This is a genomic window from Streptomyces sp. NPDC040545 (assembly GCF_055595065.1).
In genome coordinates this window covers 111004-166305 of sequence record NZ_JBVIWA010000008.1, presented here as the reverse complement: position 1 = coordinate 166305, position 55302 = coordinate 111004, and the positions used below count along the sequence as shown (strand labels likewise).

Here is a 55302-nt window from a genome sequence, read left to right as displayed (position 1 = left end):
GCCTCACCGGTCTCGAAGAAGTCGAGGAACCCGGTGGCCGACATGACGAACCGGACTTCCTCGCTCACCCCGTAGAGGGTGACGGCGACGCCGGCGTGCTGCGCCTCGCGGTAGACCACGAGCAGGGTGCGCAGGCCCGCGCTGGAGACGTAGGAGACCGCCGTGAGGTCGATCTTCAGCGGCTTGCCCTCGCGGACCAGCGGCAGCAGTGCCTGGAGCAGCGAGCCGGATGTCTCGCTGTTGATCTCGCCGGTGGCGACGAGCACGGTGCCCGTCTTGTTCCGGCGTTCCTTGACGTTGAGAGTCATTGCATTCCCCTCTGGTTGGGGCGCCCCCCGTTGAGCGCTACTTCTTGGCCACTGGACGCAGCCGGACCTTGACCTTCACGCGGCTCTGTACGTCGGGCAGCCGCACGGTGAGGGCATCGGCGTCGAAGTCGGTGTACGGCTTCTCGTCGATCTCCACGGACGCGATCCGCACCGAACCGGCGGGAAGCAGGTCGGGCGAGACGCGCAGGACGCGGTCGGGCAGGTTCGTCGGGTCGGGCTGGAAGTGGAAGTCCATCTCCCGGCCGTTGATGAGCAGGTTGTTGTAGACGGCGGAGAGGTAGCAGAGCTCCGCCGAGTGGTACATGGACATCGAGTGACTGCCCTTGAGCCGCTCGGTGCCGAGCAGGTACGGCGTACCGCTGGCGAGCACGTTGAAGTAGACGGCTCCCTCGTCGTGGTCGAGGAAGAAGGTGTTGTAGAAGGCCTGGGCCTGGCGGGCCTCGCGCAGGTTCGCGTCGCCGCCGACCGTGCCGTTCAGGATGAGGTAGGCGAGGATCGCCTGCTCCTGCTGCCACCAGGCCTTGCGGTCGTGCCAGGCGAACCGGTACGCCTCCTGGTCGCCGTCCTTGATCCGCTCGACGACGTCGTACCAGCCGCCGCGCTGCACGTCGCTGCCGACCGCCGGCATGATCTCGCCGATCTTCTTGGCGAGCTGCTCGTACTCCGGCTTGGCCTTCAGCGAGTTCATCCGCATCAGGTTCCAGGCGATCTTCAGGTTGTGTCCGACCACCGCGCGGTTCTGCTGCCAGCTGTGCGCGGTGTCGTGCGACCAGTCGCGGAAGAAGCGCTCCTGGACGAAGGGGCTGTTCTTGTAGTCCGGGAACTTGTCCGCGATGGTGTCGAAGGTGTACTCGAGGAAGTCGGCGTACTTCTGGTCGCCGGTCGCCAGGTACAGGTTGATCAGGTAGGCGGGCGCGTGGTCGCCGACCGAGTTCCAGTTCTTGCGCTCGGCGTTCTCACCGAGGGACTCGTGGTCGGCGCTGAAGAGGATCGGGTCGATGTGCGAGTAGTAGCCGCCCTGCTCCGGGTCGAAGAAGAACTTGTCGAACAGCCTGATGGTGGCATCCGCGTCGTTCTTGATCCGGATGTCACCGGTGACCCGGTACGTCTGGATGGGGCCGGCCAGCGCGTAGATCTGCTCGTACATCGGGATCGCGTCGTAGTCGTCGGAGAACTCCGAGGTGAAGAGCTTGCGCTCGCTGTCCCCGTCGACGCTGATGCCGTGGTACCAGAAGACCACGTCCTCCTCGCTGTCCACGACCCGCATGTGCTTGCGCAGGTACTCGGTGCCGCGCTCGGCGACCTCCAGGTACTCGTCCTTGCCGGTCAGCAGGTAGGCCGAGGCCATGCCGTAGACCAGGCGGGAGATCGTGTCGGTCTCCTGGACGTGGCTGGCGGTCTTGTCACCGCCGAGCCGGATCTCGGTGCGGTAATCGGTGAAGTCCACCGGCCCGTCGCCGAACTGCGCCCGCCTGTAGAAGTCGGCCAGGGATTCGATCTGCTTGATCCACCAGCTGGGCTCCTCGAAGCGGTAGTCCTCGGCCCCGCGGCCCAGGAAGACCAGGCGCTTGGCGTCGAAGCGTCCGCCGTGCTCCGGGTAGTGGACTCCGTAGACGAAGAGGAACCGTCCGGGCGAGAGCATCTCGTCTATGTGCCCGGAGGCGTCGATGTAGGGCTCGTCCAGATTGCGGACCAGCTCGGCGCTGGGGTCGCCGGCGAGGGAGACGTCGAACTCGCGCCCGTCGGATGTCTTCAGCTTCAGCAGCCGGGCCCCGGAGTCGAAGCGGGTGACGTATCCCGCGATCGTGTCGGAGAAGGAGAAGGTCACGGCGTCAGCCATGGGTCACGCACCGTCCTTGTCGTGAGAGCCGTCGTCCTCGTATCCCTGGCTGACCTCGACGACGACCCCGTCGGGATCGCGGACCCACACGGTCCGCCAGCCGCAGATGAAGTCGTCGAAGTCCAGTGGTCCCAGGGTCACTTCCGCCGCGTCGCCCAGCTCGGCCAGGAACGCGTCCACGCTGTCGGTCTGGAAGGCCAGGTGGCGCATCCGGCCCGGGGCCTGCGGGCCGTCGTCGTTCGCCGCCCGGGCCGGTGCGGTGTCGCCGGCCGCGAAGAGCTCCAGGTACGCGTCCCCCTTGCGCAGGAACACGATCTGCGACTCGCCGAGGTCGACCACCCGGGCCCGGGTGAAGCCGAAGTACCGGGTGTAGAACTCCTCGGTGGTCTTCTGGTCCGTGCAGTTCAGTCCTACGTGGGACCACCGGAGCCCGGCGGCCATCAGCCGGCTCCCCGGCCCCGGCCGGCCGCGATCAGTTCGATGATCCGGCGGGCGAACAGGTGGTGGTGGGCTCCGGTGCGGCCGGTGACCAGGTCCCCGTCGACCACCACGTCCTCGTCGACGTACTCCCCGCCCATGTTCCGGACGTCACCGATGAGGTTGTTGTGGCAGACCACCTTGCGGCCGCGGATCTTGTCCGGGATCGAGGAGGCCAGCCACATGCCGTGGCAGATGATCCCCTTGAGGACCGTCGGCTCCTCGAAGGCCCGGCGCAGCAGCTCGGTCGCCGGGGCGAGGACGTCCACGTCCTCGGTGTAGCGCAGCCGGTCGGCCACCATGCCGGAGGGCACGATGACCGCCGCGTACCGGCGCAGCTCCGCGTCGCTCAGCCCCTCCAGGGACTGCGTGGCCGTGAAGGGCGCCCGGTACTCGTGCCCGGTGAAGGTGATGGAGTCGTTGCCCCACAGCCGGGTCAGGAAGTCGACCTCGGCGCCCTCCTCGGCGAAGCGGCGCTGGTAGTAGAAGATCTCCGGCTCGTAGTAGTCGCTCTCGACCAGGACCGCGATCCGGGTCCCGGACAGCGCGCCCTCGCGCAGCACCGCGTCAGACACGGGAGGCTCCCTTCAGGAAGTCCGCCGCGCGCTCGGCGATCATCGCGATGGCGGTGTGGCAGTTGCCGGACGGGACCGCGGGCATCACGCTCGCGTCGACCACGCGCAGGTTCCGTACGCCGTGCACCCGCAGCTCGGGGTCGACGACGGAGAGGTCGTCGATGCCCATGCGGCAGGAGCCGGCCTGGTGGTGGTAGCTCTCCGACTTCTGCTTCACGAAGGTCCGCAGGTCGTCGTCGCTCACGTAGCCCGGGCCGGGCTGGAGCTCCTGCTTGTACCAGGGGGAGAAGGCGGAGGTCGCGAAGATCTCCCGGGCGATCTTGACGCCCTGCACCATCCGTTCCAGGTCCCACCGGTCGCCCAGGTAGTTCGGATTGATCAGCGGGTGGGCCAGCGGATCGGCGCTCGCCAGCTTGATCCAGCCGCGCGAGACGGGCCGTACGACACCGGGCAGGATCGACACCGTGTTGGGGTGGTCCTGGCCGACGATCACGTCGAACGGCACGTGGACGAAGGCGATCTGCAGGTCGGGGGCGGGCAGACCGGGCTGCGAGGACAGGAATAGAGCGCTCTCCGACAGGTTCTGCGCCGGCGGCGGGAGCTCCTGGGTGACCTCGGCCATCAGCCCGGTCAGGACGTGGTTGTGGAAGTTCTCGCCGACCCCGGGCAGGGCCGCGGTGACCTCGATGCCGTGCTCGCGCAGCTGCTCGGGGTGGCCGATGCCGGAGAGCAGCAGCAGCTTCGGGGACTCGATCGCCCCGGCCGCCACGATCACCTCGCGGCGGGCCCGTACGGTGTGCATCCCGGGCGCCGCGACGCTGCTGTGGCCGTCCCGGACGGTCCGGCCCGGGACGTCGCTGTCCGAGAGCGTGGCGGGAGCCTTCAGCTGGACGTACTCGACGCCCGTGCAGGTGTCCCCGTCGAACAGGAGCCGGGTGCTCTGCGCATTGGTGCGCAGGGTCAGGTTGGCGCGCCGCAGCGCCGGCTCCAGGTAGGCGGCGAGGACGCCCTGGCGGCGGCCCTCGGCCACGTCGATGTGGTGCCAGCCGGTGCCGAAGAGGCCGCGCCGGGGGCCGTCGGTGTTGAAGTCGTCGATCTCCTGGTGGCCCAGCTCGACGGCGGCGTCGATGAAGGCGCGGGAGACCGGGTTGGGGCCGTGCCGTCCGGCGTTGGTGATCCGCTGCGGGCCGCGGGTGCCCGTGGTGACGGCGGTGGCGTCCTCCTGGCCCTCCAGCAGGGCGAAGTAGGGCAGCACGTCCTCGTGGGACCAGCCGGCGGCGCCCTGGTAGGCCCAGTTGTCGAAGTCCGAGGCGTGGCCCCGGATGTGCATCATGATGTAGAGGTTGCTGCTGCCGCCGGGGGCCTTGCCGCGCGGTTCGTACGTACGGCGGCCGTCGAGTCCGGGCTGCGGGGTGCTGGTGTAGCCCCAGTCCACCGGCCCGCCGAGGAGCTTGTACCAGGAGGACGGGTCGTCCACCTCGGGCGGGATGCGGGAGCCGCCCGCCTCCAGGACCAGGACGGAGACGTCCGGGTCCTCGGAGAGCCGGTCCGCCAGCACGCTGCCGGCGGTGCCGGATCCCACGACGATGTAGTCGTACTCTTCGACGCTCACGGATCCCCCTCAGTCCTGGCTCAGCACCTGGAAGGGAACCGTGTCGTGGTAGTTCGCCATGTAGGCGATCTTTCCGTCCACGATCCGGAAGAAGTTCATGACCTCGGCCTCGATGGCCTCGCCCGAGGCGCTGACCGCGGTCAGGTGCGAGACGGCCGCGGCCTTCTCGCCGTCGACGAGGAAGTGCAGGGGCTCGTTCCGGAAGACCCGGTACATCGTGCCCATGCCCTTCATCATCGAGCGCAGCACGTCCAGGCCCTCGATGTGGCCGGCGAGCTGCTCGTCCATCACCTGGTCGTCGGCGAACAGGTCGCACCAGCGGTCCCAGTCACCGGCGTTGGCGTACTCGTAGTACTTCCGAAGGATTTCGGTGTGGCTCTCGTGTCGGTCCATCGCGCTCAACCCCCTATCGGTCCCTGCGGGTTCCGTCCGGCGCGAACGGCGCCCAGAACTGGCTGAAGGCGGTCGCCGAGTCCCCGAAGAGCCCGTCGCGGCCCTCGACGATCCGGCCGCCGCGCCACCGCATGAAGTGGAAGACCGGGTAGTCCATCCGCTCGTACGGGGACGTGCTCGTCTCGTCCGCGCCGTCCCGCAGGGCCACGTTGCGGCACACGTCGGCGCTGCAGTCCTCGCCGACGAGGACCGCCTGGATGTCCATCCGGAAGGTGCCGCCCGTGAGCTTGTGGGTCTGCCCCATCAGCTCCAGGAAGGCGTCCAGGCTCTCGTACCAGCCGGCCAGCGGGTGGCTGCCCGGGACCAGCCAGCGCAGGTCCTCGGCGTAGTAGTCCAGGATGCGCGCCCGGTCGCCGGAGCCGAGGGCGGCGTAGGCCGCCTCGACCCGCTCGCGTGTCACTTCGGTCATCGTCGCTTCTCCTTCGCCGGCGCTCAGAGCGAGCCGGAACCGGGCATCGGCGCCAGGTCGTTGACGGTGTACTGCTTGATCAGCGGTCCGTCCGGACCGGCCACGACCGTCCAGGTCTGGTCGGCGTCGAAGCCGAGCCACTGGCTGCGGGCGGCCGGCGGGTCCCAGATCTTGGCCTGCCAGTTGACGAGGACCCGGACGACCGCCCGGTCGCCCTCGATGACCGGCTCCACCTTCGTGACGGTGTGCACCTCGTCGAAGAAGCGGTGGGTGACGGCCGCGTACCAGCGGCCGAACCCCTCGTGCCCGAGGAAGGTGTCCTCGGGGACCTTGAACTCCAGGTCCTCGGTGATCAGGGCGAGCACGTCGTCCAGACCCACGTGCTGGTCCAGCGCCACGTACCAGTTCTCGGCGAAACTGCGGATCGCGTCCTCGGTCAGCTGCCGCTCGGCGGGCATGCGGTCTCCTCCTGTCCGTGCTGCGTGAGTGCTCTGGTCAGATCTGGACGTCCACGAGGAACGGTCCGGGGTGGGACAGCATCCGGCCCACGGCGGCGACCGCCTCGTCCGGCTTCTCCACGCGCATCCCGCCGGCGCCGAGCGACCGGGCCAGCCCGGCGAAGTCGATCTCGGGGTGGGAGAGGTCGAAGGAGCCCGGGAAGCCGTGCTCCGGGATGTCCCGCTCCCGCCAGTACTGGGCGATGTTGTCGTCCAGCAGCCGGTACTTGCGGTTGTTGCACACCACGAACTTGGCGTCGATGCCGTGCCGGGCCGCCGTCCACAGCGCCTGGTACGTGTACATGGACCCGCCGTCGCCCGCGAAGCCGACCACCAGCCGCTCCGGCCGGGCCAGTTTGGCCCCGACCGCGCCCGGGAAGCCCACGCCGAGCGAGCCGCCCCGGGTGAGGTGGTAGTCGCCGGGGCGCTCCGCCGGCAGGTACCGGGTGACCAGCGGCGAGGTGGTCAGTGCCTCGTCGAAGACGATCAGGTCCCCGCCGGTGCGCTCGGCCAGGGTCTTCAGGAAGACGGCCATCGGCGTGCCGTCGTCCGTGGCCGACCGCGCCTCCCGCACCTCGCGGACCCGCTCGCGGGTCCGTACGTCGAGGCGCGCGGCCGCCGCGGCCCGCCGCTGCGGGCCGAGGATCCGCTCCAGTACGCCGGCCAGCGCGCGCAGCGCCTGCTTGGGATCCGCGGCCAGGCCCAGGTCCACCGGGTGGTTCTTGGCGATCTCGTAGGCGTTGAGGTCGATGTGGACGACCTTGGCGCCCGCCCGGAAGGGGCTCTCCAGTTCGGGGAAGACCTCCGGGAAGACGTAGGTGCCGACGATGAGTACCCCGTCGGCGTCCCCGACGAGCTCCTTGCTGTGCGGGCCGAACATGTGCCCGGTCTGGCCCCGCCGCAGCGGGTGCGAGGCCGCGATGTTCACCTCGGACGAGTCGACCTCGTACACGTCGGCGCCCAGCAGCTCGGCGACGGCGACGAGCTCGTTCTGCGCCCCGGAGAGCGCGACCCCGTCCCCGACCAGGACGACCGGCCGCTCGGCGGAGGCGAGCAGCTCGGCCGCCCGCCCCACCGAGGCCGGCGAGGGCGACACGTCGGTGAGCACCTGGGTGGAGGGCAGAACGGGCTCGGAGTTCAGCTCGTCCAGCACGTCCATGGGCAGCGCCACGAACACGGGCCCGCGGGGCGGGGTGAGCGCGATCTTCACGGCCCGCCGGATGGTGCGCAGGACCGAGTGCCGGTCGGTGACCCGGGTCGCGTACTTGGTCACCGGCTTGGCCATGGCCACCAGGTCGGAGGCCATCTGCGCGTCCATGGCGTCGTAGCGCACCCCTGCGTCGCCGGCGACCACGACGAGCGGGGTGTGGCCGCGCAGCGACTGGTAGAGCATGCCGATGCCGTTGCCCAGGCCGACGCCGGAGTGCAGCTGGAGCAGGGCCGCGCCGCCGGTCGCCCGGGCGTACCCGTCGGCGATGCCGGCGGCCACGGTCTCCTGGAGGGCGAGGATGTAGTGGAAGTCCTCCGCGGCGTCCACCGCGTCGAGGAATCCCTGTTCCACCGTCCCCGGATTTCCGAACATCACATTCAGGCCGTCGGCCTTGAACTGCTCGATCAGCCTTTCCCGTCCGGGAGTGGCTTCCATGACTTCCCCCTCAACTCTCCGATTTCCCTGCGGCCTCCGGGATCACCAGCCGTATCGGGTGAGACCGTCCTCCAGGACTTCCACGATCTTCTGACCCGTGAGATATGAGTCGGGGGTGGAACGTCCGGTGACGAAGGGGAAATCGACGATGACCGACACCGGCTTTCCGAAGTTCCCGTGGTACGCGCCGCGCGGGCCCGTCGCGTCGCGCAGGATGTATTCCAGCGGATACGGCGGCGGTCCCATGTTGAAGTCGGTACCGAGGAATCCGGTGCCGTCCTTGTAGTCGTACTCCTTGCAGTGGCCGGTCACGTGCTTGCCCCAGATGATGCTCCTGCGGTCGCCCCAGTCCCGGGCGAAGGCCAGGCAGGCGACGCCGTAGCACTCGGCGGCGACGACCTTGCCGGCCTTCCGGAAGGCCAGGATCAGGGCGTGCACGCGCTCGTTGTTGGCGAGGTCGACGATCGGGCCGCTGCCGCCGACGATGAGGATCGCGTCGTATCCGGCGATGTCGGCGTCGAGTTTGTCGAGATCGCGGTGGTACTGCTCCAGCTTGGGCAGATAGCCCTCGTCGCTCGTGTACGGACGCTCGGGGACCCACGCCTCGATGTCGAGCGGCGAGTCCAGCCGGCTCGACTGCTCGAACTCCCGCCCCAGCCGGGCGTTCTCCTCGGTAGTCACCGAGCGTCCCAGCGGGGGATCGATGTAGTTCGCGTCGAGGCTCGGCGGAAGAGCGTGTGCACGCTTTCCGGTCGGCGTGGCGAATATGACCTCGTAGCCCCGCTCGTCGAACTTCGATACGGGGCCTATCAGTTCCTCGGCCCAGTAACCGTGTTCGGAGACAATGACCAGAATCTTTCTGCTCACGTATTCCTCCAGGCGCCGCCTGTTGTCGTTGGCGTCCCCCACACTGGCCGCGCCCAGGGGCTTCGTCAAAGCGCTGGTATGCGACTTCGTGAGGTAGCGGGCCAGGTCGCGGCGGCACCTCAGGAAGTCGTCCGCAGACGTCATGAAGTAGCTTCAGGACTACCTGACTTCGGCCGAATCGATGAACCATTCCCGTGGCTCCGCCCTATCGTCTGGACGCGCCGTGAATCACGGGCGTACGAGCCGATTCGATGAACGGGCGACAGCGCGGGCGACAGCACGGGCAAGAGCACGAGGAGAGGGACGGGGACGATGACGATGGACCTGTTGTGCACACACATCGATCAGATACGTCCGGTGAAACCCACGGCCGTGGGCTGCGAGGAGTGCCTCATCGCCGGCGACACCTGGGTGCACCTGCGGATGTGCCTCAGCTGCGGGCACGTCGGATGCTGCGACTCGTCGAGGAACCGTCACGCCACCCGGCACTACCGGACCACCGAGCACCCCATCGCGGCCTCCCACGAGCCCGGCGAGGACTGGGCCTGGTGCTACGCCGACCAGCTGATGCTGGACCCGGCATGAGCGCGGCCCAGGAGAGTTCCGCCGCCACCACCTCGGCCGCCACGGCCGCCGAACGCGCCGAGCACAAGAAGCCGGTCATCCTCGCCGTGGACGACGACCCGCAGGTGCTGCGCGCCGTCCGCCGCGACCTGCGCAGCGCCTACGGTGACCGCTACCGGGTGCTCGGCGCCTCCTCGGCGGCCGACGCCCTGAAGATCCTGGACTCCCTCGACGAACGCGGCCACGACCCGGCGCTGTTCCTCGTGGACCAGCGCATGCCGGACGTGACCGGCGTCGAGTTCCTGCTGGAGGCGGTCAGCCGCTTCCCGGACGCCCGCCGCGTCCTGCTGACGGCCTACGCGGAGACCGACGCCGCGATCACCGCCATCAACCGGGTCCGGCTGGACTACTACCTGCTCAAGCCCTGGGACCCACCGCACGAGCGGCTCTTCCCGGTCCTGGACGACCTGCTGTCGGACTGGCTGGCCACCTACCGGCCGGCGTACGACGGGATCATCGTCGCCGGTCACCTCGTCTCCCCCGGCACCCACGCCGTACGGGACTTCTTCACCCGCAACGGCCAGCCGTTCCGCTTCCTCAACGTCGAGCGGGACCCCGAGGCGCTGACCCTGATCGCCGCCCAGCCCGACGGGGCGCTCCCCCTCGTCCGCTTCCCCGACGGGTCGGTCCTCTCGGCCCCGACCGACACCCAGCTCGCCCAGCGTCTGGGCCTGGCCACCACCGCCTCCCGCCCGCACTACGAGTGCGTCATCGTCGGCGCGGGCCCGGCGGGCCTGGCGGCGGGCGTCTACTCGGCCTCGGAGGGCCTGTCCACCCTCATGCTGGACTCCCGGGCCCCGGGCGGCCAGGCGGGCACCTCCAGCCTGATCGAGAACTACCTCGGCTTCCCCTCGGGCCTCTCGGGCGGCGACCTGACCCGCCGGGCCACCATCCAGGCCTCCCGGTTCGGCGCCGAGATCCTGCACCCCGTGGAGGTGGTCTCGCTGACCCGGGACGACCCGGCCAAGATCCTGACCCTGGCGGACGGCACGGAGATCTCCGCCGAGACGGTGCTGCTGGCCACCGGGGTCTCGTACAACCGCCTCGACGCCCCCGGCGCGGACCGCTTCGAGGGAGCCGGCCTCTACTACGGCGCGGCCACCACCGAGAGCTCGGCCTGCATCTCGCAGCACGTGTTCATCGTCGGCGGGGCCAATTCCGCGGGCCAGGCGGCGGTGCACTTCGCCAAGTACGCAGCCCGGGTGACGATCCTGGTCCGCGCGGCCTCCCTGGACGCGAGCATGTCCCGCTACCTGATCGACGAGATCGACCGCACCCCGAACATCGAGGTGAAGGTGCGTACGACGGTGGTCCGCCTCGACGGCGAAGAACACCTCGAACGCCTCACCCTCCACGACGCGGACACGGGCGAGGACACCGAGATCCCGGCTCGCTTCATGTTCACCTTCATCGGCGCCCGCCCGCACACCGACTGGCTCACGGGCGTCGTCGAGCGCGACGAGTACGGCTTCGTCCTCACCGGCTCGGACCTGATCTCGAACGGCGGCGAGCTCCCGGCCGAGTGGAGCCTGGAGCGCGCCCCGTACCCCCTGGAGACGAGCGTCCCCGGGGTCTTCGCGGCGGGCGACGTCCGCGCCCACTCGGTGAAACGGGTCGCCTCGGGGGTCGGCGAGGGCGCGATGGCCGTCTCGCTGATCCACCGCTATCGCTCGATGGGCTGAGAGCGAACGCCGAGAGCCTTGCGATCAAGGTCACAACGGATGCAACGTTGATTACATGATTACAGCCGAACAGAGCGAACAGCTCCGCGCGTGGTTCGCCGAGCGCCTGCCGGTCGACGTCTACGAGTCCCTGGACTCGGTCATCCTCGACCGCGAGGAGATCACGGTCGTCGGCGTCATACCGGCGACCGAATCGGTCAAGGAGTTCCGCGAACGCACCCGCGAACAGCGCATCGAAGTGGCCCGCGAGGCCGAAGAGCTCTACCGCCGGAAGGTGGCCTGGGGCGTGCGGGTGGGTGAGGAGACGACCCTGTTCACCCACCTCGCCGTCCCGGTGATGACCCGCCTGCGCCAGTCCGAACGCCAGGTCCTCGACACCCTGGTCGCCGGCGGCGTGGCCCGCAGCCGGGCCGACGCCCTCGCCTGGTGCGTCCGGCTCGTCGGCCGCAACACGGACGAGTGGCTGACCGAGCTGCGCGACTCCCTGGACAAGGTCCAGCGGGTCCGCGCCCAGGGCCCCGACGTCTCAGAACCCACCGACTCCATGAAGTCCGAGTCCGAATGACGAATCCGCCCCACGGCGGCGCGTGATCGCGTAAGGCTGGCGACGACCTACACCCAGGGAGAGGCACGCACCCATGACCACCACCGTCGAATACATCCGCTACCGGATCGCATTGGACGACCAGTCGGCCTTCGAGGACGCGTACGCCCGGGCCGCCGAGTCCCTGGCGGCCTCGCCCGAGTGCATCGACTACGAGCTGGCCCGCTGCGACGAGGAGAAGGAGCGCTACATCCTCCGGATCCGCTGGACCTCGATCGAGGACCACCTGGGCGGGTTCCGCAAGGGCGAGCACTTCCCGGCCTTCTTCAACGCGATCCGTCCGTACGTGACGGCCATCGAGGAGATGCAGCACTACCTCGTGACGGGCGTCGTCGGCACGGGAAAGGCCGCCGGACAGCGATGAGCACCACACCCACCATCTACGAGTGGATGGGCGGAGCGGAGGCGATGAACCGCCTCACGGACGCCTTCTACACCCACGCCCTGCAGGACGAGATCCTGGCCCCGGTCTTCGCCGGCATGGACTCGGAACACCCGCAGCACGTCGCGGTCTGGCTGTCGGAGGTCTTCGGCGGCCCCGCGGACTACACCGCCCACCACGGCGGCCACCAGCACATGGCCACCAAGCACCTGGGCCGGGCGATCACCGAGCAGCAGCGCCGCCGCTGGGTGGACCTGCTGATGGACACGGCCGACGAGGTCGGCCTCCCGACGGACCCGGAGTTCCGGGGGGTGTTCGCCTACTACATCGAGTGGGGCACCCGCATGGCCCTGATCTACTCGGGCCCCAACCCACCCCCGGTCGACGCGGCCAAGATCCCGGTCTGGTCCTGGGGCCAAACCCCACCCTGGATCCCGAACCCCCCGAAGGACTGAGCCAATGGGGGCAGGCCTCGGGCTTGCCCCCTCAACCAGCTACACCCGGCCCCGCCGGCACCCTTTCAGCCCCGCCGGCACCACCCCAGCCCCGCCGGCGCTTGAGGCGCTCCTTCAGCCCCGCCGGCGCTTGAGGCGCTCCTTCAGCCCCGCCGGCGCTTGAGGCGCTCTTTCAGCCTCGCCGGCGTTTGAGGCGCGGGGTCCGGGGCGGAGCCCCGTCAACCGGCCCGGGCCCCGCCTCGGCTTCGGCTTCGGCTTGGGCCAGCACCACCACCAGCCCCGGCCCACCTCCAGGCTCCGGCTCCGGCTCCCGCCAGAAATCCACGGCCTCCTCCAGCACCTCGACCAGCGTCTCCCACTCGCCCGGCCGGGCATCGGCATACCCACGCCAAGAGGTGACGGCCAACAGCCGCCCCCCGCCGGGAGGCGACGGCAGCCACGACAGGTCCCGCAGCGCGTCGGCCAAGGCGTCCCAGTTCCCGCCGACCCACTCCGGCAGCCGCAAGGCATCCCCGCACCGCCGCATCAGCTCGGCCTTGTCCCGCACCCCGCCCAGGTCCAGGCGTACGGTCGTCCAGCCCGCAGCTTCGGCGGCTTCGAGCGCCGGGGCGAGCGGCTGCGGGTCCAGGCTCATCGGAGAACCGCCTTGAAGGTGTCGTAGTGGTCGTCCGTGTAGAAGAACTCCCCACCCTCACCCGTCACGATCCGCCGGGCTCCGCGATCACGCTCTCCCGGCGTCCGCACGGTGTACTCGTGGTAGTAGCCACGTTTCTGCTGGGGCAGGACCTTCTCGAAGTTCCCGAAGACCGTGCCGTCCTGCCGGTAGGGGTACGGCCCGCCCTTGTCGATCAGCGCGAGCACGTCACGGGCCTGCTGCGGCAGCCCGTCGGCCCGTACGGTGGCCATCCCCTTCGCCCACTCCGGGACGGCGGAGGCACTCGCACTGGCGGCGGCAGGTACGGGTTTCGACCCGCCACAACCCACCGCACCGACCAGCGCGGCACAAAGGAACAAGCCCCCCAGCAAACGCAGCAACGATCGGGGCACGTTCCGAAAGATCATGCACCGATCGTGCCAAATATCCGATTCGCTCGCGAATCGCCCGGTGGCCTCAGAGCGCGGCCATCTTGGTGTAGGGACTCAGGATTCGCTTCTGAACCGAACCGAAGTCGACGAGTACGGCGATCCCCTCCTCGATTCCGACGACACGGCCGAGGCCGTGCTCGTCGTGGGTAACCCGGTCGCCGACGTTGAACTGCCGGATGGGCTGCTCCACGGGGGCCTTGAACGGGCTGGACGGCAAATGGCGGCGAGGTACTGCTGACTTTGTCATTGGAACCAGTATGCGCCCCGCAGGCCGCCGCGCGGTCCGCCGTTCGGATCTCAATTCCAGCACCATCCGCACCGACGGCGGCAGCGGCGGCCGCCACGGCCCGTCATGCCCGGTCAGACCGCATCAGTCGTCCGGGTCGGCCCGGTCCAACGCCGGCCGCAGTCCTGGGGCCGACTCGGTGAGGAGGTAGTCGGCGACCGCCGTGTCGGTGACGAGACTGGTCACCAGCCCCGACCTCAGCACCGCCCCGATCGCGGAGGCCTTGCGCAGCCCGCCCGCGATCGCCACGACCTCGGGAATCCGCCGCAGCCGGTCCGCCTCCACGGTGATGCACCGCTCGCCGAGGTCCCGGCCCACACGACGCCCCTCGGAGTCGAACAGGTGCGCGGACATCTCGGCCGCCACACCCAGCGAGGCGTAGTGCTCCCGCTCCTCGTCGGTCAGCATGTCGTGCACCGTCGAGATGCCCGGCTCCCACGAGCCGATCGACACGGCCGCGACCGTCACCTTGTCGAAGTACTCGAAGGCGCGCGCGATCCCCGTCTGGCTGCGCAGCGCGGCCGCGGTCGCGGGATCGGGCAGCAGCATCGGCGCGTAGATCGGGTGCGCGTCACCGCCCGAGACCTGGGCGGCCCGGCGTACGGCCTCGACCGAACCGCGCTCGGCCGTCCCCGCGTCGTACACGCCGGTCAGCTGCACCACGGTGCACTGGGGCAGCCGGTGCAGGGAGGCGGCCATGTGAATGGTCGACCGCCCCCACGCCAGGCCCAGTACGTCGCCTTCGTTGACGAGCTCGCCCAGCAGATCGGCGGCGACCGCGCCCAGGTTCTCCGGGTCGGGCGCGTCCTCGGTGGCGTCGGCCGGCGACTCCACGACGACGGCGTGCCGGAGCCCGTACCGGGCCCTGAGCGCGTCCGACCGCTCGGCATCGAGCTCGGCCGGTACCCGGATCTCGATCCGTACGAGGTCACGTTCGAGGGCGGTCTCCAGGACCCGGGCCACCTTGAAGCGGCTCACGCCGAACTCCTCGGCGATCTGGATCTTGGACTTGCCCTCGAGGTAGAAGCGGCGCGCCATGGCCGCCGCCTGCACCAGCTCCGCGGGTCCCATCCGCAGGGCTGACCGTCCCGCCGACATTGCAGACACCGCGTTCTCCTCACTGCTGTTCACACTCTCGACTCGCCGTTCATCCTGTCAGATCCGACGGCCGTTGATCAGCCTGGACAGCTCCCGTTCACCGAGCTGTTCATCAACCCTTGGTTCAGTGGTCGCAAGCCCACGGCGCGGCTGCGATCGCCGCACCCGCCTGCTCACGCAGCGTGCGCACGGCGGCGGCGGGATCGACCGCTCCGTAGACCGCGCTGCCCGCCACGAAGACGTCCGCGCCGGCCTCGGCACAGCGTTCGATGGTCGAGGCGGAGACCCCGCCGTCGACCTGGAGCCACAGCTCCAGACCGTGCTTGGCGATCAGCTCCCGGGTACGGCGGATCTTCGGGAGCATGATGTCGAGAAAGGGCTGGCCGCCGAAGCCGGGCTCGACCGTCATGATCAGCAGCATGTCGAGCTCGGGAAGGATGTCCTCGTACTGTTCGATCGGCGTCGCGGGCTTGAGCGCCATCGAGGCGCGCGCCCCCTTGGCCCGGATCTCCCGCGCGAGCCGCACGGGCGCGGCGGCGGCCTCGGCGTGGAAGGTGACCGAGCCCGCGCCGGCCTCCACGTACTGGGGGGCCCAGCGGTCCGGGTTCTCGATCATCAGGTGGAGATCCAGCGGGATGTCGGTGGCCCTGCTCAGGGATTCCACGATCGGCATACCGAGGGTCAGGTTCGGGACGAAGTGGTTGTCCATGACATCGACATGCAGCCAGTCGGCCCCCTCGACGGCCTTCGCCTCCTCGGCGAGTCGGGCGAAGTCGGCGGACAGGATGCTGGGATAAATCTGAGCGGCCATGCCCCAAGCCTGCCATGCCCCCACCGGGTTCCGGCCACGACCCCGCAAGTCGCCCCACGCGGGACTGGACGGCGCCCCCGGCCGCGGTACAGCCGGGACTGGGTGGTGCGTCGGGGGCTCCGGGGGACGGGATCCGGCCGGGCGGAATCAGGGATGTGTATGGGGGTTTCCCGTCAGTCCCATCGTCCCTCCGTGTCGGGCCGGTCCCTCAAGGGCGCTCCTTCGTCGCGTCGCTTCGCGATGGCCTTCGGCCACCCTTGACCGACCGACCCGCCCCGGAGAAACGAAAGACTGCCGGGAAACCCCCAAAGGAATGGGCCGGGCACTCAAGGATCAGGACGGGGCGATCAGTGATGCGCGGGGCGTCCCGGTGAGCACGGCCGAGAGACGGGGCCCATCACAGACCAGGGCCCGTGTCGGTGGAAGCGCGTCCAATCGCTACGCGCCCCTCATCTCTCAGCGTCCGACGACCGCCCCTGGCTGGACATAGGCCGCCCACGACCCTGGTCCCACGCTCGATATGCGACCGACGACCGCCTGTGGCCGGCCGTAGGCCGCCTCGGACCGCTACGGGCTTCTCCATGACCGCGACGGGCGCCCGTCACTCGCTGATGAGAGCCGCCGGGAGGGGCGGAAGGCTGAAAGCTCGGCTATCCCGTCGTGGAGCCGGGTCAGCGCAAGCATCACTCCACAGGCTCGCGTCCAAACAGGGGCAATCGGGGCAATCTGTCGACCTCTTGGGCCGCCCACCAGCGCTGACCCGCATCCACGACGAAATAGCCGCAGTCCCATGCCTTTCCGCCCCGGTCAGCCGTCGGACGCCTTCCGCGAGAAGCGCCCAAGGGTCGAGGGCGGCCGATGGCCGACCGCCGGACGCATGTCGAGCGCCGCACCGATCCCTTGGGCGGCTTATGAACAGCCATAGACGGTCGCCGGACGCCGTGGGTGGGAAACAGCTGAGGTCGTGGGCGGCCTATGTCCAGCCCAGGACGGTGTGGAGACGCCGAGAGACGAGGAGCGCGTAGCGATTGGACGCGCTTCCACCGACACGGCAGGTGGCTGTCATGGGCCCCGCCTCTCGGTCGTGCCGGCCGAGATCTCCCCGCGCATCTCTGGCCGCCCCGTCCCTGAAAGTGTCGGCCGGCCCGTTCCTTTGGGGGCTTCCCGGCAGTCTTTCGTTTCTCCGGGGCGGGTCGGTCGGTCAAGGGTGGAGCGCAGCGACATCGCGAAGCGACGCGACGTAGGAGCGCCCTTGAGGGACCGGCCCGACACGGAGGGACGATGGGACTGACGGGAAACCCCCATACACATCCCTGATACCGATCGAGAGGCTCCCGACTACCGAAGCCCCCGCCCGCCCCACCCGGTACCCGGTACCCCGCCCGGCTACGCCGTCCGCCTCAGCAGCGCCAGGTACATCGCGTCCGTGCCGTGCAGGTGGGGCCACAGCTGGACGTCCGGGCCGTCGCCCAGGGCCGGGACGCCCGACATGAAGGGGCGTGCGTCGATCAGTTCCGCGGACACCGGGGACTGGCCCGCGCCGCGGCCCTTCAGGACGTCGTCCACGACGACCCGGGTCTCCGCCAGGTGCGGCGAGCACGTCGCGTAGCCGACGATGCCGCCCACCCGCACCGCCGAGAGCGCCTCGCGCAGCAGCCCGCGCTGGAGCGGCGCGAAGCCCTCCAGGTCCTCCGGGCGGCGGCGCCAGCGGGCCTCCGGGCGGCGGCGCAGCGCGCCCAGGCCCGAGCAGGGGACGTCCATCAGGACGCGGTCGAAGGAGCCCGGCAGCCAGGCCGGGCGGGTGCCGTCGGCCGCGATGACCTGGTACGGGCCGGGGTTGCCCGCGAGCGAGCGCTCCACGAGCCGGGCCCGGTGCGGCTGCTTCTCGGAGGCCAGCAGGAACGCCCCGCGCTGCGCCGCGAGCGCCGCGAGCAGCGCCGCCTTGCCGCCCGGGCCCGCACAGCCGTCGAGCCACCGCTCGTCGCGGCCCTCGACCGGTGCGGCCGCGAGGGCCATGGCCACCAGCTGGCTGCCCTCGTCCTGCACGCCGGCGCGGCCGTCGCGGACCGCCTCCAGCGCGCCCGGTTCGCCGCCCTCGGCCATCCGGACGGCGTACGGCGACCAGCGGCCCGGGAGTGCCGAGTCCTCGCCGACGGCCTCCAGCAGTTCCTCCGGCGTGGACCGGCCCGGGCGGGCCACCAGGGTCACCTCGGGCCGTTCGTTGTCGGCCTCCAGCAGGTCCTCGATGCCCGCGCGCCCGCCGCCCAGCGAGTCCCACAGGGCGCTGACGACCCACCTGGGGTGCGAGTGGTACACGGCGAGGTGTTCCTCGGCGTCGTCCTCGTAGGGCGGGGCGACGCGCTCCAGCCAGCCGTCCAGGTCGTGCGCGGCGATCTTCCGCAGGACGGCGTTCACGAACTTTGCGCGTCCGTCCCCAAGCACCACCCGGGCCAGTTCCACGCTCGCCGAGACCGCCGCGTGCGTGGGGATGCGGGTGCCGAGCAGCTGGTGGGCGCCGAGCGAGAGCACGTCCAGCACCGGCGGGTCGACCTCGCGCAGCGGGCGGTCGATGCACGCCTTGATGACGGCGTCGTAGGTGCCCTGGCGGCGGAGTGTCCCGTAGACCAGCTCGGTGGCCAGTGCCGCGTCGCGCGCCTGGAAGGACTCGTCCTGGCGGGCCTTCTTGAGCAGCGGCGGCAGCACGAGGTTGGCGTAGGCGTCGCGCTCGTCCACCGCCCGGAGCACCTCGAAGGCCAGCATCCGGACGGGGTCCTTCTGGGGCCGGCGGTAGGGCTTGGCCTGCTTGCCGCCCGCGCCTGCGGGGGCAGGCTTGCGTCGGGGCTGACGGGGCTGTTCGCTCACGTGAAAGGTGCTCCGGGGTTACGAGTGCTACGAGTGCTACAGGTGGTACGAGTGGTGCCGGTCCAGCCGGTCCAGCCGGTCCGGCCCGTGGTGCGCGTACCGCGCGTCATCCGTGGGGACGTCCGCGCTCGGGCGCCGTCCCCACCGATCAGCCTACGTCGGCTCCGCCGAGCCGCTCGCCGGGAGCGATCCGCACCCCGCGCGCCCAGTCGGCGGCCCGCATCGGCTTCTTGCCCTGCGGCTGCACCCACAGCAGCTCCACGGCGTGCGAGCCGGTGCCGGCGTACACGTTGTTCTTGGCGGGGGCCAGCTCGCCCGGTTCCAGGTCCGTGCGGTCGGGCACCAGGCCCAGCGAGATCAGCTTGAGGCGTTCGCCTCGGAAGACGGTCCACGCGCCCGGGGCGGGCGTGCAGCCGCGCACCACGCGGTCGGCGCGCATCGCGGGAGCGGTCCAGTCGATCCGGGCGTCCTCCACGGTGATCTTGGGCGCGTGGGAGATCCCGTCGTGGGGCTGTTCGACGGCGCGCAGGGTGCCGTCCTCGATGCCGTCCATGGTGGCGGCGAGCAGTCCCGACCCGGCGAAGGCGAGCCGGGTGAGCAGGTCGCCGCTGGTGTCGGTGGGCCGGATCTCCTCGGTGAGGATGCCGTAGACCGGGCCGGTGTCCAGGCCTTCCTCGATGCGGAAGGTGGAGGCGCCGGTGACCTGGTCCCCCGCGATGATCGACTGCTGGACGGGCGCGGCTCCGCGCCATGCGGGCAGCAGCGAGAAGTGCAGGTTGACCCAGCCGTGCCGGGGGATGTCGAGGGCGCTCTTGGGGATCAGTGCGCCGTAGGCGACGACCGGGCAGCAGTCCGGGTCGATCTCGCGCAGCCGGGCCTGGAAGTCGGGGTCGCGGGGGCGGACGGGCTTGAGCACCTCGATGCCCGCTTCCTCGGCGCGTTCGGCGACCGGGCTGGCGACGAGGCGGCGGCCGCGGCCGGCCGGTGCGTCGGGCCGGGTGATGACGGCGGCGACCTCGTGCCGCCCGGAGGCGATCAGGGCGTCCAGGGCGGGTACGGCGACCTCGGGGGTGCCTGCGAAGACGAGCTTCACTGGGGGACTACCTCGCTATCTCGGCTGTCAGCAGCGCACCAGTCTATGGGGCGCGGGTCGGGCCGCCCACCTGTGGTGTTGAGGGGGCGTACGCACATGCGCGCGCCCTTCGCATATGCCGACACGCCCCCACAGCGTGACCTGGGCGACGGGTGGCGCGTTGTCAAGAGAGATTGACCGAAACGGGCCGCGCGTGAACGGTGTCTGCGGCCCGATCCGCCCTTCAGCACCGGTTCGAGAGGCTTCTTCATGGCCGACCACGCCACCCACGACGCTCAAGCCCGGGCCAGCCTGCACCTCCTGGTACGGGACATCGAGCGGGTTCGCCGGCAGGTGGATGCCCTGCGTACGCTCACCGCCCAGCTCGGCAACGTGTACCGCCCGCGCCGATCGGGTCCCTCCACCGGCTTCGTCGTCTACGGCCGGGCGCCCGCGCCGACCGTCCGCCTCGCGCAGGAGCTGCGGGACAGCGTCGAGACGCTGGTCACCGCGGCGGTGGACTTCGACCGCTCGCTCGGTTTCTCGTGGGACGCGGTCGGTTCGGCGCTCGGTGTCACCAAGCAGGCCGTGCACCGCCGCTACGGGGCCCGGCGGGCGCAGTCCGCCGAGTCCGCGGAGCCGCCGGCCGAGGGGACGACCACCCGGACCCTGGGGCCGCTGCCGACCGTCCCGGCGGCCCGCTCGATGCCGCCGCAGCCTGTGCGCGAGGAGGCCCAGGCGGCCGCCGCCGGGGGTGTTCCCGGGCGGGGGCTGACGGAGGCGCCCCGCTCCCCCGCCTTCCCCGGTCCGCGTAACGGCTGAGGGCTGTCCTGCCGCCGGGACGCCGACACCCGACGGCCGGCCGTACCGGCTCGCCGCACCTGAGTCCGCCCCCGGTGGGACGACCGTACGGGTCGCCCCACCGGGGGTTTCGGCGTTCGGCGACGGCCTCGTACGTACCGGGTCGGCGCGGCCGCGTCAGCCGATGTCGGGCGGGTCGATCCGGACCCGGACGGCGTCCGCCGCCGGTACCCCCTTGGCCAGCCGGGCCGCCTGCGCCGATTTCAGGGCGGCCGCCAGGGCGGCTCCGCTGCCCGGCGGGACCCGGACCAGTGCCCGCTCCCCCGGGGACGGCTCGCCGCGCCGCCCGGGGAGCGGCACCGGCCCCAGGATCTCCGCGTCGGGCGGCAGCCCGGCTCCGGCCAGGAAGGCCTCCACGGCCTCGCCCCGGCCGGCCACCGCCGCCATCCGGGAGACCGGGGGGAAGCCGAGCTGGGACCGCTCCGCGAGCTCCCGTACGGCATGGCCGACCGGGTCCCACCGCACCAGCGCCTGGACGGGCCGCAGCGTCGGCTCGGCGACCACCACGACCTGGCCGTCGCCCCGGACCAGGGAGGCGGCCGCGATCCACCGCCGCAGCGCGTCCTCGCCGGCCCGCAGGTCGGGCCGGGTCAGCATGGCCCAGCCGTCGAGCAGCAGCGCGGCCGCGTATCCGGCGCCCGCCGCCACCGGTTCGGCGCCCGGGGTGCACACCACCAGCGCGGGCCGGTCCGGCACCTCGTCGAGGACGTGGTCACGTCCGGAGGTCCGTACGGGCACGGCCGGGAAGGCGCGTCCCAGTTCTTCCGCGGTGCGCCGCGCGCCGACCACCTGGGCCCGCAGCCGGAAGGATCCGCATTCCTCGCAGTGCCAGGACGGCTCGCCCCGCCCGCACCACCCGCACCTCAGGTCCCGCTCGTCGGGGGCCTCCAGCGGTCCCGCGCAGACCGTGCAACGGGCGGGGGTGCGGCACCGCTCGCACGCCAGCCGGGGCACGTAGCCCCGCCGCGGTACCTGCACGAGTACGGGCCCGGTCTTCAGCCCTTCCCGTACGGTCTCCCAGGCCAGGCTGGGCAGGCGCGCGGCCCGGGCGGCCTCGTCGCGGGCGAGCAGCTCGTCCCCGACGGTCCGGATCCGGGGCGCGCAGGCCCGTACGGTCTCGCGGTCGGCGATCAGGGGCCTGGCCCAGCCGGACTCGACCAGCTGGGCGGCCTCCACCGTGCAGCTCGTACTGCCCGCGAGGAAGGCGCAGCCGTCGCCCACGGCGCGCAGTTCCAGTACCTCCCGGACGTGCGGGAAGGGGGCGTTGTCGTCGCTGTGGCTGGAGTCGCCGTCGTCCCAGACGGCGACCAGCCCGAGGTCCCGTACAGGTGCGAACATCGCGGCCCGGGTGCCGATGACGGCCCGCACGGAGCCCCGGTGGACCGCCAGCCATTGGCGGTAGCGCTTCTCGGGCCCCGACTCGGCGGTCAGCAGCGCGTGCCGGCCCTCGCCGAGCAGGGCGGTCAGGGCGGCGTCGACACGGGCGACGGTCCGTCCGTCGGGGAGCACGGCGAGGGCCCCGCGCCCGGAGGCGAGGGTGGCGGCCATGGCGCGGGCGAGTTCGTCGGCCCAGCCGGGGCCGGGCAGGGCGGTCCAGACGGCGCGCGGGGCGGCGCCTGTGGCGAGGGCGCGCAGGAAGCCGGGGCCGGCGGTGTATCGCTCCCAGCCGGCGGGCTCGGGGGCGGCGGGTGGCGGCAGGGGTTCCGGTGAGGGCTTGGCCTCGGCCTTGGCGCTCCGCGCGGGCAGGGCGAGCTGGAGCACGTCGGCGAGGCTGCCCGCGTACCGGTCGGCGACGGCCCGGGCGAGGGCGAGCATGCGGGGGCTGAGGACCACCTCGGGCGAGACCACGTGGGCGAGGGCGGCCAGTGCGCCGTCGTAGTCGGACTCGGCGCGGCGCTCGACGATGAAGCCGTCGATGAGGCCGCCGCCCTCGCGGCGGCCGCCGCGCACGTGGTGGGAGCCGGCGCCGAAGCGGACGCGGACGCGGACGCCGGGCTGGGCGGCCTCGGACAGTTCCTCGGGGACGGCGTAGTCCCAGAGCTGGTCGAGGTGGAGCACGCCCTTGTTCACGAGGATCCGGGCGACGGGCAGCTCGGCGGCGAGGGCGGCCCCGCGCCAGGTGCGCGGCTTCGCCTTGGGCGCCTTGGCCTTCGCCTCGGCGACCATGTCCCGGATCAGCGCGAGCTGCTCCGGCGGGCCGCCCGCCTCGGTTTCGCTCTCGCCGTTGTCCCTGCTCACAGCAGCATTCTTACCAAACGCCACCGACAGTGGGCGCCCTCCCGAGATCAGGGCGGGCGGCGGCGGGTGGAACCGTCCTTCAACGCCGGGCGCGCGCCCGGCTCCAGATGAAGCCGTCACCCCGCGCACCGGGAGGGCAGGAGGAGCATAGGCACCTGGCCGACGGCCGATCAACGCAATACGGCCCCGGACCTGTGGGGGGATGCCGTTGGCATCCCTGTGGGGGTCCGGGGCCGTACGTGTCCGCAGTGCGGCGGGGCGTGCTTACAGGCCGGCGGCCGTGCGCAGCGCGTCCACGCGGTCGGTGCGCTCCCAGGTGAAGTCCGGCAGCTCACGGCCGAAGTGGCCGTAGGCGGCGGTCTGGGCGTAGATCGGGCGGAGCAGGTCCAGGTCGCGGATGATCGCGGCCGGGCGCAGGTCGAAGACCTCGCCGATCGCGTCCTCGATCTTCTGGACCTCCACCTTGGCGGTGCCGAAGGTCTCGACGAAGAGACCGACGGGCTCGGCCTTGCCGATGGCGTACGCGACCTGCACCTCGCAGCGCGAGGCGAGACCGGCGGCGACCACGTTCTTGGCGACCCAGCGCATGGCGTAGGCGGCGGAGCGGTCGACCTTCGACGGGTCCTTGCCGGAGAAGGCGCCGCCACCGTGGCGGGCCATGCCGCCGTACGTGTCGATGATGATCTTGCGGCCGGTGAGGCCGGCGTCGCCCATCGGGCCGCCGATCTCGAAGCGGCCGGTCGGGTTCACCAGGAGGCGGTAGCCCTCGGTGTCGAGCTTGATGCCGTCCTCGACGAGCTGGGCCAGGACGTGCTCGACGACGAACTCGCGGATGTCGGGAGCGAGCAGCGAGTCGAGGTCGATGTCCGAGGCGTGCTGCGAGGAGACCACGACGGTGTCCAGGCGCACGGCCTTGTCACCGTCGTACTCGATGGTGACCTGGGTCTTGCCGTCGGGGCGCAGGTACGGGATGGTCCCGTTCTTGCGGACCTCGGAGAGGCGGCGGGACAGCCGGTGCGCGATGTGGATCGGCAGCGGCATGAGCTCGGGGGTCTCGTCGCAGGCGTAGCCGAACATCAGGCCCTGGTCGCCGGCGCCCTGCTTGTCGAGCTCGTCCTCGTCGCCCTCCACGCGCTTCTCGTAGGCGGTGTCGACGCCCTGCGCGATGTCCGGGGACTGGGCGCCGATGGACACCGACACGCCGCAGGAGGCGCCGTCGAAGCCCTTCTTGGAGGAGTCGTAGCCGATCTCGAGGATCTTGTCCCGGACGAGCTGCGCGATCGGCGCGTAGGCCTTCGTCGTCACCTCTCCCGCGATGTGCACGAGACCCGTGGTGATCAAGGTCTCCACGGCGACGCGCGAGGTCGGGTCCTCGGTGAGGAGCGCGTCGAGGATCGTGTCGCTGATCTGGTCAGCGATCTTGTCGGGGTGGCCCTCGGTGACGGACTCCGAGGTGAACAGACGACGGGACACAACGCTCCCTGGGGTTGCAGCGGCTGCTGGCTGATCATTTGGCGGAACCACATCGGGGGCTGCGCCCGATCACGTTCCGGATGCAGTTTATCGGTCGCCACCGTTTCCTGGACCACCGTCTCGCCTTATGGGAGCCGTGTGACCTGCGGCACGGCCATTCTTACGCACGGAAGTGACCTGGAGAAGGGGAAACGGCCCAGGCGCGTCGCGACTAGAGCCGGGCGGCCACCTGGTCCCAAATCACCTCGGCCAGAGCCTCCTTCGGACCATGGGGCACGTGCACCTCAGAGCCATCGGAGGCCAGGATGACCGCTTCATTCTCCTCAGAACCAAAGGTCCGGGCCTCTCCGACCTCGTTCACGACGAGAAGATCACAGCCCTTTCGGGCGAGCTTGGCCCGGCCGTTCGCGAGGACGTCGTCGGTCTCGGCGGCGAATCCGACGACCACCTGACCGGCCCTGGCACGATCGGCCGAGACCTCCGCGAGAACGTCCGGGTTCCGTACGAGCGCCACCGGCGCCGGCTCCTGCCCGTCCTTCTTCTTGATCTTTCCGCTGGCGTATGCGGCGGGCCGGAAGTCGGCCACGGCCGCGGCCATCACCACGGCGTCGGCGTCCGCGGCCGCCTTGAGCACGGCCTCCCGCAGCTGCACGGCCGTCCCCACGCGTACGACGTCCACGCCGGCCGGGTCGGCCAGCGCGGCGTTGGCCGACACCAGGGTGACCCGGGCGCCGCGGGCGACGGCGGTACGGGCGAGGGCGTAGCCCTGCTTGCCGGAGGAGCGGTTGCCGAGGAAGCGGACCGGGTCCAGCGGCTCCCGCGTGCCGCCCGCGCTGATCACCACATGCCGCCCGGTGAGGTCGGGCTCGGCCACCCCGCGGGCCAACACACGTCGGCAGACCTCGTAGATCTCCTCGGGGTCGGGCAGCCGCCCCTTGCCGGTGTCCTTGCCGGTCAGCCGGCCGACGGCGGGCTCGATGACGAGGGCGCCGCGCCGGCGCAGCGTCGCCACGTTCTCCTGGGTGGCGGGGTGCTCCCACATCTCGGTGTGCATGGCCGGGGCGAAGACCACCGGGCAGCGGGCGGTGAGCAGGGTGTTCGTGAGCAGGTCGTCGGCGAGCCCGTGGGCGGCCTTGGCCAGCATGTCGGCCGTGGCGGGGGCGACGACGACGAGGTCGGCGGACTGCCCGATGCGCACGTGCGGCACCTCGTGGACGGATTCCCAGACCTCGGTGGAGGCCGGGTTGCCGGAGAGGGCGGACCAGGTGGCCTCCCCCACGAAGTTCAGGGAGGCCGCCGTGGGCACCACCCGCACGTCGTGGCCGGACTCGGTCAGCCGGCGCAGCAGCTCGCACGCCTTGTAGGCGGCGATCCCGCCGCTGACCCCCAGTACGACCTTCGGCTTGTCCACCACGTACTTCCCTTCGACGGCTGCGACGCGTTCGGCTCTGATCGTCGTCGTACCCACCCATGACACACCACAGGCCCGGCAGATGTTCTGCCGGGCCTGTGATGAAAGGACTTCTGGTGCCTTACTGGGCCGGGGCCTCGATGGCCTCGGAGGTCAGCAGACCCGCGTTGATCTCGCGCAGCGCGATCGAAAGCGGCTTCTCGTGGACGTGGGTGTCCACCAGCGGGCCGACGTACTCGAGCAGGCCCTCACCGAGCTGCGAGTAGTACGCGTTGATCTGACGCGCACGCTTGGCCGCGTAGATCACGAGGCTGTACTTCGAGTCAGTGGCCTCGAGCAGCTCGTCGATCGGCGGGTTGATGATGCCCTCGGGCGCAGTGATGGAAGAGGACACGCTCTACCTTCCGAAGATGGGTGAAAGATTGGGCCGTCCTGGAATCGACCGAATCAAAAACATCGATCAACGATCAGACAACTGCCATCAAGGCTAGCAGCTCACGGGCCACGTCCTCGACGGAGGTGTTGACCAGGGTGGTGTCGAACTCGGATTCGGCAGCGAGTTCGATCTTGGCGGCCGCGAGCCGGCGCTCGATGACCGCCGCCGATTCGGTGCCCCGGCCGGTCAGCCGGCGGACCAGCTCGTCCCAGCTCGGCGGGGCCAGGAAGACCAGCTGGGCGTCGGGCTTGGACTCGCGGACGAGCCGTGCCCCCTGGAGATCGATCTCCAGCAGTACCGGCTCGCCGTTGTCCAGGCGTTCCAGCACCGCGCCGCGGGGGGTGCCGTAGCGGTTGCCCGCGAACTCGGCCCACTCCAGCAGCTCGCCGTTGGCGATCAGCTTGTCGAACTCGTCGTCATTGACGAAGAAGTAGTGGACTCCGTGTCGCTCACCGGGCCGCGGCTTGCGGGTGGTGGCCGACACCGAGAGCCATACCTCGGGGTGAACCTTGCGCATATGCGCGACGACCGTGCTCTTGCCGACCCCTGAAGGGCCGGAGAGCACGGTCAGCCGCGGACGAACCTCTGCTGCCATAGAGCGATTATCCAGGTTCTCAGGACTGCCTGAGAACGCCGGGAGAACTTCAGGCGACGCCTCAGGCGCCGGTGCTGCCGAACTCGCGCTCCAGAGAGGCGATCTGGTTGGAACCGAGACCTCGGACACGCCGGGACTCGGAGATGCCGAGACGCTCCATGATCTGCTTGGCGCGCACCTTGCCCACGCCAGGCAGGGACTCCAGCAGGGCGGAGACCTTCATCTTGCCGATGACGTCGTTCTCCTGGCCCGTCTTGATGACCTCTTGGAGCGAGGCACCGGAGTGCTTGAGTCGATTCTTGACCTCGGCCCGCTCCCGGCGAGCCGCGGCGGCCTTTTCGAGCGCGGCTGCGCGCTGTTCAGGGGTAAGGGGCGGAAGAGCCACGCCTACGTCACCTCGGATGTCGAACTGTCGGATACGGACCGGTGGGCAGCCCGAAGGCACCACACCTGGCGAGCTCCCGAACAGCGATCGAAACGCGTTCGCTGCACGTTCACTCTGGTCGGAGACTAGCGGCCAACAACGCTCCAGTCAGCGAGAACGGACGAAAAGTCCTGGTCAGCCTCCACTGAACCGTACATCACGGACAAAATACCCCGGTTTTGTCCGATGAAGAGCGTTCGAGTTTCGCCAAGAAATGCGGGACGCCCTGCCGCGGAGGTGCGGCAGGGCGTCCCGGGTGACCGATCACGCGGTGACGGCCTCGTGGATCTCGTCGGCGAAGCGCCGCGCCGCGTCGCGCAGGGCGCTCACGTCCGGACCGTGCTTCAGGACCCCCCGAGAGACGTTCGGGACCACGTTGCGCACCGCCTTGCCGAAGACGCCCGGCAGGTCCGCCGCCGTCGCGCCCTGCGCGCCGATGCCGGGGGCCAGCAGCGGCCCGTTGATGTCCAGGTCGAAGGAGGACAGATCGCCCAGCGTGGCACCGACCACCGCGCCGAAGGAGCCCATGGGGGCGGCGTCCGCATTCTCCGCCGCCAGGTGCGCCAGCATCGTCGCGCCGATCGTCCGGCCGTCCTCGCGGACCGCCCGCTGGACCTCGGCGCCCTCCGGGTTCGAGGTCAGCGCCAGGACGAACAGGCCCGCGCCCGACTCCCGGGCCAGGTCGACGGCCGGCTTCAGCGAGCCGTAGCCCAGGTACGGGGAGACCGTCAGCGCGTCCGAGAACAGCGGCGAGGCCGGGTCCAGGAAGGCCGAGGCGTACGCCGCCATGGTCGAGCCGATGTCCCCGCGCTTCGCGTCCATGACGACCAGCGTCCCGGCCGCCCGGGCGTCCGCGACGGCCCGCTCCAGGACGGCCACGCCCTTCGAGCCGAACCGCTCGAAGAAGGCGGCCTGGGGCTTGAAGACCGCCACCGACTCGGCGAGCGCCTCGACGACCGTACGGGAGAACCGCTCCAGGCCCGCGATGTCGTCGTCCAGGCCCCACTGCGCCAGCAGGGCGGCGTGCGGGTCGATGCCGACGCACAGCGGGCCCCGGGAGTCCATCGCCGCGCGCAGGCGGGTGCCGAACGGGGTCACAGTCACTTGGTGGCCTTTCGGGTCTCGGCGCCCACCGCTTCGGCGAGCGTCGCGTACGGGCTGTTGGCCAGGCGCGCGGCGAGGCCCTTGTGGATGGCGCGGGCGTAGAACGGGCCCTCGTAGATGAAGGCGCTGTAGCCCTGGATCAGCGTGGCGCCGGCCAGGATCCGCTGCCAGGCGTCCTCGGCGTTCTCGATGCCGCCGACCCCGACCAGGACCAGGCGGTCCCCCACGCGGGCGTACAGGCGGCGCAGGACCTCCAGCGAGCGCTCCTTGACGGGGGCGCCGGAGAGCCCGCCGGTCTCCTTCACCAGGGACGGGGAGGACTTCAGGCCCAGCCCCTCGCGGGCGATGGTGGTGTTCGTCGCGATGATGCCGTCCAGGCCGAGCTCCAGGGCCAGGTCGGCGACCGCGTCGACGTCCTCGTCCGCGAGGTCGGGGGCGATCTTGACCAGCAGCGGCACCCGGCGGCCGGTCACCGTGCGGTCGGCGGCCTCCCGTACGGCCGTCAGCAGCGGGCGCAGCGACTCGGTGGCCTGGAGGTTGCGCAGGCCCGGGGTGTTCGGCGAGGAGACGTTCACCACGAGGTAGTCGGCGTGCCGGGCGAGGCGCTCGGTGGAGGCGACGTAGTCCCCCACGGCCTCCTCCTCGGGCACGACCTTCGTCTTGCCGATGTTGACGCCGACGACGGTCCGGAAGACCGCCTCACGGGCCGCCAGGCGGGCCGCCACGGCCGCCGAGCCCTCGTTGTTGAAGCCCATGCGGTTGATCAGCGCGCGGTCCGCCACGAGGCGGAAGAGCCGCTTCTTCGGGTTGCCGGGCTGCGGCTCGGCCGTGACCGTGCCGATCTCGATGTGGTCGAAGCCGAGCATCGACATTCCGTCGATGGCGACGGCGTTCTTGTCGAAGCCGGCGGCGAGGCCGAAGGGGCCGTGCATGCGCAGGCCGAGGGCCTCGGTGCGGAGCTCCTCGTAGCGCGGGGCCAGGGCGGCCGCGACGAAGGTGCGCAGCACGGGGGTGCGGGCGGCGAGGCGGATCCAGCGGAAGGCCAGGTAGTGGGCCTGCTCCGGGTCCATCCGCTTGAAGACCAGATTGAAGAATGTTTTGTACATCGTCGGAAAATCCCTCTGCGCTCGTGAAGAGGGGGACACCCGTCGTGAAACCGGTGTCCCCCTCCCCGTGTCCGGGCTGTACGGGCCTGCGTCAGTCGCGGGCTGCGGTCAGGTGCTCCGCGTGCTCCTGGAGGGAGCGGACGCCCACGTCGCCGCGGTTGAGCGCGTCGATGCCCTGGACGGCGGCGGCGAGCGCCTGGACCGTGGTCAGGCAGGGGACGCTGCGGGCCACGGCCGCCGTACGGATCTCGTAGCCGTCGAGGCGGCCGCCGGTGCCGTACGGGGTGTTGACGATCAGGTCGACCTGGCCGTCGTGGATCAGCTGGACGATGGTCTTCTCGCCGTTCGGGCCCTCGCCCTCGCTGAGCTTGCGCACCACGGTGGCGTTGATGCCGTTGCGGCGCAGCACCTCGGCGGTGCCGGAGGTGGCCATCAGCTCGAAGCCGTGGGCGACGAGCTCGCGCGCCGGGAAGATCATCGAGCGCTTGTCGCGGTTGGCCACCGAGATGAAGGCGCGGCCCTTGGTGGGCAGCGGGCCGTAGGCGCCGGCCTGCGACTTGGCGTAGGCGGTGCCGAAGACGGCGTCGATGCCCATGACCTCGCCGGTGGAGCGCATCTCGGGGCCGAGGACGGTGTCCACACCGCGGCCGTGGATGTCGCGGAAGCGCGACCACGGCATGACGGCCTCCTTGACGGAGATCGGCGCGTCGATCGGCAGGGTGCCGCCGTCGCCGGTCTTCGGCAGCAGGCCCTCGGCGCGCAGCTCGGCGATGGTGGTGCCGAGCGAGATGCGGGCGGCGGCCTTCGCGAGCGGGACGGCCGTGGCCTTCGAGGTGAAGGGGACGGTCCGGGAGGCGCGCGGGTTGGCCTCCAGGACGTAGAGGATGTCGCCGGCCATCGCGAACTGGATGTTGATCAGGCCGCGGACGCCGACGCCCTTGGCGATCGCCTCGGTGGAGGCGCGCAGGCGCTTGATGTCGTAGCCGCCGAGGGTGATCGGGGGCAGGGCGCAGGCCGAGTCGCCGGAGTGGATGCCGGCTTCCTCGATGTGCTCCATGACGCCGCCGAGGTAGAGCTCGTGGCCGTCGTAGAGGGCGTCGACGTCGATCTCGATCGCGTCGTCGAGGAAGCGGTCGACCAGCACGGGGCGGGTCGGGGAGATCTCGGTGGACTCGGCGATGTACGACTCGAGGCGGGCCTCGTCGTAGACGATCTCCATGCCGCGGCCGCCGAGCACGTAGGACGGGCGGACCAGGACCGGGTAGCCGATCTCGTCGGCGATCGCCTTCGCACCCGCGAAGGTGGTGGCGGTGCCGTGCTTGGGAGCCGGCAGGCCGGCGTCGGCGAGGACCTGGCCGAAGGCGCCGCGGTCCTCGGCGGCGTGGATGGCCTCCGGGGAGGTGCCGACGACGGGGACGCCGTTGTCCTTGAGGGCCTGGGCGAGGCCGAGGGGGGTCTGGCCGCCGAGCTGGACGACGACACCGGCGATGGGGCCGGCCAGCGACTCGGCGTGGACGATCTCCAGCACGTCCTCGAGCGTCAGCGGCTCGAAGTACAGGCGGTCGGAGGTGTCGTAGTCGGTGGAGACGGTCTCCGGGTTGCAGTTGACCATCACGGTCTCGTAGCCGGCGTCGCTGAGGGCGAAGGAGGCGTGGACGCAGGAGTAGTCGAACTCGATGCCCTGGCCGATGCGGTTCGGGCCGGAGCCCAGGATGATCACCGCGGGCTTGGTGCGGGGCGCGACCTCGGACTCCTCGTCGTACGAGGAGTAGAAGTACGGGGTCTTCGCGGCGAACTCGGCGGCGCAGGTGTCGACCGTCTTGTAGACCGGGCGGACACCGAGGGCGTGGCGGACCTCGCGGACGACGTCCTCGCGCAGGCCGCGGATCTCGGCGATCTGGGCGTCGGAGAAGCCGTGGCGCTTGGCCTCGGCGAGCAGCTCGGGGCCGAGCTTCTCGGCGGCGGTCAGCTCGTCCGCGATCTCCTTGATGAGGAAGAGCTGGTCGACGAACCAGGGGTCGATCTTCGTGAACTCGAAGACCTCTTCCTGGGTGGCGCCGGCGCGGATGGCCTGCATGACGGTGTTGATGCGGCCGTCGGTCGGGCGGACCGCGGTGCGCAGCAGCTCGTCCTTGTCGCCGGTGGGGCCGACGAAGGTGAACTGCGAGCCCTTCTTCTCCAGGGAGCGCAGGGCCTTCTGGAGGGCCTCGGTGAAGTTGCGGCCGATGGCCATGGCCTCGCCGACCGACTTCATGGTGGTGGTGAGGGTGGCGTCGGCCAGCGGGAACTTCTCGAAGGCGAAGCGCGGGGCCTTGACGACGACGTAGTCGAGGGACGGCTCGAAGGAGGCCGGGGTCTTCTCGGTGATGTCGTTGGGGACCTCGTCGAGCGTGTAGCCGATGGCCAGCTTGGCGGCGATCTTGGCGATCGGGAAGCCGGTGGCCTTCGACGCAAGCGCCGAGGAGCGGGAGACGCGCGGGTTCATCTCGATGACGATGACGCGGCCGTCGGCCGGGTCGATCGCGAACTGGATGTTGCAGCCGCCGGTGTCGACGCCGACCTCGCGGATGATCGCGATGCCGATGTCGCGCAGCCGCTGGTACTCGCGGTCGGTCAGGGTCATCGCCGGGGCGACGGTGATGGAGTCGCCGGTGTGGACGCCCATCGGGTCGAAGTTCTCGATGGAGCAGACGACGACCACGTTGTCCTTGGTGTCGCGCATCAGCTCCAGCTCGTACTCCTTCCAGCCGAGGATGGACTCCTCCAGGAGCACCTCGGTGGTCGGGGAGAGCGTGAGGCCCTGGCCGGCGATGCGGCGCAGCTCGTCCTCGTCGTGGGCGAAGCCGGAGCCGGCGCCGCCCATGGTGAAGGAGGGGCGGACGACGACGGGGTAGCCGCCGAGGGTCTCGACGCCCTTGATGACGTCGTCCATCGAGTGGCAGATGACCGAGCGGGCGGACTCGCCGTATCCGATCTTGGCCTTGACGGCCTCGACGACGCCCTTGAAGAGGTCGCGGTCCTCGCCCTTGTTGATGGCCTCCACGTTGGCGCCGATGAGCTCGACGCCGTACTTCTCCAGCACACCCTGCTCGTGCATGGAGATCGCGGTGTTGAGCGCGGTCTGGCCGCCGAGGGTCGGGAGCAGCGCGTCGGGGCGCTCCTTGGCGATGATCTTCTCGACGAACTCGGGGGTGATCGGCTCGACGTACGTGGCGTCGGCGATCTCCGGGTCGGTCATGATCGTCGCGGGGTTGGAGTTCACCAGGATGACCCGCAGGCCCTCGGCCTTGAGGATGCGGCAGGCCTGGGTGCCGGAGTAGTCGAACTCGGCGGCCTGTCCGATGACGATCGGGCCGGAGCCGATGACCAGGACGGACTGGATATCGGTGCGCTTAGGCACGCTCGGCCTCCATCAGGGCGGTTTCCATCAAAGACGTGAAACGGTCGAAGAGGTACGCGGCGTCGTGCGGGCCGGCGGCAGCCTCGGGGTGGTACTGGACGGAGAAGGCCGGCTGGTCGAGCAGCTGGAGGCCTTCCACGACGTTGTCGTTCAGGCAGACGTGGGAGACCTCGGCGCGGCCGTAGGCGGTCTCCGAGACCTTGTCGAGGGGCGCGTCGACGGCGAAGCCGTGGTTGTGCGCGGTGATCTCGACCTTGCCGGTGGTGCGGTCCTGCACCGGCTGGTTGATGCCGCGGTGGCCGTACTTCAGCTTGTAGGTGCCGAAGCCGAGCGCGCGGCCCAGGATCTGGTTGCCGAAGCAGATGCCGAAGAGCGGGGTCTTGCGGGCGAGGACGCCCTGCATGACGGCGACCGCGTGGTCGGCGGTCGCCGGGTCGCCCGGGCCGTTGGAGAAGAACACGCCGTCGGGGTTCACCGCGTAGACGTCCTCGACGGTGGCGGTGGCGGGCAGCACGTGCACCTCGATGCCGCGCTCGGCCATCCGGTGCGGGGTCATGCCCTTGATGCCGAGGTCGACGGCGGCGACGGTGAAGCGCTTCTCGCCGATCGCGGGGACCACGTACGTCTCCTTGGTGGCAACCTCGGCAGAGAGGTTCGCCCCCTTCATCTGCGGCTGCGCCTGGACCTTGGCCAGCAGGGCCTCGTCGCGGATGCCGACCCAGGCCTCGCCCGAGAAGATGCCGACGCGCATGGCGCCGCGCTCGCGCAGGTGGCGGGTCAGGGCGCGGGTGTCGATGCCGGAGATGCCGACGACGCCCTGCTTGACGAGCTCCTCGTCCAGCGAGCGCCGGGAGCGCCAGTTGGAGGGGACGCGGGCGGGGTCGCGTACGACGTAGCCGGCGACCCAGATGCGGGAGGACTCGGGGTCCTCGTCGTTGACGCCGGTGTTGCCCACGTGCGGGGCGGTCATCACGACGACCTGCCGGTGGTACGACGGGTCGGTGAGGGTCTCCTGGTAGCCGGTCATGCCCGTGGAGAACACGGCCTCGCCGAAGGTCTCCCCCACAGCGCCGTAGGCGCGGCCGCGGAAGATCCGACCGTCCTCCAGGACGAGTACGGCGGGAGCTTTGGCTGCTCCCCTGGTGGAGGTCGTCATCGTTCGGCGCCTTCCGTCGTGATGGATGAGTTCATGAGATTGATGGCTTCGACCCAGGCGGCGTGTTCGGCCGCGCGGTCGGAGCGGAATCCGGAGTCGATCAGCTTGTCGCCGTGCGCCCAGGTGACGACGAGGAGACCGCCCTCGGTGAGTACCTTGCCCGCGATTCCCTTGTCGAGGCGGGCGCCGCGCAGCTGCGCGGCCGGTACGAAGAAGTCGCCCGCACCCGGTCGGACCACGTCGAGGCCCGCGTCGGTGAGCGTGAGCTCGACCCGGCTGCGCAGGCCCAGACCGTGGGCGACGATCCGGTCGAGCCACTGCCCGGCGGTGGTGGACCCGTGGTAGCGGCCGGTCAGGGCCAGCCGGTGCTCGGGAAGACCGTCGGGTGCGGCGGGCAGCTCCGGCAGATCGTTCTGCAGAGCGCCGCGCCATTTCCAGCCCTGCCGCATCAGCCAGTAGACGAACGCGACGAAGACGGCCAGGCCGATCACCCACGCCATGCGGGCACCGAAGCTGGTCACCTCCGCCGACTGTCGTTCGGCAGCCTCGGCGGCCAGTTGGATTACTGCAGGTGTCACGCCAGTTTCCCGTCCACGACCGTTGCCCGGCCCCGCAGGAAGGTATGAGTGACGCGCCCCGGCAGCTCACGGCCCTCGTAAGGCGTGTTGCGGCTGCGGGAGGCGAAGTGTGCGGGGTCCACGACACCACGGTACGAGGTATCGACCAAGGTCAGGTTCGCGGGTTCACCTGCCGAGACGGGACGGCCGTGGTTCTCCAGGCTGCCGATGCGCGCCGGAGCGAAGCTCATCCGCTCGGCGACGCCCGCCCAGTCGAGCAGTCCGGTCTCGACCATCGTCTGCTGGACGACGGAGAGCGCGGTCTCCAGACCGACCATGCCCATGGCGGCGGCGGCCCACTCGCAGTCCTTGTCCTCGTGCGGGTGCGGGGCGTGGTCGGTGGCGACGATGTCGATCGTGCCGTCGGCGAGCGCCTCGCGCAGGGCCAGCACGTCGCGCTCGGTGCGCAGCGGCGGGTTGACCTTGTAGACCGCGTTGTACGAGCGCACGAGCTCCTCGGTGAGGAGGAGGTGGTGGGGGGTGACCTCGGCGGTGACGTCGATGCCGCGGGACTTGGCCCAGCGGACGATCTCGACGGATCCGGCGGTGGAAAGGTGGCAGATGTGGACGCGGGAGCCGACGTGCTCGGCGAGCAGGACGTCGCGGGCGATGATCGACTCCTCGGCGACGGCCGGCCAGCCGCCGAGACCGAGTTCCGCGGAGACGATGCCCTCGTTCATCTGGGCGCCCTCGGTGAGGCGGGGCTCCTGGGCGTGCTGGGCGACGACTCCGCCGAAGGCCTTCACGTACTCCAGGGCGCGGCGCATGATCACGGCGTCGTCCACGCACTTGCCGTCGTCGGAGAAGACGGTGACGCGGGCGGCGGACTCGTGCATGGCGCCGAGCTCGGAGAGCTGCTTGCCCTCCAGGCCGACGGTGACGGCGCCGATGGGCTGCACGTCGCAGTAGCCGGACTCCTTGCCCAGGCGCCAGACCTGCTCGACGACGCCGGCCGTGTCGGCGACCGGGAAGGTGTTCGCCATGGCGAACACGGCGGTGTAGCCGCCGGAGGCGGCGGCGCGGGTGCCGGTGAGGACGGTCTCGGAGTCCTCGCGGCCGGGCTCGCGCAGGTGGGTGTGCAGGTCGACGAGGCCGGGGAGGAGGATCTGGCCCTCGGCCTCGATGACGGTCGCGCCCTCGGCGGAGAGGTTCTGGCCGACCTCGGCGATGGTCTCGCCGTCGATCAGGACGTCCTGCGCCTCGCCGCCGAGTACCTTCGCGCCACGGATAAGGATCTTGCTCATGGTTACTTGCTCTCCTCGGTACGGGCGGTGGTGACGGCGGGCTCGGAGCCTCCGAGCAGCAGGTACAGGACGGCCATCCGGGTGGAGACGCCGTTGGCGACCTGCTCGACGGCCGTGCAGCGGTCGGAGTCGGCGACCTGGGCGGTGATCTCCATGCCGCGGTTCATCGGGCCGGGGTGCATCACGATGGCGTGCTCGGGCATCTTCGCCATGCGGTCGCCGTCGAGGCCGTACCGGCGGGAGTACTCGCGCTCGGTCGGGAAGAAGGCGGCGTTCATGCGTTCGCGCTGCACACGCAGCATCATCACCGCATCGGACTTCGGCAGCACCTCGTCGAGGTTGTACGAGACCTCGCAGGGCCAGGTCTCGACGCCGATCGGGACGAGCGTGGGCGGGGCCACCAGGGTGACCTCGGCGCCGAGGGTGTGCAGCAGGTGGACGTTGGAGCGGGCCACGCGGCTGTGCAGGATGTCGCCGACGATGGTGATGCGCCGGCCGCCGAGGTCCTTGCCGAGGCCGGCGTCGCGGCCGACCAGGCGGCGGCGCATGGTGAAGGCGTCCAGCAGGGCCTGGGTGGGGTGCTCGTGGGTGCCGTCGCCGGCGTTGACCACGGCGGAGTCGATCCAGCCGGAGGTCGCGAGCCGGTAGGGGGCGCCGGAGGCGTGGTGGCGGATGACGACCGCGTCGGCGCCCATGGCCTCCAGGGTCAGCGCGGTGTCCTTCAGGGATTCGCCCTTGGAAACGGAGGAACCCTTCGCGGAGAAGTTGATGACGTCGGCCGAGAGCCGCTTGGCGGCCGCCTCGAAGGAGATCCGGGTGCGGGTCGAGTCCTCGAAGAAGAGGTTGACGACGGTGAGGCCGCGCAGGGTGGGCAGCTTCTTGATCGGCCGGTCCGCGACACGGGCCATCTCCTCGGCGGTGTCGAGGATCAGGACGGCGTCGTCGCGCGTGAGGTCGGCGGCCGAGATGAGGTGGCGCTTCATCTGGATGGCTCCGTAGGTCGGGAGGGCAGGCGGACTGACTGCAGGGGTGCGAGCGGGCAGGGCAGGGCTCGGCGCGGGCCCGGTCGGGGCCCGTCACCCGGACGGTCTACTGACCTGCTGCCTGGGCGGTCCGCTGGCCGAGCAGCACGGCGTCACGGCCGTCCTCCTCCTGGAGCTGGACCTTGACGGTCTCCCGCAGCGACGTGGGGAGGTTCTTGCCGACGTAGTCGGCGCGGATCGGCAGTTCGCGGTGGCCTCTGTCGACGAGGACCGCGAGCTGCACGGCGCGGGGGCGGCCGAGGTCGCCGAGGGCGTCGAGGGCGGCGCGGATGGTGCGGCCGGAGAAGAGCACGTCGTCGACGAGGACGACGAGGCGGCCGTCGAGGTCGTCGCCGGGGATCTCGGTGCGACCGATCGCGCGGGCGGGCTTCATCCGCAGGTCGTCGCGGTACATGGTGATGTCGAGGGAGCCGACCGGGATCTTGGTGCCGGTGATCTCTTCGAGCTTGGCGGCCAGCCGGCGGGCGAGGTAGACACCGCGGGTGGGAATGCCGAGGAGCACCACGTCGTCGGCGCCCTTGGCGCGTTCGACGATCTCGTGGGCGATGCGGGTCAGGACCCGCGCGATGTCCTGCGCTTCGAGTACGGGGCGCATGGAATCGGTGTTCTGCTGGGTGTCCATGGAAAGGACCTCCTTCTCCGCCTCACGGGACGGACCTTAAAGGACGTCTGATGTACGCCTCACACGGTACCAGGGAGAGGCCGGTGACTCGGACCGGACCGGGACGGAATGGCTCTCTCAGGACTGCTGGGACGAACACCCAGGGGGCGACGAAGACCATTCGGCTTGACGCATCCAAGTAACGCTGCGTAACCTCACAGTGAGTTACCAGCCGCGCGGCGGAGCCGCACGTAGTTACGTAGTCGCAGTGTCCACCAGTCACAGCGTCACAGCGTCCGGGAGCGTTATGTCCAGCGAATACGCCAAACAGCTCGGGGCCAAGCTCCGCGCCATCCGCACCCAGCAGGGCCTTTCCCTCCACGGTGTCGAGGAGAAGTCCCAGGGCCGGTGGAAGGCCGTCGTGGTCGGTTCCTACGAGCGCGGGGACCGCGCCGTGACCGTCCAGCGTCTCGCCGAGCTGGCGGACTTCTACGGGGTTCCGGTGCAGGAGCTGCTGCCGGGTACGACGCCCGGCGGGGCTGCCGAGCCGCCGCCGAAGCTGCGCCTCGACCTGGAGCGCCTGGCGGGCGTCCCCGCCGAGAAGGCCGGACCGCTGCAGCGGTACGCGGCGACGATCCAGAGCCAGCGGGGCGACTACAACGGCAAGGTGCTGTCGATCCGCCAGGACGACCTGCGCACCCTGGCCGTCATCTACGACCAGTCCCCCTCGGTCCTGACCGAGCAGCTGATCAGCTGGGGCGTGCTGGACGCGGACGCCCGTCGCGCCGTGGCGCACGAGGAACTCTGAGTCCCGGTCTCCGGACCAGCAGAAACGTTTACCGGTGGGCGCCGGACCCTTGCGGGGTCCGGCGCCCACCGGTTTTTGCGTTCCCTCGCCCCTCGCCGCACACGGAAGGGCCCGCAACGCGTACGTTGCGGGCCCTTCCGTATGGCGGTGCCGGCGCCGGTCCGTGCGGTCAGCTCTCGCTGCGCCGCAGGCTCGGCTTCAGGTCCTTGAAGCGGGCCAGCAGCCCGTTCACGAACGAGGGGGACTCGTCCGTCGAGAACTCCTTGGCCAGCTGGACGGCCTCGTCGATGGCCACGGCGTCCGGGGTGTCGTCCACCCAGATCAGCTCGTAGGCACCGAGCCGCAGGATGTTCCGGTCCGCGACCGGCATGCGGTCGAGTTCCCAGTCCACGGCGTAGGTGATGATCAGATCGTCGATGCGGTTCACCTTGTCGGCGTAACCCTCGACGAGATCCATCGTGAAGGCGCTGACCGGCGACTGCCGGTCGTCCGACCGCGCGTGGCGGATCCAGTCCGCGAGGACCTCGCGGACGGGTACGTCGCGCTGGTCCGCCTCGAAGAGGATCTGGAAGGCGCGCTTGCGCGCATTGCTCCGAGCAGCCACGGGTTAGTTGCTCTTCCGGCCGAGGTAGTCGCTGGTGCGGGTGTCGACCTTGACCGTCTCGCCGGTGGTGACGAAGAGCGGGACCTGGATCTCGTAGCCGGTCTCCAGGGTGGCGGGCTTGGTGCCGCCGGTGGAGCGGTCGCCCTGGACGCCCGGGTCGGTGTGCTCGATCTTGAGCTCGACCGCAGCCGGGAGCTCGACGTAGAGCACCTCGCCCTCGTGCTGGGCGACGGAGGCGGTGAAGCCCTCGATCAGGAAGTTGGCGGCGTCGCCCACAGCCTTCTTGTCCACCATCAGCTGGTCGAAGGTGGTCATGTCCATGAAGACGAAGTACTCGCCGTCCATGTAAGAGAACTGCATGTCACGGCGGTCGATGGTGGCCGTCTCGACCTTCGTGCCGGCGTTGAACGTCTTGTCGACGACCTTGCCGGAGAGCACGTGCTTGAGCTTGGTGCGCACGAAGGCCGGGCCCTTGCCGGGCTTGACGTGCTGGAACTCGACGACGGACCAGAGCTGGTCACCGTCGAGCTTGAGCACCATGCCGTTCTTGAGGTCGTTCGTGGAAGCCACGGTTGCGGAATCTCCTGCACTGGAAGACCACGGGTGCGCGCACAGCCCGGCAGAGCCGGCTAGAGCGCGAGCAGCTCCTTGGTCGTAATGGTGAGTAGCTCGGGACCGCCGTCCGCCTCGGGGCGTACGACGAGCGTGTCATCGATCCGGACACCTCCCCGGCCCGGGAGGTGAACCCCCGGTTCGACGGTGACCGGCACGCAAGCGTCCAGTTTACCCATTGCCGTAGGTGCAAGCTGCGGGTCCTCGTCGATTTCGAGGCCCACGCCGTGTCCGGTCGACGGAGCGAGGGCTTCCGCGTGGCCCGCCGAGTCCAGGACGGAGCGTGCGGCATGGTCCACGTCCCGGTACGCGGCCCCGGGCAGCAGGGCCTCGCGCCCGGCCCGCTGGGCGGTGAAGACGAGGTCGTACAGCTCGATCTGCCAGTCGGCGGGGCTGGTGCCGATCACGAAGGTCCGGCCGATCTCGCACCGGTAGCCACGGTAGTTGGCGCCCAGGCAGACCGTGAGGAAGTCGCTCTCCTCCACCCTGCGGTCGGAGGGCCGGTGCCGGGAGCGGCCGGAGTGCGGGCCGGTGCCGACGGAGGTCGGGAAGGCGGGGCCGTCCGCCCCGTGGTCGACGAGCCGCCGCTCCAGCTCCAGGGCGAGGTGCCGTTCGGTGCGCCCGACGAGGATGGACTCCAGCAGCTCCCCGAGGGCCTGGTCGGCGATCTCGGCGGCGATCCGCAGGCAGGCGATCTCCTCCTCGTCCTTGACGAGGCGCTGCTGCTCGACGGCGGTGCCGAGGTCGGCGAGGCGCAGTTTGGGCGCGACGGAGCGCAGGGCCCGGTGGCGGCCGACGGTGAGGTGGTGCTCCTCCACCGCGAGCGAGTCGGCCCGGACGGAGGCGGCCAGATCGGCGGCCGCGACGGCCGGGTCCCCGCCGGGGCTGCCCAGGACGGAGACGGTCAGGTGCTCGTCGAGGCGGCCCTCGTCGGCCTCGCCGGTGGGCGCGCCGGAGCAGAACAGCATGTCCTCGGTGGGGCCGACGAGCAGCACCGCGCCGAGCGGGGACGCCCCGGAGAGGTAGCGGACGTTCGCCGGACGCGTGATCAGTGCGGCGGCGTTCCCCGCGGCGGCGCATCGGTCGCGAAGCAGGTCCCGGCGGGCGGCGTACACGTCTGACATGTCTTCGAGCGTACGAGCGCCCCGCCGATCCGGCCCGGCGAGCGCGTCCGGACGGGCCTGGGACGACCTGGGGCGATGCCGTGCCGGTCGGGCGGGAGCCCGGCGCGGGCGCCGGTACGCCCCTGCGGACACGTCCTACGCGGGCCAGCCGCCGGGGGCCGACAGGGCGCGGGCCAGGGCCTCGTCGAGGGCGCGGGCGGTGCCCTCGACGTCGAGGTGGGAGTTGTCGATGATCGGCAGTCCGGAGCCGTACCAGCCGGCCATCCGGCCGTGGATCCGGGCGACTTCCTCGTCGGAGAGGCGGCGGTTGCCGGAGCGGGCCGCGTTGCGCTCCAGGACGATCTCCAGGCCGGGCAGCAGCACCACCGGCAGCAGCGTGGGGCCCACGTGCCGCTTCCAGCCGCCCAGCCCGACCACGGGCCGGTCCGGGAAGACGGCGTCGTCCAGGATGCAGGAGATGCCGTTCGCCAGGTAGTTGCGGGCGGCGAAGCCGCAGGTGCGGCGGGCGAGCCGGTACTGGGCCTCGGAGTGCTCGTTCCAGCCCGCCTGGGGGTCCGCGAAGCCGGAGCAGACCCACTCGCGGACGTCGTCCAGGCTGACGTGGGCGGTCGGCACGGGCCGGGTGCTGGCCCAGTGCCGGGCGACGGTGGTCTTACCGGCGCCGGCCGGGCCGATCAGCAGGACGGCGAGGACGGCCCCGCCGGTGCCCGGCACCGCGGGCGGCAGCGGGATGTGCCCGGTGGCCTCCGGTACGGCGGCCACCGGCTGCGACTGATGGTGCTGGTGAGGCGGCTGGTGGGGTGGCTGGGGCGGAGACTGCGGCGGGGGCGAGCCCGGCCAGCCCTGCGCCGGGGGTATCGGCGGCTGCGGGGGCGCCGACGGACGCGGTCCCGGCTGCCCCCAGCCCGCGCCCCCGCCCCCGCCCCCCACTCCGTGCTGCATCCGCTGCCACTCCGTCTCGTTCCGGCGACTGATGCGAGAACGTTATATGACTGCCGGGACCCGGCCGTCCACCAGCACCGTCAGGCAGCGTGTCAGGCGGAGATCTCGTCCGCCAGTGCGCGCAGCGCGAGGCGGTACGAACCGATACCGAAGCCCGCCACCGTTCCGGTCGCCACGGCCGCGATGACCGAGGTGTGGCGGAACTCCTCGCGGGCGTACGGATTCGAGATGTGCACCTCGATCAGCGGCGCCGTGCGCTGCGCGGCCGCGTCCCGCATGCCGTACGAGTAGTGGGTGAAGGCCCCCGGGTTGATGACCACGGGGATCTTCCCGTCCGCCGCCTCGTGCAGCCAGCGGATCAGCTCGCCCTCGTCGTTGGTCTCCCGGACCTCGACGTCGAAGCCGAGCTCCTCGCCCAGCGAACGGCAGCTCTCCACCAGTCCCGCATACGAGGTGGCCCCGTACACATCGGGCTCGCGCGAGCCGAGCCGGCCCAGGTTCGGGCCGTTCAGCACGAGGACGCGGCGGCTCACGCCGACACCTCACCGTAGGCCGCGACCAGGTGCGCCGGGTCGGGCCCCTCCAGGACGGTCGGCTTGGCCAGCCCGTCGAGGACGATGAAGCGCAGCAGGTTGCCGCGGGACTTCTTGTCGACCTGCATGGTCTGGAGCAGCTTGGACCACTGGTCGCCGCGGTAGGTCAGCGGCAGCCCGACCGAGGCCAGGACCGCCTTGTGCCGGTCGGCCGTCGCGTCGTCGAGCCGGCCGGCGAGCCGGCCGAGCTCGGCGGCGAAGACCATGCCGACGGACACGGCCGCGCCGTGCCGCCACTTGTAGCGCTCGTTCTTCTCGATGGCGTGCGCGAGGGTGTGGCCGTAGTTGAGGATCTCGCGCAGTCCCGACTCCTTGAGGTCGCTGGAGACCACGTCGGCCTTGACCTGGATGGAGCGCACGATGAGCTCGGCGGTGTGCGGGCCCTCGGGCGTACGCGCCGCCGCCGGGTCCTCCTCGATCAGGTCGAGGATCACCGGGTCGGAGATGAACCCGGCCTTGATGATCTCGGCGAGGCCGCTGACATAGTCGTTGACCGGCAGCGAGTCCAGGGCCGCCAGGTCGCAGAGCACACCGGCCGGCGGGTGGAAGGCACCCACCAGGTTCTTGCCCTCGGCGGTGTTGATGCCGGTCTTGCCGCCGACCGCCGCGTCCACCATCGCCAGGACGGTGGTCGGTACGGCGACCCAGCGCACCCCGCGCAGCCAGGAGGCCGCGACGAAGCCCGCGAGGTCGGTGGTGGCTCCCCCGCCGACGCCGACGATGACGTCGGTGCGGGTGAAGCCGGACTGGCCCAGCGCCTTCCAGCAGTAGGCGGCGACCTCGATGGTCTTGGCCTCCTCGGCGTTCGGCACCTGGATGGCGACCGCCTCGTAGCCCTGCTCGGCCAGGTCGTCGCGCAGCGCCTCACCCGTCGAGGCGAGCGCCTCGGGGTGGATCACGGCGACCCGCTGGGCCTTCGTACCGATCAGGGAGCCGAGCTCGCCGAGCAGCTGCCGGCCGACCAGCACGTCGTACGCGTCGTGTCCGGCGCTCGCGCCGACCTGGATCCGCGTCACCTGGTCTGTCATACGTCCTTCAACTCCAGAGCGTCGAGGACCGCCTGGGCGACCTCTTCGGGGGTGCGGTCGTCGGTGGCGACGACGACGCGCGCGACTTCGGTGTACAGGGGGCGCCGGGCGTCCATCAGCTCGCGCCACTGGCGGCGTGGGTTGACGGCGAGCAGCGGGCGGGCGGCGCCGAGACCCACGCGCCGTACGGCTTCCTCGACGTCCATCGACAGATAGGCGACGGGCAGGCCGGCCAGCAGCGCGCGGGTGCCCTCGTCGAGGACGGCGCCGCCGCCGAGGGCGAGGACTCCGGTGTGCCCGGCGACGGCGGCGGCGACCGCCTGCCGCTCGAGCTCACGGAAGTACGGCTCGCCCTCGTCGACGAAGATGTCGGAGATCTCCCGGCCCTGGGCCAGGGCGATGTCGGCGTCGGTGTCCCGGTAGGGGACGCCGAGCCGCTCGGCGAGCAGCGCCCCCACCGTGGACTTGCCGGACCCCATGGGGCCGACGAGGACGACCAGTGGTCCGGCCGTCACCGGATCTGCAGGTTGTCGAGGTACGACCGGACGTTGCGGCGGGTCTCCGGGACGGAGTCCCCTCCGAACTTCTCGACGACCGCGTCGGCCAGGACGAGGGCGACCATGGCTTCGGCGACGATGCCGGCGGCCGGCACGGCGCACACGTCGGAGCGCTGGTGGTGGGCCACCGTCGCCTCTCCGGTGGCCACGTCGACGGTCGCCAGCGCGCGCGGGACCGTCGCGATGGGCTTCATCGCGGCGCGTACGCGCAGCAGTTCGCCGGTGGTCAGTCCGCCCTCGGTGCCGCCGGAGCGGCCGGAGGTGCGCCTCAGGCCCTCGGGGGTGGAGACGATCTCGTCGTGCGCCTTCGAGCCGGGCACGCGGGCGAGCTCGAAGCCGTCACCGACCTCGACCCCCTTGATGGCCTGGATGCCCATGAGGGCGGCGGCGAGGCGGGCGTCGAGGCGGCGGTCCCAGTGGACGTGGGAGCCGAGGCCGACCGGGACTCCGTACGCCAGCACCTCGACGACGCCGCCGAGGGTGTCGCCGTCCTTGTGGGCCTGGTCGATCTCCGCGACCATCGCCTTGCTGGCGTCCGCGTCGAGGCAGCGCACCGGGTCGGCGTCGAGCTTGTCGACGTCGGCGGGGGTCGGGTAGACGCCGTACGGGGCCTTGGCCGCGGCCAGTTCCACCACGTGCGAGACGATCTCGATGCCGGCGACCTCCTTGATGAAGGAGCGGGCGACGGCGCCGAGGGCGACGCGGGCGGCGGTCTCCCGGGCGCTGGCGCGCTCCAGGATCGGCCGGGCCTCGTCGAAGCCGTACTTCTGCATGCCGGCGAGGTCGGCGTGGCCGGGGCGCGGACGGGTCAGCGGCGCGTTGCGGCCGGTGTCCTTGAGCAGCGAGGGGTCGACGGGGTCGGCCGACATGACCGTCTCCCACTTGGGCCACTCGGTGTTGCCGATCATGACCGCGATCGGGGAGCCCTGGGACAGGCCGTGGCGGACGCCGCCGAGGAAGGTGATCTCGTCCTGCTCGAACTTCATCCGGGCACCGCGGCCATAGCCGAGCCGGCGCCGGGCCAGGTGATCGGCCACCAGCTCGGTGGTGACCGGGACGCCGGCGGGAAGACCCTCCAGCGTCGCGACCAGTGCCGGTCCGTGCGACTCTCCTGCGGTCAGCCAACGCAACCTGCTCAACGATGCTCCTCATGCTCGCGCCTGGTACAGCGACGGCGCGATCGGGTGCGCGGCCCGGACCCGCCTCACCCGATCCTCCCACGTCCGGAGGGGTTTATCGGGCCCCGGTCCAGCTATCGGACGCCTGGGGCGTCAGCGGGCCCGCCGGCCGCGCTCGCGCTGCCAGGTGATCCCGTACCAGAGGACGACGGAACCGAAGAGTCCGAGAATGAGCGCCTTGGCCCACAGGGGCAGGTTGCCGAACGCCACCCTGGCCATGCTGGCGATGACGAGGGGGAGATCCCACCTCGACGCGAGTACCTGATCCGTGCTGTTCCCGTCCATGCCGCCCCCTGAGAATACGCAGGCGGAAAGCCTACCGGGCGGCGAGCGCCCGCTCTCCGGCGGCCCTCATGGCGGCGAGCGGACCCGGGGTCCGGCCCGTCATCAGCTCGACCTGGAGCACGGCCTGGTGGACGAGGAGGTCGAGTCCGCCGACGACCTGGCCGCCCTGCCGGGACCAGGCCGCGGCCAGTGCGGTCGGCCAGGGGTCGTACAGGACGTCGAAGAGGGTGCCCGCCCCTTCGGGTACGGACGCCGCCAGGGCGTCGGTCGTACCGGCCGGAGTGGTGGCGATCACCAGGGGTGCGGACAGCGCGGCGGCCGCCCCGGACCAGTCGGCCGTGCGGACGGGCACGCCGAGCCGCTCGCCCCACTGCCGCATCTCGTCCGCGCGGGCCGCCGAGCGGACGTACGCCGTGACCTCGCCGGAGCAGATCCGCGAGAGCGCGGCGAGCGCCGAGGAGGCCGTGGCTCCGGCGCCGAGGATGGCGGCGGAGGGCACCTTCTCGACGCCGCGCTCGTGGAGCGCGGCGACGATGCCGGGGATGTCGGTGTTGTCGCCGAGGCGCCGGCCGTCCTCGGTGAGGACGACGGTGTTGACCGCCTCGACGGAGGCGGCCGTGTCACTGATGCCGTCCAGCAGCGGCATGATCGCCCGCTTGAGCGGCATGGTCAGGGACAGCCCGGCCCACTCGGGGCCGAGTCCTGTCACGAACTGCGGGAGCGCGGCCTCGTCGATCTCGAAGCGGTCGTACGACCAGTCGTCGAGGCCGAGCTCCTGATAAGCGGCGCGGTGCAGCACCGGTGAGAGGGAGTGCTCGATGGGCGAACCCAACACCGCGGCCCTTATGCGTGACATGTCCTGCTATCCGCCGTTCTTCTGCTTCTGCCGTTCCTGGAACTCGTTGGCCAGTTTGGTGTGCTCTTCGTAGGTCTTGGTGAAGGTCGTGGTCTTGCCGTCGACCGACACGAAGAACATCCAGCCACCGTGGTCCGGGTTGAGCGTAGCGGTCAGCGCGTCCAGGCCCGGGTTGTTGATCGGACCCGTGGGCAGTCCCCTGACGAAGTGCGTGTTGTAGGGGTGGTCGAAGGCCTGGGCTTCCTTCAGGTTGAAGTTGATCTCGCTCTGGTTCTTGACGTAGTTGTACGTCGAGTCGAACTGGAGCTTCTGGTTCGTGACGTCGTTGGTCTTCTTGAGGCGGTTGTAGACCACCTCGGCCATCTTCCGGAAGTCGTCGTGGTTCTTGCCCTCGGCGTTGACGAGGCTGGCGACCGTGACCACCTGGAGCGGATTCTCCAGGCCCAGCTCCTTGGCCTTGCCCTCGAGGCCCAGCTCCGTGTACTTGTCGGTCGCGTTCTTGACCATCTGCTTGAGCAGGGAGTCGGGGGTGCTGTCCTTGCTGAGGTCGTAGCGCGCCGGGTACAGGAAGCCTTCGAGCGGGTCGATCAGCTTCGGGTTGTTGTTCGCCCAGGCCGGCAGGCCGAGGTTCTTGACCTCGCGCTTGGCGATCTCGGCGGTGGTGCCCTCCTGCTGGCCCAGCTTCTTGTCGATCGCCGCATACACCGCGGTGTTGCGCATGCCTTCGGTGACCGTGATGACGTTCAGCTTCGAGGGGTCGCTCATGACCTCGACCGCGGACGCGGCCGACATCTTCTTCCTGAGCGGGTAGACACCGGCCTGGATGGCCTTGCCCGGAGGGAGCTTGGACGCGGCGTCGACGAACGCCTGCCCGCTGGCGACGACGCCCGCCTTCTTGAGGATCAGGCCCATCTGCATGAGGCCCGAGCCCTTGGGGATCTCGACCTCGACGATCTCTCCGGTGCCCTCGCCCGCGAAGTCCTCGGCCGAGGCGAAGCGGGCCTTGATGTAGTTGTAGCCGTAGTAGCCGCCACCGCCGACCACGCCGAGGATGACGACCGCGGCGACCAGGCAGGCCGTGCCGCTGCGCTTCTTGGGCTTGCCGCCCTTGGAGCGGCCGCCCCGGCGGCCGTCACCGTCGTCGCCGTCGTCGTCGCCGTCACGGCCTCCACCGTCGGTGAGCAGGCCCTTCTCCGGCTCCTCCGCCGGCTCCGGCTCCTCGACGGGTTCCGGCTCCAGGTGCCGCCGGCCCGGGGGCTGCGGCGGCTCGTAGGCGTCTTCCGTGCTGTAGAGGTCGGGGGCCTCACCCGGATAGCCCGCCACGGGCTGCTGGGTGTAGGGGTCCACGCCCGCGTACGCGTCGGGCTGCACCGCCGCCGCGTACTGGCCCTGGCCCGTGTCCCAGCCCTGGCTGTCGTACACCGGCTGCTGCTGCGGCTGGGGCTGCTGCGCCTGCTGCTGCGGGGCATAGCCCTGCTGCTGCGGGTACTGGCCCTGCATGTACTGCTGCGGCTGCTGCGGTTGCTGCTGCTGCGCCTGCTGCGGGTACTGCCCCTGCGGGTACTGCTGCTGCTGGTATTGCTGCTGCTGGTACTCCGGGTACTGCTCGTACTGCGGATGCTGGGGGTACTGCTGCTGGTACTGCGGCTCCTGTCGGTACTCCTGCTGCTGCGGGGCACCGGCGTGAGGCACCTGGCCCTGCTGGGTCTGGTGCCCGGTCCACCCCTGGTCCCCGTAAAGGGGGTCCTCGGGTTGCCAGGGTTCGGGGCCACGGCCCCGGCCATACTCAGTCATCGGTCCCCTAGAGCCGCGAGACGGAGGCCACGGACTCCGTCGTCCGTGGCACCCGGTTCCGCCTCTTTGACGGTGGGCGACGGCTGTTCGAATGCCGTCTCATCGCGCGGAACGTTACCGTATCGCGATCAGACAACCACTTCGACGCACTCACCGGGAGGATTACCTGATACCCGTTCGGTCTCAAGAGCGTTCTGAAGGATCACCACAGCGGCTGCCTGATCGATGACCGACCGGCCCTTCTTGGCGTTCTTCCCGGAGGCGCGCAGACCCTGGGCGGCGGTGACCGTGGTCATCCGCTCGTCCACCAGACGGACCGTCACCGGCTTGATGCCCTTGGCGAGTTCGTTGGCGAAGGCGCGCACCTTGACCGCGGCCGGCCCCTCCCGCCCGCTGAGCGAGCGGGGAAGGCCGACCACGACTTCGAGGGGCTCGTACTCCTCGACGAGCTGCCGCAGCCGCCGGTGCGCGAAGGGGATGTCCCGGCCCGGAACGGTTTCCACCGGTGTGGCCAGCACCCCGTCGGGGTCGCACGAGGCGACCCCGATCCGGGCGTCCCCGACATCGATGGCGAGCCGGCGGCCGCGGCGCAGCGTCATCGTCAGACCGTCTCGACGACGAGGCGCTCGACGGCGCTGATGGCCTCCGGCACCGCGGCCGGGTTCTGGCCGCCGCCCTGGGCGACGTCCGGCTTGCCGCCACCGCCGCCGCCGAGGGTCTTGGCGGCCGTACGGACCAGGTCACCGGCCTTGAGGCCGCGCTCGCGGGCGGCCTCGTTGGTGGCGATGACGGTCAGCGGGCGGTCGTTCGCCACGGTGAAGAGGGCCACGACGGCCGGGCGGTCGCCGGGGATGCGGCCACGGACGTCGAGGACCAGCTTGCGCAGGTCGTCGGCGCCGATGCCGTCCGCCACCTGGCCGACGACGAGGGCGACGCCCTTGATGTCCTGGGCGTTCTGGGCGAGCCCGGCGGCGGCCTGGAGGACCTTCTCCGCGCGGAACTTCTCGATCTCCTTCTCCGCGTCCTTCAGCTTGCCGAGCATGGAGGCGATCTTCTCCGGCAGCTCCTCCGGACGGCCCTTGACCAGCTCCTGGAGCTGGGCGACGACCGTGTGCTCCTTGGCGAGGAAGTTGTACGCGTCCACACCCACCAGGGCCTCGACGCGGCGCACGCCGGAGCCGATGGAGGACTCGCCGAGCAGCTTCACCAGACCCAGCTGGGCGGTGTTGCCGACGTGCGTGCCGCCGCACAGCTCCTTGGAGAAGTCGCCGATGGTCACGACGCGCACGCGCTCGCCGTACTTCTCGCCGAACTCGGCGATGGCGCCCTGCTTCTTCGCCTCGTCGATGCTCATGATCTCGGCGGTGACGTCGAGCTCGCGCGACAGCACGTCGTTGATCTTCTGCTCGACGTCGGTCAGGACCGAGCCGGGAACGGCGTTCGGCGAACCGAAGTCGAAGCGGAAGCGGCCGGGGCTGTTCTCGGAACCGGCCTGGGCGGCCGTCGGGCCGAGGGCGTCGCGCAGCGCCTGGTGGGTCAGGTGCGTGGCCGAGTGGGCGCGGGCGATGGCCCGGCGGCGGCTGACGTCGATGGCGGCGTAGGCGGAGGCGCCGACCGTCACCTCGCCGACCTGGACGGAGCCCTTGTGCACGGAGACGCCCGGAACCGGCTGCTGCACGTCGCGGACGACGATCACGGCGCCGGAGTCGAGCTTGATGCGGCCCTGGTCGGCGAGCTGGCCGCCGCCCTCGGCGTAGAAGGGGGTGCGGTCGAGGACGACCTCGACCTCGTCGCCCTCGGAGGCGGCGGGCGCGGAGACGCCGTTGACCAGGAGGCCGACGATGGTGGACTCGCCCTGGTTGGTGGCGTAGCCGGTGAACTCGGTGCCGCCGGCGCTGTCGGCGATCTCCCGGTAGGCGGACATGTCCGCGTGGCCGGTCTTCTTGGCCTTGGCGTCGGCCTTGGCCCGGTCGCGCTGCTCCTGCATCAGGCGGCGGAAGCCGGGCTCGTCCACGGAGAGGCCCTGCTCGGCGGCCATCTCCAGGGTGAGGTCGATCGGGAAGCCCCAGGTGTCGTGGAGCAGGAACGCCTTGTCGCCGGAGAGCACGGTGCCGCCGGCGGCCTTGGTCTCGGTCACGGCGGTGTCGAGGATGTTGGTGCCACCCTTGACGGCCTTGAGGAAGGCGGCTTCTTCGGCGAGCGCGACGGTCTCGATGCGCTTGCGGTCGGTGACGAGCTCCGGGTACTGCTGCCCCATCGTGTTGATCACGACGTCGACGAGGTCCTGGACGACGGGACCGGTGGCGCCCATGAGACGCATGTTGCGGATGGCGCGGCGCATGATGCGGCGCAGCACATAGCCGCGGCCCTCGTTGCCGGGGGTGACGCCGTCGCCGATGAGCATGACGGAGGTGCGGATGTGGTCGGCGACCACACGCATCGACACGTCGGTGTTCTGGGCGGCGCCGTACTGCACGCCGGTCAGCTCGGTGGCCTTGTCCATGACCACGCGCAGGGTATCGGTCTCGTACATGTTCTGTACGCCCTGCAGGATCATCGCGAGGCGCTCGAGGCCGAGACCGGTGTCGATGTTCTTGGACGGCAGGTCGCCGAGGATCGGGAAGTCTTCCTTCCCGTCGCCGGCGCCGCGCTCGTACTGCATGAAGACCAGGTTCCAGATCTCCACGTAGCGCTCGTCGTTGACGGCCGGACCGCCCTCGACGCCGAACTCCGGACCACGGTCGTAGTTGATCTCCGAGCACGGGCCGCAGGGGCCGGGGACGCCCATGGACCAGAAGTTGTCCTTCTTGCCCAGGCGCTGGATGCGCTCGGCGGGGACGCCGATCTTCTCGCGCCAGATCGTCTCGGCCTCGTCGTCGTCGAGGTAGACGGTGATCCAGAGCTTCTCCGGCTCCAGGCCGTAGCCGCCGTCCGCCACGGAGCTGGTCAGCAGCTCCCAGGCGTACTTGATGGCGCCTTCCTTGAAGTAGTCCCCGAAGGAGAAGTTGCCGCACATCTGGAAGAACGTGCCGTGCCGGGTGGTCTTGCCGACCTCTTCGATGTCCGGCGTACGGACGCACTTCTGCACGCTGGTGGCCCGCGGGGCCGGGGGCTTGGTCTCGCCGAGGAAGTACGGCTTGAACGGGACCATGCCCGCGTTGACCAGCAGCAGAGTCGGGTCGTCCGCGATGAGCGACGCCGAAGGGACAACGGCGTGACCGCGCTCCTCGAAGAAGCTCAGCCAGCGGCGGCGAATCTCGGCCGACTCCATCAGTGGTCCTCATTCCGGTCGTACGAAAACTTAGGTCGGTAGGTGGTCTTGCTGTTCTCGATGGCCCGCAGCCGCCGCGGCCCGGGGAGGGCCGTGACGTTGTCGGGCCGGTCGGGATCCTGGTGGAGTCCCAGTGCGTCGTTCAGCTCGTCCTCGCGCTGCGTCATTCCCGCTTTGACGTCGAGGGCGAAGTCCTTGAGGCGGTGTCCCGCCTCCACGGCCTTGTCGGCCGCCTGGGCGGCGAGACTCTCCGGCGTCAGCTTCTTCAGCTGGCGGTTGACCTTGGTGGTGGCCCACACGCCGGCGGCTGCGCCGGCGGTGAACCAGAAGGCTCGGCGGAACATCGGCGGTCTCAGCCCTTCTGCTTCCGGCGCCGGGCGGCCGGCACCGTACGTCCAACGATCACGGTTCGTCGGGATGCCTTCGCCGCCGTGCCGCCCGACGTCGCGGCATCCCCCTTGCCCAGCGCCTTGCGGACGCCGTAGCCGAAGGCCGCGACCTTCACCAGCGGCCCGCCGAAGGCGGTGGCCACGGTGGAGGACAGCGCGGAGGCGTTGGAGGTGACCTCCTGCACGTCGCTCGCGATGGCGTCGACCCGGTCGAGCTGGGTGCGCGCGGAGCGGACGGTGGTGGAGGCGTCGGCGAGCAGCGGGACGGCCTGGTCGGTCACGTCGGCCACCAGCTTGGTGGTCGCCCTGAGCACCTGGGCCAGCCTCACCAGGGCCACCGCGAGGAAGGAGATCAGGATGGCCCAGAAGACGGCCACGATGATCCCGGCCACCTCTACACCGGACACGTCACACCGCTCTCTGTCTGTACCTGAACCGCAGGACTATTCGCCCTCCGACCCTATCGCGCCGGAGATCCCCGGCCGTACCGGAAATCCGGGAGGTCCGGGCCGGCTTTGAACGCAGCGCATCCGGACCAGTACCCTCCGTGTCCTATGGGACAGAGGCCCCTTCGAAGTACTGCCGGGGCAATCTTCCCTCGGAGCTCGGCCGGTTCGTCGGGCGGGGTGGCGAACTCGCCGAGCTGGGGCGGCTCCTGGAGTCCTCGCGGCTCGTGACGGTGGGGCGGGGTGGGCAAGTCCCGGCCCCGCTGGCGCTGGAGCTGGCGGCGGGCCGGCTGCGGACGCTGTCCCCCGCGCAGGTGCCGGCCCGGCTGGAGGACCGGTTCGCGCTGCTCACGGGCGGTGCGCGCGGCGGGCTCGCCCGGCACCGGGCGCTGCGGACGGCGATCGGCTGGAGCCATGAGCTGTGCACGCCGGCGGAGCGGCTGCTGTGGGCGCGGCTGTCGGTGTTCGCGGCGCAGTTCGACCACGACGCCGTCGAATACGTGTGCGCGGGTCCGGATCTGCCGGTGGAGGACGTGCTGGACCTGGTCGGGGAGCTCCTGGCCCAGTCCCTGCTCGGAGCAGCCGCAGCCCTGACCCCCGGTCCGGGAAACGGAAAACCCGCCGCCCCATGGAGGGGACGGCGGGCTGACCAGTCGGTGAGACTAGGCCTGCATCAGCGGGCGTAGTACTCGACGACGAGCTGCTCGTCGCAGATGACCGGGATTTCCTTGCGGTTCGGGTCGCGGTCCAGGCGGAAGGCCAGGGCCTTCAGGTTGACCTGCAGGTAGCGCGGGGTCTCGCCCTCGCCTGCGTAGCCACCCTCACGGGCAACCTGGAACGGAACCTTCTCGCGGCTGCGCTCGCGCACGGTGATGACGTCGTCCGGACGGACACGGAACGACGGCTTGTCGACCTTGTCGCCGTTGACCTCGATGTGGCCGTGAACGACCATCTGGCGGGCCTGGTAGATGGTGCGGGCGATGCCCGAACGCAGGACCAGGGCGTCGAGGCGACGCTCGAGCTCGACGACAAGCGCCTCGCCCGTCTTGCCTTCGGCCTTCTTGGCGCGGTCGTACGCGCGGGCCATCTGACGCTCAGAGATGTCGTACTGAGCGCGCAGACGCTGCTTCTCCAGCAGACGGACCTTGTAGTCCGAGTTCTGCTTGCGGCCACGGCCGTGCTCGCCCGGCGGGTAGGGGCGGGCCTCGAAGTACTTGACGGCCTTCGGGGTCAGCGCAATGCCGAGGGCACGCGACTTCTTGACCTTGGGTCGCTTCTGGTTCACGGGGAACCTACCTCCATGTAAGTTAGGTGAGGCTTACCTTAGCGAGGAGGACGTAATGTCTCGACCACATGGGATCCCCCTGCCCAGTGCGCAACGCAGTTCGGATTCAGACGAAACAGAATCCGCTTGCGCCGACGATAAGCAAGGTCAGCCGCGTCCCAGGGAAGGCGTTCGGCAGCTCACCGGAGCCGAACGCGTACGAACCCTCGTAGAGTCCAACGCCTCAGTATCCCTCACTCTGATCGGTGCTCGTGACAGTCACGAGGCCGAGGAGTTCGGGACAGGGCTGCCGGTCGCACGGACCGTCACCCCGGACGGGGACGTGATTCTCCTTGTTTCCGGGGAATCCACGGCTGCCAGGGCAGCCGCTCACGCCCAGGACGACGACCTCACCGCCGTGATCGAGATCACGGATGTGGCGCCGGTGTCCGTGCCACATCGTATCCGAGGTCGCGCCTGGCTGGCCGGGTGGCTGACGCCGGTGCGCGGGGACGACCGCGCGGCCTGCGCGGCGCTGCTCGCGGAGCGGCAGCCGGTGGGCGAGCTCCTGGGCATGAGCGAGTCCCTCGACGCGCCCCAGGCCGGGCGCCCGGCCTGGATGATGCTGCGCCTGGAGGTCGGCGAGATCTCGGTGGACGACCTGTGGGGCGCCGAGCACGTGGACCCGGACGACCTGGCCGCGGCGGAGCCGGACCCGATGGTCGCGCACGAGTCGGAGGTGCTGCAGCACCTGCACTCCGCCCACGGCGACCGGCTCGGCGAGCTGGGCGGCCTGCTCGGCGCCCGCGAGGCCCGCGGGATGAGCGCCGTACCGCTCTCCCTGGACCGCCTGGGCCTGCGCGTCCGCTTCACCGGCGGGCCGGCCGGCTCCTTCGACGCCCGCTTCGACTTCCCGGAGCCGGTCGCGGACATCTGCGGCCTGCGCCGGGCGATGCACTCCCTGTTCTCGGCGGCTTCGCACTAGCACCTCACGGAGGGCAGGTGGCCGGCATCTCGTGGAGGGCGAGCTTGTCCGGCGCCGTGACGGACAGCCCGTACCCGGCCTTGATCCCGGCGTAGCGGCGCGCGTACTCGCACCGGTACGCACGCCGGGGCGGCCGCCACTTGTCGGCCGTCCTGCTGCCCTTGTCGTAGTTGGCCTTTCTGTCCACGGCGAGCAGTACGCCGAGGGAAGCGCCCCGGCAACGGCGCCGCGGGTCAGGACCCGGCGCCGCGGAGCCGCTCGCGGACCTTCTCCACCACGTCCGCGTAGCGGGCTTCGGCGCCGTACCGCGTGGGCTCGTAGTACCGCTTGCCCTGGATCTCGTCCGGCGCGTACTGCTGCGCCGCGATCGCGCCCGGCACGTCGTGCGGGTACACGTACCCCTGCGCGTGCCCCAGCTTCGCCGCGCCCTTGTAGTGCCCGTCCCTCAGGTGCGGCGGGACCGATCCCGCAAGGCCCGCCCGTACGTCGGCCAGCGCCGCGCCGATCGCTGTCGTGGCGGTGTTCGACTTCGGGGCCAGGGCCAGGGCGATCGTGGCGTGCGAGAGGGTCAGCGCCGCTTCGGGGAAGCCGATCATCGCCACCGCCTGGGCCGCGGCGACCGCGATCGGCAGGGCCGTCGGGTCCGCCAGGCCGATGTCCTCGCTCGCGGAGATCATCAGGCGGCGCGCGATGAACCGGGGGTCCTCACCGGCCTCGATCATCCGGGCCAGGTAGTGCAGCGCGGCGTCGACGTCCGAGCCGCGGATCGACTTGATCAGCGCGCTCGCCACGTCGTAGTGCTGGTCGCCGTCCTTGTCGTACCGGACCGCCGCCCGGTCGACGGCCTCCTCCAGGGTCTGGAGGGTGATCTCGTCCTCGCCCTTGGCGATGGCCGACCCGGCCCCCGCCTCCAGCGCCGTCAGCGCCCGCCGGGCGTCGCCGCCGGCGATCCGCAGCAGGTGCGCCTGCGCGTCCGCCGGGAGGGTGACGGCCCCGCCCAGGCCCCGCTCCTCCGTGAGCGCGCGCCGCATCAGGGCGCTCAGGTCCTCGTCGGTCAGCGGTTCCAGCGTCAGCAGCAGCGAGCGCGACAGCAGCGGGGAGATGATCGAGAAGTACGGGTTCTCGGTGGTGGCCGCGATCAGCGTCACCCAGCGGTTCTCGACGGCGGGGAGCAGCGAGTCCTGCTGCGCC

57 protein-coding genes and 1 pseudogene (2 of these 58 cut by a window edge) are annotated in these 55302 nt (G+C 70.8%); 9 read left to right on the top strand and 49 right to left on the bottom strand.

Annotation, left to right across the window (positions count from 1 at the left end):
- The 10 genes in view from ACZ573_RS18170 to ACZ573_RS18125 are tightly spaced (at most 42 nt apart) and all read right to left on the bottom strand, a layout consistent with a single transcriptional unit that may run on beyond the window.
- Positions 1–308 carry the 5' portion of an STAS domain-containing protein gene (locus ACZ573_RS18170; RefSeq protein ID WP_301372410.1) on the bottom strand. It extends 43 nt beyond the left edge of the window, so the window shows 308 of its 351 coding nt (coding positions 1–308); its start codon is at positions 306–308; its stop codon lies beyond the left edge, outside the window.
- Between the two features lie 37 nt (positions 309–345).
- A complete protein-coding gene (locus ACZ573_RS18165; RefSeq protein ID WP_471304931.1) occupies positions 346–2169 on the bottom strand; it encodes an AGE family epimerase/isomerase in 1824 nt (607 codons plus the stop codon).
- 3 nt (positions 2170–2172) lie between these two features.
- Positions 2173–2610, bottom strand: a complete 438-nt coding sequence (locus ACZ573_RS18160; RefSeq protein WP_471304928.1) for a VOC family protein — start codon at positions 2608–2610, stop codon at positions 2173–2175.
- Entirely contained in the window at positions 2610–3221 is a 612-nt protein-coding gene (locus ACZ573_RS18155) for a DJ-1/PfpI family protein (RefSeq protein ID WP_382549061.1), read from the bottom strand. The genes ACZ573_RS18160 and ACZ573_RS18155 overlap by 1 nt, the downstream gene beginning before the upstream one ends.
- Positions 3214–4833 (bottom strand): GMC family oxidoreductase, encoded by a 1620-nt coding sequence (locus ACZ573_RS18150; protein ID WP_471304926.1) that lies wholly within the window; start codon positions 4831–4833, stop codon positions 3214–3216. The genes ACZ573_RS18155 and ACZ573_RS18150 overlap by 8 nt, the downstream gene beginning before the upstream one ends.
- Positions 4834–4842: 9 nt before the next feature.
- Positions 4843–5226 carry a nuclear transport factor 2 family protein gene (locus ACZ573_RS18145; protein WP_471304923.1) on the bottom strand — a complete coding sequence of 128 codons (384 nt, stop codon included), beginning with the start codon at positions 5224–5226 and terminating at the stop codon, positions 4843–4845.
- A 13-nt stretch (positions 5227–5239) separates the two neighbouring features.
- On the bottom strand, positions 5240–5695 hold the full coding sequence (locus ACZ573_RS18140; protein WP_471304921.1) for a nuclear transport factor 2 family protein: 456 nt from the start codon (positions 5693–5695) through the stop codon (positions 5240–5242).
- A 23-nt stretch (positions 5696–5718) separates the two neighbouring features.
- A complete protein-coding gene (locus ACZ573_RS18135; protein ID WP_030008816.1) occupies positions 5719–6153 on the bottom strand; it encodes a nuclear transport factor 2 family protein in 435 nt (144 codons plus the stop codon).
- Between the two features lie 37 nt (positions 6154–6190).
- Positions 6191–7837 carry a thiamine pyrophosphate-binding protein gene (locus ACZ573_RS18130; protein WP_471304919.1) on the bottom strand — a complete coding sequence of 549 codons (1647 nt, stop codon included), beginning with the start codon at positions 7835–7837 and terminating at the stop codon, positions 6191–6193.
- 42 nt (positions 7838–7879) lie between these two features.
- Positions 7880–8704 (bottom strand): type 1 glutamine amidotransferase domain-containing protein, encoded by an 825-nt coding sequence (locus ACZ573_RS18125; protein ID WP_471304918.1) that lies wholly within the window; start codon positions 8702–8704, stop codon positions 7880–7882.
- Between the two features lie 318 nt (positions 8705–9022).
- Between ACZ573_RS18125 and ACZ573_RS18120 the strand changes: the two genes are divergently transcribed.
- The 5 genes from ACZ573_RS18120 to ACZ573_RS18100 all read left to right on the top strand — a co-directional run bounded on the left by ACZ573_RS18120 (position 9023) and on the right by ACZ573_RS18100 (position 12451).
- The gene (locus ACZ573_RS18120; RefSeq protein WP_471305144.1) at positions 9023–9289 is read left to right on the top strand and encodes a UBP-type zinc finger domain-containing protein; all 267 of its coding nucleotides are present in this window, start codon (positions 9023–9025) and stop codon (positions 9287–9289) included.
- Complete coding sequence (locus ACZ573_RS18115; protein WP_471304916.1) at positions 9286–11010, top strand: FAD-dependent oxidoreductase; 1725 nt, start codon at positions 9286–9288, stop codon at positions 11008–11010. The genes ACZ573_RS18120 and ACZ573_RS18115 overlap by 4 nt, the downstream gene beginning before the upstream one ends.
- Before the next feature lie 55 nt (positions 11011–11065).
- Positions 11066–11575: a hypothetical protein gene (locus ACZ573_RS18110; protein WP_471304914.1), complete on the top strand. Its 510-nt coding sequence runs from the start codon at positions 11066–11068 to the stop codon at positions 11573–11575.
- A 73-nt stretch (positions 11576–11648) separates the two neighbouring features.
- Positions 11649–11978: a putative quinol monooxygenase gene (locus ACZ573_RS18105; RefSeq protein WP_367401549.1), complete on the top strand. Its 330-nt coding sequence runs from the start codon at positions 11649–11651 to the stop codon at positions 11976–11978.
- Positions 11975–12451 (top strand): group II truncated hemoglobin, encoded by a 477-nt coding sequence (locus ACZ573_RS18100; protein WP_471304911.1) that lies wholly within the window; start codon positions 11975–11977, stop codon positions 12449–12451. The genes ACZ573_RS18105 and ACZ573_RS18100 overlap by 4 nt, the downstream gene beginning before the upstream one ends.
- A 172-nt stretch (positions 12452–12623) precedes the next feature.
- Here the strand turns inward: ACZ573_RS18100 and ACZ573_RS18095 are convergent, their stop codons facing one another.
- The 7 genes from ACZ573_RS18095 to fmt form a co-directional block, all read right to left on the bottom strand.
- Entirely contained in the window at positions 12624–13085 is a 462-nt protein-coding gene (locus ACZ573_RS18095; protein ID WP_471304908.1) for a barstar family protein, read from the bottom strand.
- Positions 13082–13513 (bottom strand): guanyl-specific ribonuclease, encoded by a 432-nt coding sequence (locus ACZ573_RS18090; protein ID WP_471304905.1) that lies wholly within the window; start codon positions 13511–13513, stop codon positions 13082–13084. Before ACZ573_RS18090 ends, ACZ573_RS18095 begins: the two co-directional genes overlap by 4 nt.
- 49 nt (positions 13514–13562) lie before the next feature.
- Positions 13563–13784, bottom strand: a complete 222-nt coding sequence (locus ACZ573_RS18085) for a CarD family transcriptional regulator (RefSeq protein WP_030012151.1) — start codon at positions 13782–13784, stop codon at positions 13563–13565.
- Between the two features lie 123 nt (positions 13785–13907).
- A complete protein-coding gene (locus ACZ573_RS18080; protein WP_030729529.1) occupies positions 13908–14921 on the bottom strand; it encodes a sugar-binding transcriptional regulator in 1014 nt (337 codons plus the stop codon).
- A gap of 124 nt (positions 14922–15045) precedes the next feature.
- Positions 15046–15732, bottom strand: coding sequence for a ribulose-phosphate 3-epimerase (gene rpe / locus ACZ573_RS18075; RefSeq protein WP_030388457.1), 687 nt, complete (start codon positions 15730–15732; stop codon positions 15046–15048).
- A 1386-nt stretch (positions 15733–17118) separates the two neighbouring features.
- Entirely contained in the window at positions 17119–18594 is a 1476-nt protein-coding gene (locus ACZ573_RS18070) for an RsmB/NOP family class I SAM-dependent RNA methyltransferase (RefSeq protein WP_471304902.1), read from the bottom strand.
- 148 nt (positions 18595–18742) lie between these two features.
- Complete coding sequence (gene fmt, locus ACZ573_RS18065) at positions 18743–19687, bottom strand: methionyl-tRNA formyltransferase (protein ID WP_471304900.1); 945 nt, start codon at positions 19685–19687, stop codon at positions 18743–18745.
- Positions 19688–19936: 249 nt separating this feature from the next.
- Between fmt and ACZ573_RS18060 the strand changes: the two genes are divergently transcribed.
- The gene (locus ACZ573_RS18060) at positions 19937–20488 is read left to right on the top strand and encodes a hypothetical protein (protein ID WP_471304897.1); all 552 of its coding nucleotides are present in this window, start codon (positions 19937–19939) and stop codon (positions 20486–20488) included.
- Positions 20489–20644: 156 nt separating this feature from the next.
- On the opposite strand, the gene ACZ573_RS18055 is transcribed toward ACZ573_RS18060, so the two are convergent.
- The 14 genes from ACZ573_RS18055 to pyrR form a co-directional block, all read right to left on the bottom strand.
- The gene (locus ACZ573_RS18055; RefSeq protein ID WP_471304894.1) at positions 20645–22765 is read right to left on the bottom strand and encodes a primosomal protein N'; all 2121 of its coding nucleotides are present in this window, start codon (positions 22763–22765) and stop codon (positions 20645–20647) included.
- A 264-nt stretch (positions 22766–23029) separates the two neighbouring features.
- Positions 23030–24238 (bottom strand): methionine adenosyltransferase, encoded by a 1209-nt coding sequence (gene metK / locus ACZ573_RS18050; protein ID WP_030841517.1) that lies wholly within the window; start codon positions 24236–24238, stop codon positions 23030–23032.
- Positions 24239–24449: 211 nt separating this feature from the next.
- Positions 24450–25649, bottom strand: coding sequence for a bifunctional phosphopantothenoylcysteine decarboxylase/phosphopantothenate--cysteine ligase CoaBC (gene coaBC / locus ACZ573_RS18045; RefSeq protein ID WP_471305141.1), 1200 nt, complete (start codon positions 25647–25649; stop codon positions 24450–24452).
- Positions 25650–25770: 121 nt separating this feature from the next.
- A complete protein-coding gene (gene rpoZ / locus ACZ573_RS18040; RefSeq protein ID WP_004948662.1) occupies positions 25771–26043 on the bottom strand; it encodes a DNA-directed RNA polymerase subunit omega in 273 nt (90 codons plus the stop codon).
- 73 nt (positions 26044–26116) lie between these two features.
- Positions 26117–26680 (bottom strand): guanylate kinase, encoded by a 564-nt coding sequence (gene gmk, locus ACZ573_RS18035; RefSeq protein ID WP_471304892.1) that lies wholly within the window; start codon positions 26678–26680, stop codon positions 26117–26119.
- A gap of 61 nt (positions 26681–26741) precedes the next feature.
- Entirely contained in the window at positions 26742–27065 is a 324-nt protein-coding gene (locus ACZ573_RS18030; RefSeq protein WP_030008746.1) for an integration host factor, read from the bottom strand.
- Between the two features lie 303 nt (positions 27066–27368).
- Positions 27369–28208 carry an orotidine-5'-phosphate decarboxylase gene (gene pyrF / locus ACZ573_RS18025; RefSeq protein WP_314249681.1) on the bottom strand — a complete coding sequence of 280 codons (840 nt, stop codon included), beginning with the start codon at positions 28206–28208 and terminating at the stop codon, positions 27369–27371.
- Positions 28205–29314 carry a quinone-dependent dihydroorotate dehydrogenase gene (locus ACZ573_RS18020; RefSeq protein WP_471304888.1) on the bottom strand — a complete coding sequence of 370 codons (1110 nt, stop codon included), beginning with the start codon at positions 29312–29314 and terminating at the stop codon, positions 28205–28207. Before ACZ573_RS18020 ends, pyrF begins: the two co-directional genes overlap by 4 nt.
- Before the next feature lie 91 nt (positions 29315–29405).
- Positions 29406–32714, bottom strand: coding sequence for a carbamoyl-phosphate synthase large subunit (gene carB / locus ACZ573_RS18015; RefSeq protein ID WP_471304887.1), 3309 nt, complete (start codon positions 32712–32714; stop codon positions 29406–29408).
- Positions 32707–33870 carry a glutamine-hydrolyzing carbamoyl-phosphate synthase small subunit gene (carA, locus tag ACZ573_RS18010; RefSeq protein ID WP_471304885.1) on the bottom strand — a complete coding sequence of 388 codons (1164 nt, stop codon included), beginning with the start codon at positions 33868–33870 and terminating at the stop codon, positions 32707–32709. Before carA ends, carB begins: the two co-directional genes overlap by 8 nt.
- Positions 33867–34448: a PH-like domain-containing protein gene (locus ACZ573_RS18005; RefSeq protein ID WP_252308997.1), complete on the bottom strand. Its 582-nt coding sequence runs from the start codon at positions 34446–34448 to the stop codon at positions 33867–33869. Before ACZ573_RS18005 ends, carA begins: the two co-directional genes overlap by 4 nt.
- Positions 34445–35731, bottom strand: a complete 1287-nt coding sequence (locus ACZ573_RS18000) for a dihydroorotase (protein ID WP_468116471.1) — start codon at positions 35729–35731, stop codon at positions 34445–34447. Before ACZ573_RS18000 ends, ACZ573_RS18005 begins: the two co-directional genes overlap by 4 nt.
- 2 nt (positions 35732–35733) lie before the next feature.
- On the bottom strand, positions 35734–36714 hold the full coding sequence (locus ACZ573_RS17995) for an aspartate carbamoyltransferase catalytic subunit (RefSeq protein WP_471304882.1): 981 nt from the start codon (positions 36712–36714) through the stop codon (positions 35734–35736).
- A 106-nt stretch (positions 36715–36820) separates the two neighbouring features.
- Positions 36821–37396 carry a bifunctional pyr operon transcriptional regulator/uracil phosphoribosyltransferase PyrR gene (pyrR, locus tag ACZ573_RS17990; RefSeq protein ID WP_030732111.1) on the bottom strand — a complete coding sequence of 192 codons (576 nt, stop codon included), beginning with the start codon at positions 37394–37396 and terminating at the stop codon, positions 36821–36823.
- Between the two features lie 286 nt (positions 37397–37682).
- On the opposite strand from pyrR, the gene bldD reads away from it, so the two are divergent.
- Positions 37683–38183 carry a transcriptional regulator BldD gene (bldD, locus tag ACZ573_RS17985; protein ID WP_030008755.1) on the top strand — a complete coding sequence of 167 codons (501 nt, stop codon included), beginning with the start codon at positions 37683–37685 and terminating at the stop codon, positions 38181–38183.
- Between the two features lie 169 nt (positions 38184–38352).
- On the opposite strand, the gene nusB is transcribed toward bldD, so the two are convergent.
- From nusB to ACZ573_RS17910, 15 genes are all read right to left on the bottom strand, one after another.
- A complete protein-coding gene (gene nusB / locus ACZ573_RS17980) occupies positions 38353–38787 on the bottom strand; it encodes a transcription antitermination factor NusB (protein WP_471304879.1) in 435 nt (144 codons plus the stop codon).
- Positions 38788–38790: 3 nt separating this feature from the next.
- Positions 38791–39357: an elongation factor P gene (gene efp, locus ACZ573_RS17975; protein WP_030008757.1), complete on the bottom strand. Its 567-nt coding sequence runs from the start codon at positions 39355–39357 to the stop codon at positions 38791–38793.
- A gap of 59 nt (positions 39358–39416) precedes the next feature.
- Positions 39417–40523 carry an aminopeptidase P family protein gene (locus ACZ573_RS17970; protein WP_471304877.1) on the bottom strand — a complete coding sequence of 369 codons (1107 nt, stop codon included), beginning with the start codon at positions 40521–40523 and terminating at the stop codon, positions 39417–39419.
- Positions 40524–40658: 135 nt separating this feature from the next.
- A complete protein-coding gene (locus ACZ573_RS17965; protein ID WP_471304875.1) occupies positions 40659–41465 on the bottom strand; it encodes an AAA family ATPase in 807 nt (268 codons plus the stop codon).
- Between the two features lie 92 nt (positions 41466–41557).
- Positions 41558–41998, bottom strand: coding sequence for a type II 3-dehydroquinate dehydratase (gene aroQ, locus ACZ573_RS17960; RefSeq protein ID WP_189740282.1), 441 nt, complete (start codon positions 41996–41998; stop codon positions 41558–41560).
- Positions 41995–43086, bottom strand: a complete 1092-nt coding sequence (gene aroB / locus ACZ573_RS17955) for a 3-dehydroquinate synthase (protein WP_266485348.1) — start codon at positions 43084–43086, stop codon at positions 41995–41997. Before aroB ends, aroQ begins: the two co-directional genes overlap by 4 nt.
- Positions 43083–43601: a shikimate kinase gene (locus ACZ573_RS17950; RefSeq protein WP_471304873.1), complete on the bottom strand. Its 519-nt coding sequence runs from the start codon at positions 43599–43601 to the stop codon at positions 43083–43085. Before ACZ573_RS17950 ends, aroB begins: the two co-directional genes overlap by 4 nt.
- A complete protein-coding gene (aroC, locus tag ACZ573_RS17945; protein ID WP_301372376.1) occupies positions 43598–44782 on the bottom strand; it encodes a chorismate synthase in 1185 nt (394 codons plus the stop codon). The genes ACZ573_RS17950 and aroC overlap by 4 nt, the downstream gene beginning before the upstream one ends.
- 132 nt (positions 44783–44914) lie before the next feature.
- Positions 44915–45106 (bottom strand): hypothetical protein, encoded by a 192-nt coding sequence (locus tag ACZ573_RS17940; protein WP_471304871.1) that lies wholly within the window; start codon positions 45104–45106, stop codon positions 44915–44917.
- Positions 45107–45137: 31 nt separating this feature from the next.
- Entirely contained in the window at positions 45138–45962 is an 825-nt protein-coding gene (locus ACZ573_RS17935) for a shikimate dehydrogenase (protein ID WP_471304868.1), read from the bottom strand.
- A gap of 6 nt (positions 45963–45968) precedes the next feature.
- Positions 45969–47756, bottom strand: coding sequence for an endolytic transglycosylase MltG (gene mltG, locus ACZ573_RS17930; protein WP_471304866.1), 1788 nt, complete (start codon positions 47754–47756; stop codon positions 45969–45971).
- Positions 47757–47884: 128 nt separating this feature from the next.
- Positions 47885–48355, bottom strand: coding sequence for a Holliday junction resolvase RuvX (gene ruvX, locus ACZ573_RS17925; protein ID WP_030009552.1), 471 nt, complete (start codon positions 48353–48355; stop codon positions 47885–47887).
- Positions 48356–48357: 2 nt separating this feature from the next.
- Positions 48358–51027 carry an alanine--tRNA ligase gene (gene alaS / locus ACZ573_RS17920; RefSeq protein ID WP_471304864.1) on the bottom strand — a complete coding sequence of 890 codons (2670 nt, stop codon included), beginning with the start codon at positions 51025–51027 and terminating at the stop codon, positions 48358–48360.
- Positions 51027–51371, bottom strand: coding sequence for a DUF6167 family protein (locus ACZ573_RS17915; RefSeq protein ID WP_301372369.1), 345 nt, complete (start codon positions 51369–51371; stop codon positions 51027–51029). Before ACZ573_RS17915 ends, alaS begins: the two co-directional genes overlap by 1 nt.
- A gap of 8 nt (positions 51372–51379) precedes the next feature.
- Entirely contained in the window at positions 51380–51823 is a 444-nt protein-coding gene (locus ACZ573_RS17910; RefSeq protein ID WP_471304861.1) for a DUF948 domain-containing protein, read from the bottom strand.
- Between the two features lie 299 nt (positions 51824–52122).
- Here ACZ573_RS17910 and ACZ573_RS17905 point away from each other — a divergent pair.
- A pseudogene (locus ACZ573_RS17905) lies at positions 52123–52437 on the top strand (regulator); the annotation flags it as partial.
- Between the two features lie 98 nt (positions 52438–52535).
- Here ACZ573_RS17905 and rpsD read toward each other — a convergent pair.
- Positions 52536–53147 (bottom strand): 30S ribosomal protein S4, encoded by a 612-nt coding sequence (gene rpsD / locus ACZ573_RS17900; RefSeq protein WP_008740451.1) that lies wholly within the window; start codon positions 53145–53147, stop codon positions 52536–52538.
- A gap of 55 nt (positions 53148–53202) precedes the next feature.
- Between rpsD and ACZ573_RS17895 the strand changes: the two genes are divergently transcribed.
- Positions 53203–54111, top strand: coding sequence for a DUF2470 domain-containing protein (locus ACZ573_RS17895; protein ID WP_471304860.1), 909 nt, complete (start codon positions 53203–53205; stop codon positions 54109–54111).
- 4 nt (positions 54112–54115) lie between these two features.
- Here ACZ573_RS17895 and ACZ573_RS17890 read toward each other — a convergent pair whose 3' ends face one another.
- Together ACZ573_RS17890 and ACZ573_RS17885 are read right to left on the bottom strand one after the other, a co-directional pair.
- The gene (locus tag ACZ573_RS17890; RefSeq protein WP_471304858.1) at positions 54116–54298 is read right to left on the bottom strand and encodes a hypothetical protein; all 183 of its coding nucleotides are present in this window, start codon (positions 54296–54298) and stop codon (positions 54116–54118) included.
- A gap of 46 nt (positions 54299–54344) precedes the next feature.
- A protein-coding gene (locus ACZ573_RS17885; RefSeq protein WP_471304855.1) for a replication-associated recombination protein A crosses the window boundary here: on the bottom strand, positions 54345–55302 show its 3' portion. It continues 398 nt past the right edge of the window; 958 of the gene's 1356 nt are visible here — the last part of the coding sequence; its start codon lies off the right edge, out of view — the gene reads right to left on this strand; its stop codon occupies positions 54345–54347.

Excerpts from the sequence above, each read along its gene's own strand:
- ACZ573_RS17970 (WP_471304877.1), bottom strand. The coding sequence starts at position 40,523 with ATGTCAGACGTGTACGCCGCCCGCCGGGACCTGCTTCGCGACCGATGC.
- ACZ573_RS18110 (WP_471304914.1), top strand. The coding sequence starts at position 11,066 with ATGATTACAGCCGAACAGAGCGAACAGCTCCGCGCGTGGTTCGCCGAG.
- ACZ573_RS17935 (WP_471304868.1), bottom strand. The coding sequence starts at position 45,962 with ATGTCACGCATAAGGGCCGCGGTGTTGGGTTCGCCCATCGAGCACTCC.
- ACZ573_RS18095 (WP_471304908.1), bottom strand. The coding sequence starts at position 13,085 with ATGAGCCTGGACCCGCAGCCGCTCGCCCCGGCGCTCGAAGCCGCCGAA.
- ACZ573_RS18000 (WP_468116471.1), bottom strand. The coding sequence starts at position 35,731 with ATGAGCAAGATCCTTATCCGTGGCGCGAAGGTACTCGGCGGCGAGGCG.
- ACZ573_RS18135 (WP_030008816.1), bottom strand. The coding sequence starts at position 6,153 with ATGCCCGCCGAGCGGCAGCTGACCGAGGACGCGATCCGCAGTTTCGCC.
- ACZ573_RS18140 (WP_471304921.1), bottom strand. The coding sequence starts at position 5,695 with ATGACCGAAGTGACACGCGAGCGGGTCGAGGCGGCCTACGCCGCCCTC.
- ACZ573_RS17915 (WP_301372369.1), bottom strand. The coding sequence starts at position 51,371 with ATGTTCCGCCGAGCCTTCTGGTTCACCGCCGGCGCAGCCGCCGGCGTG.
- ACZ573_RS18080 (WP_030729529.1), bottom strand. The coding sequence starts at position 14,921 with ATGTCGGCGGGACGGTCAGCCCTGCGGATGGGACCCGCGGAGCTGGTG.
- carA (WP_471304885.1), bottom strand. The coding sequence starts at position 33,870 with ATGACGACCTCCACCAGGGGAGCAGCCAAAGCTCCCGCCGTACTCGTC.
- aroB (WP_266485348.1), bottom strand. The coding sequence starts at position 43,086 with ATGACAGACCAGGTGACGCGGATCCAGGTCGGCGCGAGCGCCGGACAC.
- ACZ573_RS18115 (WP_471304916.1), top strand. The coding sequence starts at position 9,286 with ATGAGCGCGGCCCAGGAGAGTTCCGCCGCCACCACCTCGGCCGCCACG.
- ACZ573_RS17895 (WP_471304860.1), top strand. The coding sequence starts at position 53,203 with ATGTCTCGACCACATGGGATCCCCCTGCCCAGTGCGCAACGCAGTTCG.
- ACZ573_RS18130 (WP_471304919.1), bottom strand. The coding sequence starts at position 7,837 with ATGGAAGCCACTCCCGGACGGGAAAGGCTGATCGAGCAGTTCAAGGCC.
- ACZ573_RS18085 (WP_030012151.1), bottom strand. The coding sequence starts at position 13,784 with ATGACAAAGTCAGCAGTACCTCGCCGCCATTTGCCGTCCAGCCCGTTC.
- ACZ573_RS18145 (WP_471304923.1), bottom strand. The coding sequence starts at position 5,226 with ATGGACCGACACGAGAGCCACACCGAAATCCTTCGGAAGTACTACGAG.
- ruvX (WP_030009552.1), bottom strand. The coding sequence starts at position 48,355 with ATGACGCTGCGCCGCGGCCGCCGGCTCGCCATCGATGTCGGGGACGCC.
- ACZ573_RS18160 (WP_471304928.1), bottom strand. The coding sequence starts at position 2,610 with ATGGCCGCCGGGCTCCGGTGGTCCCACGTAGGACTGAACTGCACGGAC.
- pyrR (WP_030732111.1), bottom strand. The coding sequence starts at position 37,396 with ATGGACACCCAGCAGAACACCGATTCCATGCGCCCCGTACTCGAAGCG.
- ACZ573_RS17995 (WP_471304882.1), bottom strand. The coding sequence starts at position 36,714 with ATGAAGCGCCACCTCATCTCGGCCGCCGACCTCACGCGCGACGACGCC.
- ACZ573_RS18120 (WP_471305144.1), top strand. The coding sequence starts at position 9,023 with ATGGACCTGTTGTGCACACACATCGATCAGATACGTCCGGTGAAACCC.
- ACZ573_RS17965 (WP_471304875.1), bottom strand. The coding sequence starts at position 41,465 with ATGCAGCACGGAGTGGGGGGCGGGGGCGGGGGCGCGGGCTGGGGGCAG.
- mltG (WP_471304866.1), bottom strand. The coding sequence starts at position 47,756 with ATGACTGAGTATGGCCGGGGCCGTGGCCCCGAACCCTGGCAACCCGAG.
- ACZ573_RS18060 (WP_471304897.1), top strand. The coding sequence starts at position 19,937 with ATGGCCGACCACGCCACCCACGACGCTCAAGCCCGGGCCAGCCTGCAC.
- gmk (WP_471304892.1), bottom strand. The coding sequence starts at position 26,680 with ATGGCAGCAGAGGTTCGTCCGCGGCTGACCGTGCTCTCCGGCCCTTCA.
- ACZ573_RS18105 (WP_367401549.1), top strand. The coding sequence starts at position 11,649 with ATGACCACCACCGTCGAATACATCCGCTACCGGATCGCATTGGACGAC.
- rpe (WP_030388457.1), bottom strand. The coding sequence starts at position 15,732 with ATGGCCGCTCAGATTTATCCCAGCATCCTGTCCGCCGACTTCGCCCGA.
- bldD (WP_030008755.1), top strand. The coding sequence starts at position 37,683 with ATGTCCAGCGAATACGCCAAACAGCTCGGGGCCAAGCTCCGCGCCATC.
- ACZ573_RS18090 (WP_471304905.1), bottom strand. The coding sequence starts at position 13,513 with ATGATCTTTCGGAACGTGCCCCGATCGTTGCTGCGTTTGCTGGGGGGC.
- ACZ573_RS18165 (WP_471304931.1), bottom strand. The coding sequence starts at position 2,169 with ATGGCTGACGCCGTGACCTTCTCCTTCTCCGACACGATCGCGGGATAC.
- alaS (WP_471304864.1), bottom strand. The coding sequence starts at position 51,027 with ATGGAGTCGGCCGAGATTCGCCGCCGCTGGCTGAGCTTCTTCGAGGAG.
- ACZ573_RS18100 (WP_471304911.1), top strand. The coding sequence starts at position 11,975 with ATGAGCACCACACCCACCATCTACGAGTGGATGGGCGGAGCGGAGGCG.
- ACZ573_RS18020 (WP_471304888.1), bottom strand. The coding sequence starts at position 29,314 with ATGTACAAAACATTCTTCAATCTGGTCTTCAAGCGGATGGACCCGGAG.
- ACZ573_RS17940 (WP_471304871.1), bottom strand. The coding sequence starts at position 45,106 with ATGGACGGGAACAGCACGGATCAGGTACTCGCGTCGAGGTGGGATCTC.